The sequence below is a fragment of the Stenotrophomonas sp. IS26 genome, from assembly GCF_054188265.1.
This window is the reverse complement of record NZ_JBSZJV010000012.1, coordinates 57,672-114,343: the sequence shown is the minus strand read 5'-3', so window position 1 is coordinate 114,343 and position 56,672 is coordinate 57,672. Positions and strand designations below refer to the sequence as shown.

Genomic DNA, 56,672 nt, shown 5'->3' with positions numbered 1-56,672 from the left:
TCGACTGGGTGCGGCTGGCCCAGCGCATCCCGGTGCGCATCCATATCGACCGCGTGCCGGCCGGCGTGAACCTGATCGCAGGGCGTACCGCCACCGTCACCATCCAGCCGGACACCGCGCAGGCCACGCCGGCGCAACCGGCACGGACGGCGCTGTGAACCGCCCGGCGCTTCACCGCATCGCCCTGGGGGTGGCACTGACCACGCTGGCCGCGTGCCGCACCGTCGGCCCGGACTACGCGGTGCCGGCCGGGTCCGCCTTCCAGCGGCCGGAGGCGAACGCCGCCTTCCTGGACACCGGCAACCCGCAGGTCGCCGCTGGCGCCGCGCTGCCCGCACGCTGGTGGGAGCTGTACCAGGACGACACCCTCAACGCGCTGGTGCAGCAGGCGCTGCGCGACAACGTGGAACTGAAGGTGGCCGATGCCAACCTGCGCCGCGCCGCCGCCGTGTACGAGCAGGCGCTGGATGCGGGTGGGTTCGAGTACGAGGCCGAGGCCGGAGTCAGCCGCGCGCAGCTCTCGGCCGAATCGTTCCTTCTTGAGCACGAACTGCCGCCGATCAACCTGGCCGACGGCAAATTCGCGGTGTCCTATCAGTTCGATCTGTTCGGCAAGCTCAAGCGCGCCTCCGAGGCCGCGCATGCCGACGAGCAGGCCACCGCCGCCGCGATGGACCTGGCGCGCGTGTCGCTGGTCGCGCAGGTGGCCGGCAGCTACGTCGACATCTGCCACGCCAACCATGAGCTGCACGTGGCCGAGCGCTCACTGCAGCTGCAGCAGCGCAGCCGCGAGGTCACCCAGCGCTTGATCACGGCCGGCCGCGGTACGCCGCCGGAGCTGGCCCGCGCCAATGCCCAGGTCGCGATGCTGCAGGCCGCGCTGCCGCCGTTGCGTGCACACCGCCAGGCCTCCGAATACCAGCTGGCCGCCCTGCTCGGCCGCACGCCAGGCCAGCTGCCCGAGGGCGTGAGCGACTGCAGCCAGGCCCCGACCCTGGCCCAGGCCCTGCCGATCGGCGATGGCCGCGCGCTGCTGCAACGCCGCCCGGACATCCGCCAGGCCGAGCGCAAGCTGGCCGCCGCCACCGCGCGGATCGGCGTGGCCACCGCCGAGCTCTACCCGGACATCCGCCTGGGCGCCTCGGTCGGTGCGGCCGGCCTGCTGGAAGACTTCGGTACGCCGTTGACCCAGCAATGGTCGATCGGCCCGCTGATTTCCTGGACGCTGCCCTCTTCCAGCACGCATGCGCGCATCCACGCCACCGAAGCCGGTGCCGATGCCGCGCTGGCCGAGTTCGATCACAGCGTGCTGCAGGCCCTGCGCGAAACCCAGACCGCGCTGAGCCGCTATGCCCAGGATCTGCAGCGGCTGCAGTTCCTGCAGCAGGCACAGCAGCAGGCCGATCTGGCTGCCAGCCAGAACCGCCGCCTCTATCAGGGCGGGCGCACGCCCTACCTGGCCAGCCTGGATGCCGACCGCAGCCTGGCCAGCGCCGATGCGACCCTGGCGGACGCGCAGGCGCAGGTCTCGCGCGACCAGATCCAGCTGTTCCTGGTGCTCGGCGGCGGCTGGAATGCCGACGCCGTCGCCACCGGCACGGCCGCGAGGTAAGCCATGCTGCTGCTGGACAGACAGGCCTGGTTGTTCTCGGTCAAAACCTTCCTGGCGGCGATCGCGGCGCTGTACATCGGCCTGGCCGGCAATCTTTCGCGGCCGTACTGGGCGATGGCCACGGTCTACATCGTGACCCAGCCGATGCTGGGCCCGACCCGTGCCAAGGGCGCCTACCGCATCCTCGGCACGCTGATCGCCGGTGCGGCGACACTGTGGATGCTGCCGCACCTGGTGGAAACGCCGCTGCTGCTGAGCGCGGCGATGTCGCTGTGGCTGTCGGGGTGTCTGTTCATCGCCCTGCTCAACCGTGGCCCGCGCGGCTACGCGTTCCTGCTGGCCGGGTACACCACCGCCTTCATCGGCTTCCCGGCGGTGACCTCGCCGGACACCATCTTCGACACCGTAGTGGCGCGCAGCGAGGAGATCATCCTCGGCACGGTGGTGGCGGTGCTGTTTGCCTCACTGTTCTTCCCCGCCTCGGTGCGGCCGATGCTGCGCGCGCGGATCGGCAACTGGATGGGCGATGCCGCCGACTGGTGCCGGCAGATCCTGACGCGCGGCCACGCGCATGGCCCGCGCAACCGGCTGGCCGCCGATCTGGTCCAGTTCGAGGCGCTGATCGAATTCATGCGTCGCGACGACCCGCGCCATGCCGGTGCGGCGGTCTCGATGGAGCGACTGCGCGAGCGCATGCTGCTGATGTTGCCGGTGCTCTCCTCGATCGCCGACCGGCTGGGGGCGCTGCGCGCGGGTGGCCGTGCGCTGCCGCCTGGGCTGGAGACGCTGATCGCCGATCTGGCGCAGTGGCTGGAGCAGCCCGGCCGCTCCAGCGCCAGCACGTACGCCACACTGCGCGCCCGCATCGTCGCGCTCAAGCCGGCGGTGGACGGCGAGCTGGATCACCTGCTGCTGGTCACCCTGCTGCTGCGCCTGGAAGAACTGGTGGACCTCTGGCAGGACTGCACCACCCTGCATGCCGCCATCGATGCCGGCACCGCGCCGAGCGATACCGCGCACTACCGCGTGCGCACCCAGCGCGTAGACCACGTGCGCCACGTGGACTACGGCATGGCGCTGTTCTCGGCCGCCAGTGCCGGCGTCGCCCTGATGACGTACTGCGTGCTGTGGATCGGGCTCGGCTGGGAGGGCGGCGGCAACGGCGCGATGATGGCCGCGGTGGCTGCCGCGTTCTTCGCCGCGCAGGATGATCCGGCGCCAAGCATGCTGTCCTTCCTGCTCTGGGCGATCGTGGCCAGCCTGGTGGCCGGCGTGTACCTGTTCGGGATCTTCCCGGCCGTGCACGACTTCGGCAGCCTGGTGCTGGTGCTGGCGGTGATCTTCCTGCCGCTGGGCCTGCTGCTGCATCGGCCCAAGACCGCATTGATCGGTCTGCCGCTCACGGTGAATCTGGTCGCGCTGTTGAACGTGCAGAACACCTACAGCGCCAACATCCAGAGCTTCATCAATTCTGCCGTGGCGATGTTCATCGGCATTGGCTTTGCGGTGGTGATGACGCGGCTGTTCCGCTCGGTGGGTGCCGAGTGGACCGCACGCCGGCTGGTGCGCCAGGGCTGGAACACGCTGGCCGATGCAGCCGAGGGCCGTGGCCAGCAGGACCGCCAGCAGTTCGCCGCACGCATGCTCGATCTGCTCGGCCTGCTGGCACCGCGGCTGGCGGCGACGCCGGAAGGCAGCGATATCGCCTCGGTGGACATGCTCACCGAGGCGCGGATCGGCCTGAACATCCTGCAGCTGCGCCGCTCACGGCACGGCCTGCCGCCGGCCAGCGTGGCCGCGATCGACGCGATCCTGGACGACATCGCCCGCCATTACCGCGCCCAGGCCGCGCAGCGCCGCCCGGTGCCCGCCCCCACCGGGCTGCAGGCCCGGCTGGAGGCCTCGCTCAAGCGCGTGCAGACCGTGGCGGCCGGCAAGGCCCGCGATGAGGCGCTGATGGGCCTGATCGGGCTGCGCTATGCCCTGTTCCCCGAGGCGCCGGTGGTCGATACCCCTGCCGAGACCCCCGCAGCGGCCCCGGGCCTGCCCGCGCCGCGCTGAACCGGCTCGGGCGCGGACCGGCCGGCCCGCGCCGATCAGGGCTATCCTGACGCATGCATTTGCGCATGGATCAAGGTGATTTCCGATGAGTTACGACCTGATGGTGTTCGACCCCGCCGTCGCCCCGCGCGAGGCCGAGGCCTTCCTGCAGTGGTATGACGCGCAGACCGAATGGAACGAGACGCACGACTACGACGACCCCAAGGTGTCGGTACCGGCACTGCAGGCCTTCTTCGCTGCGCTCGCCGAGCATTACCCACCGATGGATGGCCCGCTCTCCGATGAGGAAGACGACCGCCCGGAAGTGACCGACTACAGCATCGGCCAGCACGTGGTCTATGCCTCGTTCGATGACGAGGTGGCCGAGAACGCGCACGGCCTGGTGCAGGTGCTGGCCAACACCCACCAGCTGGGCTTCTTCGATGTCAGCGGTGACGGTGCCATCGTGTTCCCCGATGGCACCGTGGTGATTCCGGAGTAAAACCGGACGCGGGGCTAGAACAACTGCCCCTGGGCCGGCGCCGTCACGACGGCGTCGGCTACTGCGTCGCCCTGGCCGCCCTGCAGGCGCGCCGCCAGGCCCGACAAACGGCTGGCATGCCGCGCCAACGCGGCCTCCAGCACCTGCGCACTGCCGAGCACGTGCAGCGACTGCCGCGCACGGGTCATGCCGGTGTAGACCAGCTCGCGCGACAGCACGCGGTTGTCGCGCCGCGGCAGCTGCAGCCAGACCTCATCGAACTCCGAACCCTGCGCCTTGTGCACGGTCATCGCGAACGCACTCTCATGTGCGGGCAACGCACCCGGGTGGAAACCGCGCGGCTGGTCCGGCGTCTCGCCGGGGAACCACGCGGTCACGCTGCCGTGCCGGTCAATCAGGCAGATGCCGATGTCGCCGTTGAACAGGCGGTGCCGGTAGCTGTTTTCTGTGATCAGCAGCAGCCGGCCGTGGAAATAGCCCGGGGCCATGCCCGGCCGCGGCACACCGGCCAGCAGTGCTTCGATGCGCGCGTTGAGCCCGCGTGCACCCTGGGGGCCTTCGCGCACGGCGGTGAGCAGGCGGATGCGGCCGGCATTGGCCAGCGCCTGACCGGGATCGGCGGCTTCGCCGAGGCCACGCCAATGCCCGAGCAGGTGCTCGCGATGATGCTGCAGCGGGTCGCTCTGGTCCTCGTGGAAGTGCACACCGGCCAGCGTGCCGACGCGTAGCAGGGCAAGCGCGGTGGCACTGTTGCCCTCGCGCACGGCATGCGCCAGCGGCGCCAGATCGAGCGCGTCGGTCTGCCGGTAGCCGCGCTGCAGCTGCACGCGCCGGCCGGCGAACCGGCGTGGCGGTGCCAGCGGTTGCAGCGCCTCGGGCGCGAGCAGCGCGCGTAATGCCTGCGCGTCGTCGGCCTGGGTGCCCAAGCCATCGCCACTGGCGCGCAGGATCGCACTGAGCACATCGCCGGCTTCCACCGAGGGCAGCTGGTCCGGATCGCCGAGCAGCACCAGCCGGCTGCCATCGGCGACCGCCTCGACCAGCTTGGTCATCAACGGCAGATCGATCATCGAGGCCTCGTCCACCACCACCACGTCATACGGCAGCGGGTTGTCGGCGTGATGGCGGAAGCGCGGCGAATCCGGGATCACCCCGAGCAGGCGATGCAGGGTGGTGCCGGTGCTCGGCATCGCATCGCACAGGGCCGGCGCGATGCCGACCAGCCGCAGCCGCTGCACGGCCAGGCGCAGGCTCTCGGCCATGCGCTCGGCGGCACGGCCGGTCGGCGCAGCCAGCGCGACCCGTGGCAATGCCTGGTCAGCCTGCACCGCCTGTGCGGCCAGCAGTACCAGCAGCCGCGCGATGGTGGTGGTCTTGCCGGTGCCGGGGCCGCCGGTCACCAGCACCAACGGATGGCAAAGGGCGACGGCCGCCGCACGGGCCTGATGATCGATCCCGTCGCGGGCCTGCGGGAACAGCTGGCCAAACAGGGTGGCCAGGCGGCCGGGATCGGCCTCAGCCAGCGGATGCGTGGCGATGCGTTGCAGGCCCTGCGCAAGCCGACGCTCGTATTCGCGGTAGCGGCGCAGATAGAGCAGCCCGTTTTCCAGCACCAGCGGTGCATCGCCGGCGACCACGTCATCTGCGTGCGGCACCTCCACCCACGGCGAGGCGCGCAGCTGCGCCAGCCAACCCTCGGGCGCGGGCCACTCGATCTCGGCATCGATCAGCCGCTGCGGCTGGCTCGGATCCAGGCCGGCATGGCCTTCCGAGACCGCCAGCGACGCCAGTGCAGCACCGAGCAGCACCGCCTCGGGCGTGTCCGGGCGCAGCCGGCGCAGGCTTTGCGCCAGCGCGTGATCGAGTGTGCGCAGCGCATTGCCGCGGTACAGCGTGGTGAGCAGGCTCATGCGTCCCCCCGTGCGCGGGCGGCCATGCGGGCCTGGGCGTGTTCGCCACCCGCGAACAGCGCATCCAGCGCATCCACGAGGGCCGGATCGAAGCGATGCGCATACAGGCCGGGGCTGTCCTCGCGGCCGGCGTCCAGGCCGCGGCAGAACAGGTAGCGGATGCCGCCCATGTCGCGCGTGTAATCGTACTGCGCGCCCAGCCGGAAGCGCAGCCAGCGGTGCAGCGCCACGGTGTAGATCAGTGCCTGCAGGTCGTATTCGCTGTGCTGCATGGCACTCGTCAGGCGGGCCGCGTCGTAGCCGGGCAGGCGGTTGGATTTGTAATCGAGCACGTACCAGCGGTCCGCACGCACGTAGGTCAGATCGATCTTGCCGGTCATCAGACCTTCCAGCCGCCGGCGTGTGCCGAAACCATGGCGGTCGCGTACCAGTCCATGCGCGTGCAGCAGGGCCAGCAGGGCGGGAACGGCGGTCGGCTGCATCGCGAAGTGGAACTCGATCTCGGCGCGGCGTGCATCGGCCGGCAGGTCGTGCAGTGCGCCGCCTTCCGGCAAGGGCACGGTCAGGGTCTGGCCGACCAGCGCGGTCAACATGGCCACGCCATCGTCCAGATCTTCCTCGGCATAGCCTTCCGCGCGCAGCGAAGCACGCAGGACCTCGGCTTCCTCGCCGGGTGCCGGCTGCCCGGCCTGCCAGCCGCCCCACAACGCGAAATCGGTGTTCTCCAGCGCATCGTGCAGCACATTGCCGAAGCGGCTGCCCATGAAACGCGGGTCGATCTCGTCGCTGGCCACGGCCGGTTGCTCGGCGTCCAGGGTGAGGTCCACGCCGGCCGGTTCGTCGGCCGCGGGGGCCGGCACTTCGGTCGCGGCGGCATCGGTGTCGTGGCCGGCGTCGGCATGCGCCAGCTGGGTGAAGCTGTACACCCACCAATCGTGCGGCACGCGGCGGGTGAGCGCGCGTACCGGCGGCAGTTCGCCCTCGCGTTCGAAGGCGAGCTGTGCCGGCCGGGTCTCCACCGGGCCTTCGATCACGGCGATGTCCGGGTGGTCACGCAGGGCGGCCATGTTGGACAGCATCGGTGCCAGGCGGGTCTTCGCCAGGCCGGCCAGATCACCCGCGGCGATCCACAGCGCGTGCTCGGCGCGGGTCAACCCGACGTAGAGCAGGCGCGCGTCTTCGGCCTCCTGTTCCTGCGCGCTGCGCGTGCTGGCCGCGCTCCAGCTGTCGTCCTTGTCCAGCTTCCAGTGCAGTTCACGGCGGCCATTGGCGTACACCGTGCAGTTGGCCTCGGTGTTCGGCGCGCCACCCCCGATGCCCACGAACGGCAGGAACACCAGCGGATACTCCAGGCCTTTGCTCTTGTGCAGGGTGATGATCTGCACGCGGCGCGCATCCGATTCCAGGCGCAGCAGTTGCTGTTCGTCGTTCTGGTCGGCGTGCGCCATCTGCACCTGCAGCCAGTCGAGCAGGCCGTGCATGCCCAGCGTCTGCCCGGCCGCCTGCTGCAGCAGTTCGCCCAGCTGCAGGTAGTTGGTCAAGCGGCGCTCGCCATCGAGCAGGCCGAGCAGGCGCTCGGCGTGCTCGGCACACAGATCGGCGATCACCGCGAACGGGCCGCCGCGCTGCCAGCGCTCACGCCATTCCAGCAGCCGCACCTGGAACGAGCGTTGTGCATCCCCTTCACGCTCCAGCGCATCGATCGCCTCGGCATCTTCGCCAAGCAACACGGTCGACAGCGCCGCGCGCAGCCGTCCTTCATCGGCCGGTTGCAGCAGGGCCAGCAACAGCAGGCGCAGGTCGTGCGCTTCGGGTGTGGCGTACAGGCTCTGCTTGCCCGCGGCGACGGCGGGAATACCCACCGCACCGAGCGCCTGCTGGATGCGCGTGGCCTCCTTGTGCGAGCGCACCAGGACCGCGATGTCGCCGGGTTGTACCGGCACGTCGCGCAGCAGCGCGCGCCCTTGCCGGGCCTCACTGAGGATCTGGTGGATCGCGGCCACGCAGGCGTCGCTGGCCTGCTGGCGCGAGGGATCGGCCTTGAGATCGCCGGCCTCGGTGTTGTGCAGCACGCGCACGGTCAGGCCGGGTGCGGGAATCCCGTCGCGCAGGAAATCCGCATCCACGCGGGTGCTGCCGGGGTGCACCGGCTCGAAGGCGATGTCGGCTTCGAGGAAGGCGCGTTCGCCGGCATTGGCGTACAGCGCTTCGATCGCGTGCAGCACCGCCGGACGCGAGCGGAAGTTGCGGTCCAGCGCGGGCGCTGCATCGGCCTGGCGTTTGGCTTTGAGGTAGGTGTGGATATCGCCGCCACGGAAGCCGTAGATCGCCTGCTTGGGATCGCCGATCAGGAACAGCGCCGGTGTCAGGCCGGCCTCGCGGGTCTCCTCCGACTCGCCGAACACGCGCTGGAAGATGCCCCACTGGCGGTCGTCGGTATCCTGGAACTCGTCCACCAGCGCGATCGCGTACTGCGCGCGCAGCTGCTGCACCAGGGTGGCGCGGTGCGGGCCGTCGAGTGCATCGGCGACACCGTCGATCAGGTCATCGTAGGTCTGCACGCGTCCGATCCGCTTGAGCTCAGCCAAGCGCGCACGCGCTTCATCGCGCAGGTCATGCAGGAACGCGGTGGCCTGCTGGCGCAGCCACTGCTCGCGCGCGTCGGCGGCGTGCCACCAGCGTTGCAGTGCATCGAACAGCGGCGAGACCGGGCACTGGCCGTCCATGCCGTCCTTGCAGAAGGCCAGCAGCTGCACCGGCAGCAGCTTGCCGAGGTGGCTCTTGTCACCGCGCGGCCAGTGCTGTGCGCTGCGGCCGGCGAACAGCTCGCCGAAGGCCTTGTCGAAGCTGGGCCGTTTGGCACGGCGACCGTCGAAGACCTTGCGATCGAAGGCGGCGGCGATCTGTGCCTGCGCGTCTTCGCCGTGGCTCTCGATCGCCTCGGCCAACGCGGCCGCGGCGAGCCGCAGCTGCGGCGCGGGGTCGTCGAAGGTGTGGGTCGGCCGCGCTGGGAGCAACGGCAACGGCTTGATCAGCGTGGTGAGATCGCCGGCCAGCGCCTCGGGCGAGGACCACAGCCAGGTCAGCGCATCGACCGTGGCCGCGTCGTTGGCATGCACGCGCCACAGGTCGGCGGCGAGTTCCTCGTGCAGCGCGCGTTCGCTCGGCAGCAGGGTCGGCGGATCGAAGGTGTGTCCGCTCTCCAAGGCATGCTCACGCAGCACGCGGGTGCAGAAGCCATGGATGGTGAAGATCGAGGCGAGATCGATTTCGTCGGCCGCGGTCTGCAGCCGGCGCGCCAGCGCGGCCGGCGTTTCTTCGCCGAGGGCGAGCTGGCGGTGGAGGATCACCTGGGTCAGGACGACCTCCGGGCTGTCCTGTTCGCTCGGCGCGCGCTCGACCAGCTGTGCGGCCAAGGCAAGGCGCTCGCGGATGCGCTTGCGCAGTTCCTGCGTCGCGGCATCGGTGAAGGTGACCGCCAGGATCTGGCCGATGCGCCAGCCCTTCTCCACCACCAGCCGGGTGAACAGCGTGGCCAGGGTGAAGGTCTTGCCGGTACCGGCGCTGGCCTCGATCAGGCGCACGCCCTCCAGCGGCAGCGCCAGATAGGGATCGTTGAGCAGGTCGTGGTCGATCATCGCAGGGCTCCTTCCTCGTCAAAGCCCGGGAACACACGGCCTTCGCGCACCGCGGTGAACACCACGAAGCTGTTGTGCAGCAATTGTCGGTAGCTGTCCGCGCTGGCGAACGGATCATGGCCACGCAGCGCGAGCTGGTAGCCGGCGCCGGTGGATTCGCCCCAGGTGCGGTCGCTGCCATGCCACTTGGCGCGGCCCTCGGCTTCGCGCTTGGCCGCGGCGGCGGTGTACAGCACCCAGCCGGTGGACGGGCCGTACAACAGCGGCGCGCGCAGCCCTTCGCTGCGCAGCTGCAGCAGGCGCCGCAGCACCTCGTGCGCCCGTTCGGCCTCCAGCGGCGGCAGCGTGTGCGGGCCCAGCCCGTCATCGCCCGCGTCGTGGAACTGGACCAGCGGCTGTGGGTCGCCGGCGGCGTTGGCGAGCAGCCAGTCCAGGCCCTGGCGGATCGCGGCACGGCCATTGAGCGGGCCCGGGCGCAGGCGCACCAGGCCATGCGGATGCAGGCCATCGACGCGGCCGTGCAGACGCACCCCGTCGATATCCACTTCGTAGCGGCGGCTGCCGGCCGCGGTACCGGCCTGCCACTGCGCCAGCGCCTGTGCGTAGGGTTCGGTCTGCGCCTGCAGCAGGGCGAACTGACGCTCCCCCAGTGCACCGGAGGGCAGCAGCGCACGCGCGCGCAGCCGGGGGTACAGCGGCGCGGCATTCTCGTCGAGGGTGGCCTCGATCACCGCCTGCTGCAGCAGTACGGTATCGCCACCGCGCGCCGCCATCACCAACGGCTCCACATCCTCGGCGTTGTCCACGTCGTCGGGCAGGCGCAGGCCGAGCCGTTGCGAGAGGAACTGGCTGGCCGGATCGGTGAGGAAGCGACGCAGCGCATCCACGCTCAGTTCCGCCTCGCCCACCACGCTCTCCATCGGTGGCAGTGGCCGTGCGAACCAGGGCGCCAGCGCACGCCGTGCGCCGCCAAGCGAGCCGGCGGCCGGGTGCCATTGCTGGCGATAGCTGAAACGTCGCGGTTCCTCACCGCCACCGAAGGCCGCCGGTGCAAACGGCTGCAGCGAGTGCCGCACCGTCATCCGCTTGGCCGCCGCGGGCGGATCCAGGTGGTACTCGGCAGCGGCATCGATCAGCTCGCTGACCAATACTGACGGTTCGCGCACGCTGCCATCGCGCGGATCGGCGCCCAGGTAGCTCAGGTAGAACACGTCCTGCGCCGAGGCGAACAGCTGCAGGAACAGGAAACGGTCGTCCTCGCGCAGCGAGCGGTCGCCATGCCGGCGCTTGTCGGTGCCCAGTTCGGCGGTGAGCTGGTTGAGCCCCGCAGCCGGGTCGCGGCGCGGGAAATCGCCATCGTTCAGCCCGAGCACGCAGATCACCCGGAACGGCAGCAGGCGCATCGGCACCATCCGCCCGAAACTGACGCCGCCGGTCAGCAGCGGCGCACGTGTATCGGCCTGCGCGAGCACGCCGGCGAAATGCGCGCGCAGCACCTCCGGCGGCACGTCGCCCTCGAAGCCGGCGGTATCCGCATCACGGGCGAACTCGTTGATCAGTTTGCGCAGCCGCTCCAGCGCGCGCTGGCTGTTGGCGGCCTGCGGCGGCTCCGGCAGCAGCGCATCGAGCAGCGCCAGCAGACGCTGCCGCCACTGGCCGGGCGACATCGCCTCTCCCAACGCCTTCTGGTAGCGCGCCAGCACCCGCAGCAGGCCGAGCAGGCGGTCCAGCGCATCCAGCGCGCTGCCTTCCAGCTCCGGCCACGGCGCGACCCCGGCGATATCGCCGTCGCTGCCGCTGGCATGGCCGAGCAGCAGGCGATCAAGTGCGAACTGCCAGGTGAAGGCGTCATCGACCGGGGCCTGGTGCTGGCCGCGATGGGCGGCATCCAGCCCCCAGCGCGCGCCGGCGGCCTGCAGCCAGTCGTGCAGGCGGTCAAACGCCGCCGCATCCAGACCGGCCGCTTCGGCCAGCGGCGCGCTGGCGAGCAGATCCAGCACTTCGTTCAAGCCGAAGCGCGAGACCGGCAACCCGAGCAGGTGCACGAACACATCGGCCAGTGGTTCACCCGCCAGCGGGCTGGTGTCGGCCAGCGCATAGGGAATGTGGTCATCGCCGCCGCCGCGCCCGCCGAACACCGCTTCCAGGTAGGGCACGTAGGGATCGATGTCCGGCGCCAGCACCGCGATCTCGCGCGCCTGCAGCGGCGGATCGAAGCGCGGGTCCTGGAGCAGGCCGCGCAGCTGGTCGTGCAGCACCTGCAGTTCGCGCAGGCGGGTATGGCAGGCATGCACCTGCAGGCTCGGGTCGTCGTAGCGCAGCGCCTCGCGCAGAGGCCCGGCGGGCTGCCCGCGGCGGTGGAACAGGTCGCGCTGCAGGCGATGCAGCAGGCTGTCGGACAGGCCGCCGGCGTCCATGTCCGGGCGCGCGTCCTCTTCGGGATCGTCGTAGGCGGCGATCTCACCGGAGGGGTGCACGACCTCGTAGCTGCCCAGCACCGCCATGAAGTCGCGGCCCGCCGCGCCCCAGGCCTGCAGCAGGCGGTTCTCGCCGGCCGCCTCGCCGAACGGATCGGGCGCGCCGCTGCGCAGCTTCTCGCCCAGGGTCTGCAGATCGCCCCAGTAGGCTTGGGTCGGTGTGGGCAGATAGAAGTGCATCGTGCCGACCCGCGCCTGGGTGGCCATCACCCGCAGCACGTCCGGGGAGATGTTGAGCGTGGCGAAGGCGAACACCCGCGCCGGCAGGCCCTGCGGCAGCGGCTGGTCGGCGCCCTCGAAACGGGCGAGATAGGCATCGATGCGGCGCGCACGGTACTGCTTGCCGCTGGCGATATGCCGCCACAGGATCGCCTGCGGGTCGTTCGGTGCCGCGCCGGCCTCCCAACGCAGCAGCCAATCGCGGCGCCAGGCCTGGTACTTCTCGAACACCGAGGCCAGCTCGGCGGCCAGCGCCCACGGCTTGAGCGGATCGGCCGCGGACAGGTAGGCCTGCAGGGCCGCCATCGGCGGCTGCGCCATCAGCACCGGGTCACGCAGCGCAGCGTACAGCCTCCAGCGCAGGCCCTCGGCATTGAGATCGTCATGTTCGCCGGGCACGTTGGCGTTGAGGGCGCGGGCGACCAGCTCACCGGGGGTGAGGAACTCCAGGTTGGCGGCAATGCCATACTCGGCCGCCAGGGTCGATTGCAGCCAGCGGCGCATCGCGACCTGCGGGATCAGGACCACCTCAGGCACCAGGATCGATTGGCCCGGCACGGGCGTGCGCAGCGTCGTGGCCAGCAGGGCGGCCAGCACATCGAGCGAGTTGGAGTGGTACAGGCGGAAGTCTGAAGCGGCGTCGGTCATCGCAGGAGTGTGCCGCAGCCCGCGCACGAACGCAGCGCTGGCCGGTGTCCGGACGTGGAAAAGGCCGTGGCCGGTACCGGCCCGACACGCTGTGTTGCAGCCCACGGCATGGCCGTCGGGGCGCTGCCCTCACCTGCCCGTGCGACAATACTGCACGGTGCAGTTCGGTTATGTTCAGCCGTTCACCACGATCTTACAACGTTGGAATTTTGTTAATGGCGCTCATGACGGTTTCCGAAGAGAGTCTGGTGCAGTTGTCCAACGTCCGCATAGACCGCGGCGGACGTACGATCCTGCGCGACGTTTCGCTGACCGTTCCGCGCGGCAGCATCACGGCCGTGCTCGGCCCGTCGGGCAGTGGCAAGTCCACCCTGCTGGCCGCGTTGACCGGTGAGCTGCGGCCGGTTGCCGGCGAGGTCACCCTGTTCGGCCAGCCCATCCCGACCGGCGCACGCGCGCTGTTGGAGATGCGCAAGAGCGTGGGCGTGCTGCTGCAGGGCAACGGCCTGCTGACCGACCTGACCGTGGCCGAGAACGTGGCGCTGCCGCTGCGCACCCACACCCGCCTGCCCAAGCCCGTATTGCGCCGCCTGGTGCAGATGAAGCTGCACGCGGTCGGTCTGCTGGCCGCTGCCGATGCCTGGCCGCGCGAGCTGTCCGGCGGCATGGCGCGCCGTGTGGCCCTGGCCCGCGCGCTGGCACTGGACCCGCCGCTGATGATCTACGACGAGCCGCTGACCGGGCTGGATCCGATCGCCTCGGGCGTGATCATGAGCCTGATCCAGCGCCTCAACCACAGCCTGGGGCTGACCAGCATCATCGTCAGCCACCACGTGCACGAGACCCTGCCGATCTGCGACCAGGTGATCGCGATCGCCAACGGCGGCATCGTGTTCCAGGGCAGCCCGGCCGCGCTCGAATCCAGCCAGGACCCGCTGCTGCGGCAGTTCCTGCATGGTGAGCCGGACGGCCCGATCCCGTTTGATGCCGCACCGCGTGCGAGGGTTGCCTGATGCCGTTCGTTGACGCCACCCGCTCGCTCGGTCGCGCCGGCCTGTTCTCGCTGACGGTGCTGCGCGGCTCGCTGCCGACCGCCGATTTCCTGGCCGAGCTGACCCGCGAGATCTACAAGATCGGTGCACGTTCGCTGCCGATCATCGCCGTGGGCGGTGCCTTCGTGGGCCTGGTGCTGACCCTGCAGGGCTACCGCACGCTGACCACCTTCGGTGCCGCCGATGCCTTGTCCACGCTGCTCGGCCTGTCGCTGTACCGCGAACTGGCCCCGGTGCTCACCGCGCTGCTGTTCATCGGCCGCGCCGGCAGCTCGATCGCCGCCGAGCTGGGCCTGATGCGGGCCACCGACCAGATCAAGGCCCTGGAGCTGATGGCGATCGACCCGGTCGCCAAGGTCGTTGCCCCGCGCTTCTGGGCGGCGGTACTGACCGTGCCGCTGCTGACCGGCATCTTCTGTTCAATGGCGATCAGTGCCAGCTACTTCGAGGCCGTGCACGTGCTCGGCCTGGACAATGGCGTGTTCTGGTCGGCGCTGAGCAACAGCGTGGACTTCTGGGACGACTTCGGCGTGGCGATGCTGAAGTCGGCGATCTTCGGCGGCACGGCAGCCCTGGTGGCCTCCTATGTCGGTTTCCATGCCGAACCCACCATCGAAGGCACCTCGGTCGCCACCACGCGTGCGGTGGTCAACGCCTCGCTGCTGGTGCTGGTCTTCAACTTCGTGCTGTCCGCCATGATGTTCCAGTAGGTACCGACCGTGGGTCGGTACGGCCGTTGTCCCTGGCCAGTACCCCGCTTGAGTACGCAAAGACTTCCCGCCCGGACACCTGTCCAGGCACCTGACAAAGAACAGTGAGATATCCCATGGCCATCCGCGGTCCCAGACTCGAATTTTCCGTCGGCGCGTTCCTGCTGCTGGCGCTGGCCTCGCTGCTGGTGCTGGCCGTGGCCTCCACCAATCAACGGTGGGGCACCGGTGGCAGCGGCTACGAACTCAAGGCGCGCTTCACCCAGATCGGCCAGCTGCGCAAGCAGGCCCCGGTCAAGATCGGCGGCGTCACCATCGGCCAGGTCTCGGGCATCGAACTGGATCCCCAGAAGTTCGACTCGATCGTGACCCTCAAGCTCGACGGCAAGTTCAAGGATCTGCCCGCCGACACCTCGGCCGGCATCTTCACCAGCGGTTTGCTCGGCGAGAGCTATATCGGACTGCAGCCGGGCGGAGATCCGGACGTACTCAAGTCCGGCGACGAGATCGTCTTCACCCAGCCGGCGGTGGACCTGCTGCAGCTGGTCGGCAAGTACATGTTCAGCGGTCCGGCCAACACCGGTGGCGCTGACTCCCACGATGGCAACGGCGCGCCCGCGCCTGCAACGGAACCGCAACCATGAAAAAGACCCTGATCCCGGCACTGCTGGCCTCGGCCCTGCTCGCCGCCACGCCCTCGCTCTCCTTCGCCCAGGCCGCCCCGGCGGCCGCTGCCGCCCAGCAGGGCCAGGCCAGCAAGGCCGTGATGGACGCCGGCACCCGCATCCTGACCTCGCTGCAGCAGCGCCGCACCGAGTTCCGGGCCAACCCGGCCGTGCTGCGTGACTTCATCAACAGCGAGCTCAACAAGACCTTCGACCGTGACTACGCCGCCCGCCTCGTGCTGGGCGTGCACGGCCGCGGCGCCTCCGATGCCGACGTCAAGCTGTTCGCCGATGCGATGGCCGACAACCTGATGCAGCGCTACGGCTCGGCCCTGCTCGAGATCCAGGGCAAGCCGACCTTCCGCCTGAAGACCGAGTCGCCGCTGCCGGGCAACCGTGGCGTGCGCGTGTCCACCGAGCTGATCCGCGCCGGCAGCGAGCCGACCCCGGTCGACTACCTGATGCGCAACGTCAACGGCCAGTGGAAGATCTTCGATGTGATGATCGAAGGCATCTCCTACGTGCAGACCTTCAAGACCCAGTTCGACGCCCCGCTGCGCCAGAAGTCGATCCAGCAGGTCGCCACCGAACTGCGCAACGGCAGCATGCAGGCCGGGCAGGCCCCGCGTGGCAAGTAACAGCGCCAGCGTGCAACGCAACGGCACCTCGCTGGTGTTCAGCGGGGAGCTCGACCGCGCGGCGGTGACGGCTCTGTGGCCCTCGCTGACCGCGCTGGACGGCGTGCAGCAGGTGGATCTGGCGGCGGTGAGCCGGCTCGACAGCGCCGGTCTGGCGCTGCTGGCCGAGCTGGCCGCACGCCTGCGTGCAGACGGGACCCCACCGACGATCGTCGGCAGCCCGGACGGTTTCACCGACCTCAGTGCCGCCTACCGGTTGGCACCCACCCTGGATTTCCATGCCCTTTCTGGGCGAGCTGACATGAACGTCATACGCACCCTCCCCCTCCTCGTGCTGGCGCTGGCCTTGAGCGCCTGTGCCGGCAAACCCGCACGCGACAGCGCACCGGTCAGCGTCGAGGTCGCCCCCGTGACGGCACCGACGACCGCGACGGCCGACGCCGATGCCGTACCGGCCGATATCGTCGCCGACACGACGCCCCCCGCTGCTCAGGCCGGCACCGACCCGGCCACCGCGCCAGTCAGTGGCGGCACCGCACCGACCAATGCCGAGGACGATTTTGCCGCGCTGTATGGTGGCCCGGCCCCGACCGCGGAGGGCAGTGAAGGCGGCAGTACGGCCTACGATCCCTGGGAACCCTTCAACCGCAAGGTGCACAGTTTCAACAACGTGGTCGACCGCGCCGTGGCACGACCGCTTGCCACTGCGTACACGCGTGTGGTGCCACGTTTCGCCCGTACCGGCGTGACCAACTTCTTCAGCAATCTGCGGGCACCGGTGACCATCACCAACCAGGTGCTGCAGGGTCGCCCTGGCGATGCGTGGGACAGTCTGGGGCGGTTCCTGATGAACTCCACGCTGGGCGTGGGTGGCTTGTTCGATCCGGCCAGCAAGGCGATGGTGCCGCGACGCAGTGAGGACTTCGGCCAGACCCTGGGTGCCTGGGGCTGGCGCGGCTCGCGCTATGTGGAGCTGCCGTTCTTCGGCCCGCGTACCGTGCGCGACGTGTTCGGCCTGGCGGGCGACATTCCGCTCTCGCCGATCCGTACCATTGAAGAAGACAAGATTCGTATCGGTCTTCAGGGTCTGCAGCTGGTGGACATGCGATCGCAGTTGATGGCGCTGGATGACATCCGCGACAACGCCGTGGACGAGTACGCCCTCACCCGCGATGCGTGGCTGCAACGTCGCAACTACCAGATCGAGAACGACCTGCGTGGCAAGCACGCGCGCGGCAAGGACGCCGACGACACCGCACCGATTCCGGTCGATGCGATGCCGATGCCGAACTGGGGCAACTGAACCCCCACGAAAAAGCCCCGCCGAAGCGGGGCTTTTTTTTGTTTCCGGGTCCGCCGATCAGGCCGCCAGCGCCGCGTCGATCGCCGCGACCAGGCGTGCGTCATCGGCCGGCACGTCCGGGGCGAAGCGCGCGATGACCTGACCATCGCGGCCGACCAGGAACTTCTCGAAGTTCCACAGCACGCCCGGGGCGGCGTTGACTACCAGCTCCGGATACTTGGCCACGGCGCCCTGCAGCTTCTCGCGCATCGGGCCTTCGCCGGTGGCAGCCGGCTGCGCGGCGGTCAGCTGCTGGTACAGCGGATGGGTGTCCTCACCGGCGACGCTGATCTTGGCGAACATCGGGAAGCTGACGTTGTACTCCAGCTGGCAGAACTGCTGGATATCCGCTTCGCTGCCCGGCTCCTGGGCCAGGAAGTTGTTGGCCGGGAAGCCCAGCACTTCCAGGCCGGCGGCCTGCTTGTCGGCGTACAGCGCCTGCAGACCTTCGTACTGCGGGGTCAGGCCGCACTTGGAGGCGACGTTGACGACCAGCAGCACCTTGCCGCGGTAGTCGGCCAGCGAGGTCGGCTGACCTTCGATGGTGGTCACGGGGATGTCGTAGACGGTCTGGCTCACGGCAGGTTCCTTGCGTTGGATCGGGGGAGGCACAGCATAGCCGTGCCGGGGGGCGGTCAGTCGACGCAGATCGTGCCCATCGCCACACCGCCATCGATGCGCTGGCGGCAGCCGAAGTTCTGGCTGACATCGCGCTGGCAGACGCCACGCGCGGCCGTTCCCGGTGCGGCATCGCCGGTGGCCAGGCACTGGCCGGTGCAGTCGGCCTTGGCGCTGCAGGCCTTGCCGGCATCCGCGTAGGGCACCACACACTGCACGCGCTGCAGGCGACCCAGCGGCTGCAGGCTGCCACCGGCGGCGGTGCATTCGGCGGCGCTGGGCGTGGCAGGCGTGGCGGCGGTGGTATCGGCAGGCGGTGTGCTGCTGCACCCGGCCAGGGCGAACAGGAGGGACAGCATCAGGGTCAGACGCATGGGCGGTTCCTTGAAAGGTTGAAGACGGCAGGGAAAAGACGTGCCGCGCAGCATGCGCGATCACCTGCATGCACGGCGTCGGCGTTCACTCCTGCGCGGGGCTGGTCTCGTCGCCTGCCACGTCCTCGTCCTCGCCGCTCATGTCGCCGAGCAGGTCCTGGGTCTGTTCACTGCCCAGCGTTTCCACGCTGCGCAGGCGGCGCTCGATGGTGCGCGTCTTGCGGCTGGCTTCGCCGAGGCTGCGGCCAACCGTGGTGATCTGCTTCTCGGCTTTTTCCAGGATGCCGGCGAACTTGCCGAACTCGCTCTTGACCGCACCGAGCAGGCCCCACACTTCGCTGGAGCGCTGTTCGATGGCCAGCGTGCGGAAGCCCATCTGCAGGCTGTTGAGCAAAGCGGTGACGGTGGTCGGGCCCGCCACCACCACGCGATGGTCGCGCTGCAGCAGGTCGATCAGGCCAGGGCGCCGGATCACTTCGGCGTACAGGCTTTCAGTGGGCAGGAACATCACCGCGAAATCGGTGGTGTGCGGCGGCGCGATGTACTTGTCGCAGATCGATTTGGCCTGGATGCGGATCGCGCGTTCCAGCTGCGCGCCCTGCACCCGCACACCCTCGACGTCGCCCTGCTCCTGCGCATCGAGCAGGCGCTCGTAATCCTCACGCGGGAACTTGGAATCGATCGGCAGCCACACCGGGGTGTCTTCATGGCCACGGCCCGGCAGGCGCACGGCGATATCGACGATCTCGTTGCTGTCCGGGCGTACTTTGACGCCGCGCGCGTACTGCTCTTGGGTGAGCGTCTGCTCGAGGATGTTGTCCAGCTGCACTTCGCCCCAGCTGCCGCGGTTCTTGACGTTGGTCAGCACGCGCTTGAGGTCGCCCACACCGGTGGCCAGCTGCTGCATTTCGCCGAGCCCGCGCTGGACCTGCTCCAGCCGCTCGGAGACCAACTGGAACGACGCACCCAGGCGGGTCTCCAGGGTCGTCTGCAGCTTCTCGTCCACGGTCACGCGCATCTGGTCGAGCTTCTCGGCGTTGTCGCTCTGCAGGCTCTTGAGCTGCTGCTCGAGCGTGGCACGCATCTCGCCGATACGCTGCTCGTTGCGTTGGGTCATCTCCTGCAGGCGCAGGCCCAGCGATTCGGCCAGACGCTGCTGCGACTGTCCGGTTTCCTCGCGGCCCAGGCGCGCGTCTTCTGCCAGGGCCTGGCGCAACGCGGCCATGTGGCTGTCGGTGCGCGTGGTCAGTTCCACCAGCTGCTGGCCGAACGCTTCGATGCGCGCCTGCTGCTGTTGCCCGAACGCTTCCAGCTGCGCACGCACTTCCTGCATGCGCAGGGCCAGCAGGTCGCCGGTGCGCTGCTGGCTGAGCGTGCTTTCCTCGCGGGCCTTGCGCGCGTCTTCACCGAGCGCATCGCGCAGCAGGTCCAGCCGCTGGTCGGTACGGGTGGAGAGATCGGTCAGCGCGCGCGCGAAACTTTCCAGCCGGGCATCCTGCTGGCGGCCCAGGCCTTCGAGCTGCTCGCGCAGTTCGCTGCGGCCGACCCGCGCTTCCTCGCGCAGGGTCTGTTCAAGGCCGCCGTTGCCGGAACGCCGCAGCAGCGCGAGCAGCTGCAGCACGAGGACGGCACACACCAGGCCGCCGAGGATGAGGAATTCGGTTTGCATGCGCCAAGTGTAGGCCGCGGCGGTCTCATTGGCTGCGTCAGAACCCTTCGAGCACGAGCTTGCCGCGCGCGCGGTGGCTTTCGATCAGGGCGTGCGCCTGGCGCAGGTTGGCGGCGTTGATGCGGCCGTAGTGCTCCCCGAGCGTGGTGCGCAGCACGCCCGCGTCGATCAGCGCGGCGACGCGCTCAAGCAGGTCGTGCTGGCGCTGCACATCGGGCGTGTTGAAGCTGGAGCGGGTGAACATCGATTCCCAGTGCAGCGACAGGCTCTTGCGCTTGAGCGCCATCACGTCGAGCTGGCCGGGATCGTCGATCAGCGCCAGCTGACCCTGCGGCGCCAGCACGGCAACGATCTGATCGTAGTGCTGGTCGGTATGGGTCAGGCTGGCCACATGGCTGACCTCGGCGATGCCCAGGCGCTGCAGGCCTTCGCTCAGCGGCTGGGTGTGGTCGATCACATGGTGCGCACCCAGCGCGTAGACCCAGTCTTGGGTATCCGGGCGCGAGGCGGTGCCGATCACCGTCAGGCGGGTCAGCTGGCGGGCCAGCTGGACCAGGATCGAGCCGACGCCACCGGCGGCGCCGATCACCAGCAGGGTCTGGCCTTCGCCGCCGTTCTCGGCGATCCGCAGGCGGTCGAACAGCAGTTCCCAGGCGGTGATCGCCGTCAGCGGCAACGCCGCGGCGGCGGCGTCATCCAGGCTGACCGGCTTGTGGCCGACGATGCGCTCGTCCACCAGTTGGTACTCGGCGTTGCTGCCGGCGCGGCCGATCGCACCCGCATAGAAGACCGCGTCGCCGGGCTGGAACAGCGTCACCTCATCGCCCACCGCATCCACGATGCCGACTGCGTCGAAGCCCAGTACGCGCGGCTCGGTGACCGCCACGCCGGTGCGGACCTTGGTATCGACCGGGTTCACCGAGATCGCGCGGACCTCGACCCGCAGGTCGCGCGGGCCGGGGGTGGGAATCGGCAGGGTGATGTCCACCAGCGCGGCGGGGTCGCTGATCGGCAGGCCATGCTGGGTATAGGCGACGGCTTTCATCGGGGGGAGATCCGTTGGGGAAGACGGACAGCCTGCGCTTCACGCCCTGGCAGAGAAAGGCGCAAAATCGGGCAGCACTTTCACTGCAGGAATGAAAATGGTCCGGTTCGATGACCTCGCCCTGTTTGTCCGCACCGCCGCGCTGGGCAGCTTTTCCAACGCCGCGCGCGAGGCGGGCCTGCTGCCCGGTCAGGTCGCTGCGGCGGTGGCGCGGCTGGAACGCGAGCTGGACCTGCGCCTGTTCGTGCGTTCCACCCGCAGCCTGCGCCTGACCGCCGAGGGCGCGCTGTACCTGCCCTGCGCGCAGGAGGTGCTGGCCGCGCTGCGCGAGGGCGAGGCCCGGGTGCGGGGCGCAGATGCCGAACTGCGCGGCACGCTGCAGGTCGCCGCGCCCTCGGATCTGGGCCGCAACCTGCTGCTGCCATGGCTGACCGAGTTCCGCGCCGCGCACCCGAAGCTGCAGCTGCGCCTGCAGGTGTCCGACCAGGTTGCCGATGTATTCCGCGATCCGGTCGACATCGCCTTCCGCCTGGGCCGCTTCGACAACGCCAGCTACGTCGCACTGCCCTTGCTGCCCGGCAATCGCCGGGTGCTGGCCGCGTCACCGGATTACCTGGCCCGGCACGGTGCGCCGGACAGCCTGGAGGCGCTGAAGGAGCACCACTGCCTGCTGTATCAACTGGCTGGGCGAGCCTATGACCGCTGGAGTTTCGAGGCCGATGGACGGCGCACGGTGATCCCGGTGCGCGGCAACATGGTCTGCGACGATGCCGACGTGGTCCGGCGCTGGGCAGTGGCGGGAGAAGGCATCGTGTTCAAATCGTGGCTGGATATCTGCGCCGATGTGCAGGCCGGGCGCCTGCAGGTGCTGCTGGACGGGGCCGGCGACAGCCTGCCGTTGAACCTGGTGTGCCCGCACCGCAAGCAGTTCTCGCCGGCGATCCGGCAGCTGCATGCGATGTTCGCGCAACGGCTGCAGCCGCTGCTCGCCGGCTTGCCGGCCGGCGCGCGCTGACGCTATCGCCCGGCGCGCGGCTGCCGGACAATGCTCCTCCCCCGTCGTCGAGTCGCCGCCATGCCGTGGATGGGCATCCAGGATCTGTGGACCTTTGTTGCTGCCGTGCTGGTGTTCCTGGCACTGCCGGGCCCGGGCACCTTCACCCTGCTCACCGCCACCGGCCGCGGCGGCGTGCGCGGCGGTTACACGGCGCTGTTCGGCCTGCTGCTGGGCGACCAGATCCTGATGTGGCTGGCGGTGGCCGGCGTAGCGGCGCTGCTCAAGGCCAACCCGCTGGTGTTCCACGCGGTGCAGTACCTCGGCGCGGCGTACCTGGTGTGGATCGGCATCGGCCTGTTGCGCCAGCCGCGCGCCCCGGGCGAGGAAGGTGGCATCCGCCTCACGCCGGGCCACTACTTCCGCCAGGCGGTGCTGATCAACCTGCTCAACCCGAAGGCGATCATCTTCTACATGGCCTTCCTGCCGTTGTTCATCGATCCGGCACGGCACCAGGGCGTGGTGACGTTTGCGACCATGGCGCTGATCATTTTCGGCATGGGGCTGGCCTACTGCTCGGTGCTGATCGGGGTGGGCAACCTGCTGCGCCGTCGGATTCTGCAGCACCCGCATGTCGGGCTTTGGCTGAGGCGGGTGGCAGGGGTGTTTCTGGTCGGCTTCGGTGTGCGGCTGGGCGTGAGCGGCTGAGCCCTTGCAGGCAAGCGTGGTGCACGACGACAGGGCGCGCCGCGTTCGGCCGCGGATAGGCAGCATCATCGCGACGCTCGGTTTTCATTCAAACATTGAGATTCCCCTGCGTACCGGCGAGGTGTCCAATCGGCGCCATCGTCCAACGTCGCCTCACCGGCGCGTGCGCAACACTGCGGGGACCCATGCCGCCACCTGTCTACTTCGTGCAGCACCTGAGTGGTCATGACGAACGTCTGCTCGGCATGCACACCCGGCGCATCGATCTGGCCCATCCAGCCGTGACCCGCATCGTCGCGGGGCTTCAGCCGCTGGACCGGATCGATCTTCGTACGTGCCTGTTCGACTGCCACGCCAGCCTGGTGCTTGGGCTGCGCCATCGCATCGCCGAGGCCGAAGCGGCGGCGCAGGGCTGGCGTCTGTTCGATGCCAACGGCGTGTTGTGCTGCAAGCGCTTCCCCGGGGATGCGCAGGTGATCTATCCACAGGGCCATCCACCGCAGGCAGACTGGGCACGCGCCCTGCTGCCGGGCACCGGCTGAGCCGCACGCGTCAGCGCCGCATCGCCTCACGCAGATGGTCGATGAACACCCGCAGCTTGGGCGCCATCTGCTCGCGTGCCGGGTAGTAGAGGTGGAAGCCGGCGAACGGCTGCTGCCAGTCCTGCAGCACGCACTGCAGGCGGCCGGCCGCCACATCGCCGGCGTACAGCGCCTCGAACCCCTGCGCCAGGCCCATACCCCGGGTGACCGCCGCATGGATCAGCCCGGCATCGTTGAACACCAACCGGCCCGCGACCTCGACCTCGAAATCGCGCCCCTCGCCGGTGAACTCCCACGCCATCCGCCGTCCGGTGCTGAGCCGGTGCACGATGCACTCGTGCCCGACCAGGTCGGCCGGGGTCACGGGCACGCCATGCATGGCCAGATAATCCGGCGTGGCCACCACCACCTGGCGTTCCAGCGGCCCGATCGGCACTGCGATCATGCCGCGGGCCAGGCTTTCGCCCAAGCGGATCCCCGCGTCAAAGCCGCCGGCGACCAGATCGGTCAGCGCGGTTTCCACGAACAGCTCCACCTCGATCTGTGGATAACGCGCCAGGAAGTCGGGCAGGTGCGGCAGCACCAGCAGTTCGGCAGCGATCCTCGGCACGTTGATGCGCAGTTTGCCGGCGGGGACATCGCGCAGCTGGTCCAGGTCGTCGAACGCGGCATCGATCCGGGCCAGGCCCTCACGTACCTGCGCCAGGAAGCGCGCGCCCTGCTCGGTCAGGCCGACCCGGCGCGTGGTCCGTTGCAGCAGCCGCACGCCAAGGTGGGCCTCCAGCGCGCGCACCGTCTGCGAGAGCGCCGAGGGCGATACGCCCAGCTCGTCGGCGGCCCGGGTGAAGCTGGCATGGTGCGCGACGCGGGCGAAGGCAACCACGGCGGGCAGAGGATGCTGAGCGCTCATTGTGAAGGCTGGCTTCAAGGACGATGCAGGAGCAGCCAGTTTATCCACATAGTCCGCAGGAGGATGCTGGTCCTGTTCCTTCCCTTCCCCGGAGTACCGCATGCAGACCCGCACCCTTGGCCGTGATGGCCCCACCGTTTCCGCGCTCGGCCTGGGCTGCATGGGCATGAGCGCGTTCTATGGCGGCCGCGGCAGCGATGCCGACGCGATCGCGGTCATCCACCGCGCGCTGGAGCGCGGCGTCACCCTGCTCGACACCGCCGACATGTACGGCCCGCACACCAACGAGGTGCTGGTCGGCAAGGCGATCGCCGGCCGCCGCGACCAGGTGTTCCTCGCCACCAAGTTCGGGATCAAGCTGGAGCCGAGCGACACCGCCGCGCGCAGCGTCGATGGCCGCCCGGAGTACGTGATCGCCGCCTGCGAGGCCAGCCTGCAGCGGTTGGGCGTGGACCACATCGACCTGTACTACCAGCACCGCGTGGACGGCACGGTGCCGATCGAGGACACCGTGGGGGCGATGGCGCGGCTGGTCGAACAGGGCAAGGTGCGCTTCCTGGGCCTGTCCGAAGCCTCGGCCGGCACGATCCGCCGCGCCCATGCGGTGCATCCGATCACCGCGGTGCAGACCGAGTACTCGCTGTGGTCGCGCGATCCGGAAGACAACGGTGTGCTGGCGACGGTGCGCGAGCTCGGCATCGGGTTCGTGCCCTACTCGCCGCTGGGCCGTGGCTTCCTGACCGGCGCGATCCGCAGCCCGGCCGATTTCGACGCCGACGACTACCGCCGCCAATCGCCGCGCTTCCAGGGCGAGAACTTCGACCGCAACCTGGCCCTGGTCGACGCGGTCACCGCGATGGCCAAGACCCAGGGCGTGAGCCCCGGGCAGCTAGCCCTGGCCTGGGTGCTGGCGCAGGGCGAAGACCTGGTGCCGATCCCGGGCACCAAGCGGCTGGCCTATCTGGAAGAAAACCTCGGCGCGCTGCAGGTGCAGCTCAGCGCCGACGCGCTGGCCCGGATCGATGCGATCTTCCCGGCGCATGCCGCCGCTGGTCCGCGCTATGCCCCTGCGGCCATGGCGACGTTGAACCGCTGACGCCCACCGGCCGGATCGGGATGCTCGATCCGGCTGATGCTGCCGGCAGCGCGCGCGCGGGAGGACAATGGCCCTCTTTCTGTCTGGATGAACCCTGCCCCATGCGCTGGCTCGCCCCGCTGTTGCTGCTGCTGGCCATCGCGCCGGCGCACGCCGATGACATCCGCTGCCTGACCGGCGGCAGCCGCCAGCAGATCCACCTCGAATGGAAACTCCCCGAGGGCACCGCGGACGGTGAGCGGGTCAGCCATGTGCGTTACGCCGGCAAGACCGCGTGGCTGCGGCTGACCCTGGCCTCGCAGGAGAGCACGGTGCTGGCCGAAGACCGCCCGTGGCAGTTCGACACGGTGTGGGACGAGCACCTGGACGGCAAGGTGATTGGCCACTACGCGATCAGCACCCAAGGCGCGCGCATCTATGGCTTCTCCTACACCAACGCGCGCACCGGCCAGCAGACCGCCTTCGGCGAAGACTTCGAGGCGATCACCGACACCGGCTGCCACTGGGAATGAGCGTCCGGCCTTTGTGCCGGTTTCGTCACCTTCGCCTCAGTCATGCGGGCCGTGCAGCCGCTTACGACGCTTGGCAGTAGTAATGCTGCGCCGCGTTCGGTAAAACTCGCAGACTTGTCGTTCACAGTCATCCACCGCGAGGCCCCATGTCATTGCTCCGGCGCAAGTCCCTAGACACCGTCACCGTCCATGAAGCCGGCAGGCAACTGATCCCGACCCTGAGTTGGCCGCACCTGATCGCGCTGGGCATCGGCGCGATCGTCGGCACCGGCATCTACACCCTGATCGGTGTCGGCGCGAACCTGGCCGGCCCCGCAGTGCTGATTTCCTTTGCCATCGCCGGCGCGGTCTGCGCCTGCGCGGCCCTGTCCTACGCCGAACTGGCCACGATGATGCCGGCCGCCGGCAGCGCCTACACCTACAGCTACACCGCCCTGGGCGAGGTGGTGGCCTGGGTGGTCGGCTGGAGCCTGATCCTGGAGTACTCGCTGGTGGTGAGTACGGTCGCGGTCGGGTGGTCCGGCTACGCGGTCGGCTTCCTGCACGGCTTCGGGATCGACCTGCCCTTGATGCTGACCGCCGGCCCTCACGTGGAAGGCGGCTTCATCAACCTGCCGGCGGTGCTGATCACTTTCCTGGTGGCCGGCATGCTGATGGCCGGCACCAAGGAAAGCGCGACCCTCAACGCAGTCCTGGTGGTGATCAAGATCATCGCGCTGACCGTGTTCGTGGCGATCGCCCTGCCGCACTTCGATACCGGCCACATGGAGCCGTTCATGCCGTTCGGCTTCGTCAAGTCGCTCGGCGCCGATGGCGTGGAACGCGGGGTGATGGCGGCCGCCGCGATCATCTTCTTCGCGTTCTACGGCTTCGATGCGATCTCCACCGCCGCTGAAGAAACCAAGAAGCCCGAGCGCGACCTGGCAATCGGCATCATCGGCTCGATGGTCGGTTGCACCATCATCTACGTGCTGGTGGCGCTGGCCGCCGTGGGTGCGATGAGCTACACGATCTTCGGCCAGAGCGCCGAGCCGCTGGCGCTGATCCTGCGCGAGCTGGGCAGCCCGGGTGCGGCCAAGTGGATCGGCGCAGCGGCGGTGATCGCGCTGCCGACCGTGCTGCTGGCCTTCCTGTACGGCCAGAGCCGCATCTTCTTCGTCATGTCGCGCGATGGCCTGCTGCCGCGTGGTCTGTCCAAGGTCAGCGCGCGCACCGGCACCCCGGTGGCCACCACGCTGTTCACCGCGGTGCTGGTTGCTGCGCTGGCCGGCGTGGCACGTCTGGATGAGATCGCTGCGCTGGCCAACGCCGGCACGCTGGCCGCGTTCACCGCGGTGGGCCTGTGCCTGGTGGTGCTGCGCAAGCGCGAACCCAACCGCGTGCGCAAGTTCCGCACGCCGCTGGCCTACGTGGTCGGCCCGCTGGCGGTGATCGGCTGCGTGTACCTGTTCTTCAGCCTGCCGAGCACCACGCAGTTGTACTTCCTGGCGTGGAACGTTCTGGGCCTGATCGCCTACTTCGCCTACGGGCGTCGCAATGCGGTGCTGGGCAAGCGCTGAGCTATCGCGCCGGCCACCGGGCCGGCGATGACCGGGTGTGAGAAAGGCAGGCCCTGGGCCTGCCTTTTTCTTTGCGGGCGCTGGTGACGCCGCCCTGCCGGGCAGCGCGCGACGCGCCACTGGCCTCAGGGCTTCGCGGCGGCAACTTTGGCCGCGTGATCCTGTGCCTGCTGCATGACGCGCAGCAGGTTGCCGCCCCAGATACCGGCGATCTGTTTCTCGCTGTAGCCCTTGCGCAGCAGCCACGCGGTGATCTTCGGCAGCTGGCTCACGTCGGGCAGATCGGCCAGGCCACCGCCGCCATCCCAGTCCAGCCCGATGCCCACGTGTTCGGGGCCGACCACCTTGAGGATGTGCTCGAAGTGGGCGAAGAAATCGTCGAGCGTGGCCTTGCGCAGCGCAATGCGCTGGTCGATCTCCTCCAGCCCCTTCTTCAGCGCGACGCCCTGCTGGATGCTCATGCCGTCGTAATCGGTGCCCAGCTGCGCCATCAGCGCCGTCTCGGCCGCCTTGCGCGCCTCGCTCTTGGCGGTGTCGATCAGATAACCACCATAGGCGTTGACCTGGATCACGCCGCCGGCCTTGGCCAGCCGCTTCAGGCGCACATCGTCGAGGTTGCGCGGATGGTTGTAGATCGCCTTGGCCGAGCTGTGCGAGAGCACGAACGGCACCGGCATGCGCTCGATCAGATCATCGAACACCGCATCGGCGGCATGCGACTGATCGATGACGATGCCCAGCCGCACCGCCTCATCCACCAGCGCCTTGCCGGCCGGACTCAGGCCCTTCCACTCGGCGCCTTTGGGATCGGTGGCCGAATCGGCGAACTCGTTGTTGGCGAAGTGCACCGTGCTGAGCAGGCGCAGGCCGGCCAGGTGGTAGTAACTGAGCAGCGTGGGATCGTCGACCAGCGGGCTGGCGTTCTCCATGCTGATGTAGACCACGCGCTTGCCGGCGGCCTTGATGCCCGCGGCATCGGCGGCGGTCAGCGCGAGCTGGAAGGTGTCCGGATGCGCGGCGAGCATCTCGCGGATCTCGGTCAGCCGCAGCAGGCCGGCATCGCGGTCATGCTGGTGCGCCTGCGCGCTGCGGTCGCCCTGATCGGTGTAGATCGCCCAGAAGCCGCCATCCAGCGCGCCTTCGACCATGCGCGGGTAATCCACCTGCGACAGCGCGTTATGGTCGTGCCGCTGGGTGATGTCGAAGCCGTCGCGGTGGAAGTTGGCCGGCGTGTCGAGGTGGCTGTCCAGGGTCAGCAGCCGGTGCTGCAGCGTAGATGCCCTGGCCAGTTCCTGCGGGGTGAATTCGATCGCGTGGGCGGCCAGTGGCGTGCACAACGCCAGCGAAACCAGCAAAGACAGACTGCGCAACGTCATGACGCCTCACCTTGGATGGGAAGCGTCAGACCATAGCGCCGAGAGGACAACAAACGGTAGTGCCGGCCGCTGGCCGGCTCCCCGCGACCATCGGAGACCAGGAGGAGCCGGCCAGCGGCCGGCACTACCCGATGCCTAACGTGGCCGGAATTCCGGTGCGGATCAATCCACCACGCGGCAGAACACGGCCTTGAGATACCGCGATTCCTGCACGTGGGCCATGAACGGGTGATCCGGACCTGCGCCGGCCACCTTCAGGATCTGGATGGTGCGGCCGGCGTAGAACGCGGCGCGGCGCAGCATGTCCAGGAACTGGTCTTCGGCCACCAGGCCGGTGCACGAGAACGTGGCGAGCAGGCCACCGGGCTTGACCACCCCCAGCGCCAGCTTGTTCATGTCCAGGTACTTCTTCAGCGCGGTGATGACCTGGTCGCGGTCGCGGGTCATCTTGGCCGGATCGAGGATGACCACGTCGAACTTCTCGCCGCGGTTGGATGCATCGCGCAGCCACGGGAAGATGTCGGACTGGATGAACTTCGGGCGCACGTTGTTGAGCTTGGCGTTGCCCTTGGCGATGGCGATCACGTCTTCATCGATGTCGATACCGACCACCTCGGCCGCACCGCGCGCGGCGGCATACACCGCAAAACCACCGGTGTTGCAGCACAGGTCCAGCACGGTCTTGCCTTCCACCTGCTGGCTCAGCCACTGGCGGTTCTCACGCTGATCGGCGAAGAAGCCGGTCTTGTGCGCACCGGCCGGGTCGGCGCGGAACTTCACGCCGTACTCGGTGATCACCGAGGCTTCGGTGGTGGTGTTGCCGTGGAAGTCGAAGCTTTCCTGCTTCTGCACGTGTTCGTCGGCGAAGCTGTGGAAACGGCAGCCCGGGAACTGTTCGCGCAGGGCCTCATACACCCACTCGCGGTGGCGGAACATGCCGGCGGCGAAGAATTCGACCACGACCAGATCGCCGTAGCGGTCCACCACCAGGCCGGACAGACCGTCACCTTCGCTGTGGACCACGCGCCAGGCATCGGAGATCTCGTCCAGCTTGAGCACCTCACGGCGCAGCGACACCGCCTGGGCGATCTTGCGCGAGAACCAGCCGGCGTCGACCGGGATGGCCTGATCGGTCTCCAGGATGCGCACGGCAATGCGCGAATGACCGTTGTAGAAGCCACGCCCGATCCACTCCCCGTCCACGCCGACGACGTCGACGATGGCACCGGGTTTGGGACGGACGGCCGGCTTTTCGACCAGTTTCTGGAAGATCCACGGGTGGCTGGAGCGCCAGGCGTTCTTGAGGCGGACAACGGGGGCAGGGGTATTCATGGTCGTATTGTAAACGGGAAGCCTGCAGCCCTCGGTGCTGGGAGCGGCGCCGCTGGCGCTCTGGTAGTGACGGCCGCTGGCCGTCAGCGCGGTAAACCCGGCCGCTACGTGGTTGACGGCCAGCGGCCGTCACTACCGGTTGGGGCGTTTCGTTCAGCAGCACCGGGGCATGGAAATCATTTGACGCCGGCCCCGGCACCCCGCAGAATCGGCCCCAGAAGGGGAGTAGCTCCCAGACGTTGTCGCCGTCAATTCGAGCCCGCAGGCTCCGGTGCAACGGCAGTCCCACCCATCGGGACTGCGAGCGAGACCTTCGCCGTATGGCGAAGCTCTGTCCCTGGATCCCCCCGATCCTCCGTTGCAGATCCTCGCCATCCGGCTTGAGGCACTCTATTTTTTCCAACGGATAAACCCAATGCAGACGATCGGTAATGTGTGGTTGTGGGGCGGCTTCGGCGCGGTGGTGATCATCGCGCTGCTGGTCGACCTCGTCTTGATGCGACACGGCGGCCCACACAAGGTCACCTTCAAAGAAGCCCTGTGGTGGTCCATCGGCTGGGTCGCCCTCGCCCTGGCCTTCAACGGTGGCCTCTGGTACTACCTGAACGAGACCGCCGGCCAGGTGGTGGCCAACAAGGTCGGCCTGGAGTTCCTGACCGGTTACCTGGTCGAGAAAGCCCTGGCTGTGGACAACATCTTCGTGTTCCTGATGATCATGGGCTACTTCGCGGTGCCCGAGGAACAGCGCCAGAAGGTGCTGATCATCGGCATCCTGGGCGCGATCGTGCTGCGTACCATCATGATCTTCGCCGGCAGCGTGCTGCTGACCAAGTTCCACTGGCTGCTCTATGTGTTCGGCGCGTTCCTGCTCTTCACCGGCTGGAAGATGTGGTTCTCGGCCGGCAGCGAGCCGGATCTTGAGACCAACCCCGCCCTGCGCTGGATGCGCAAGCACCTGCGCCTGCTGCCCGACTATGCCGGCAACGCGATGAGCGTCATGCGCGATGGCAAGCGCTGGTTCACGCCGCTGTTCGTGGTGCTGATCCTGATCGCGGTGACCGACGTGATCTTCGCGGTGGACAGCATCCCGGCGATCTTCGCGATCACCACCGACCCGTTCATCGTGCTGACCTCCAACGTCTTCGCGGTGCTGGGCCTGCGCGCGATGTTCTTCCTGCTGGCCGGCATGGCCGATCGCTTCCACCTGCTGCCGTACGGCCTGGCCCTGGTGCTGGCCTTCATCGGCATCAAGATGATGCTGATCGACCTCTTCAAGATCCCCACCCCGATCTCGCTGGGTGTGGTGGCGGTGATCATCGCCGCGACCGTGGTGCTGAGCCTGAAGAATCCGCCGAAGGAAGGCGGCCACGCCTGACCGACCGTGCCGCCTGCGGGATTGTCCCGCAGGCGGTACCTCTCTCTCCCACGACGTTGCCCTTGTGTTCATCCGGGGCGACGCCATCCCTAAGGGTATGAACGCCAACCTGCCCCAGCCCACCGGCGCGCCGCCGGTTCCGTCCCGCAACGACCGTGGTGGTGTACTGCGGGCGTTCAACCTGAGCCTGGCCTTCGTGCTGCTGCTGGTCGCGGTGTATACCGCCCAGGGCCATGTCGACTGGCGTCCGTGGGCCGTTGCCCCGCTGGACAAGGCCGGCCTGCTCGGCATTCTCGGTGCCCCGCTGCTGCACGGCTCGATCCAGCATCTGGGCGCCAATGCGGCGGCCCTGCTGATCCTCGGCACCTTGGCCGGCAGCGTCTATCCCAAAGCCACCGTGCGCGCGCTGCCCCTGTTGTGGGTCGGCTCGGGGCTCGGTGCCTGGCTGCTGGGCGATCTGGGCAGCCGCCATCTCGGCGCAAGTGGCATCACCCACGGCCTGATGTTCCTGGTGTTCGTGCTCGGCCTGCTGCGCCGCGACCGGCCAGCGATCGCGGCCGGGCTGATCGCCTTCCTGTTCTACGGCAGCATGCTGCTGACCATCCTGCCGCACGAGCCGGGCGTATCCTGGCAATCGCATATGGGCGGTGCCTTCGCCGGCATCATCAGCGCGCTGCTGTTCCGCCTCTCCGACCCGATGGCGCCGCGCAAACGCTACAGCTGGGAGGACGAGGAAGAGGACGACATCGAGGCCGCGCGCGACGCCGATCTGGAACCGCCCTCCCCGACCCGCGTGCCGGTGCTGTGGCAACCGCGCGAGGGCCGCGACTTCGTGGTGCTGCCGTTCCGGCGGCGCGATGAAGGGTCATCGCTGGACTGACCGGCAGCGCCATCTGATGGCGTGGCTCTACACGCTCAGGGATTGGCTGCGGTCGTGCCATCCCCATCCACCGCACGCCGGCCCAGCGCCGGGTCATCGGTGAAGAACGCATCGATGCCGGTGGCCAGGTAGGCCCGCATCTCGGCCACCGAGCCTTCGGCATTGCGGGCATTCGGCTCGCCGCTGCGGAACTCCGCGGCCTGGAAGGAGTTCTCCGGCCGGAACGTATACGGCACCACCATCAACCCGGCCGCATGCGCATCATGCACCAGCGAGGTCGGGGTGCCGAGCTTCCCCTGCGCATCCAGTGGAATGACCATGCGCAGGCTCGGGCCGATGCCGTCGGCGTAGGTCGCGACCTCGCGCAGTCCCGCCGGGGTGATCAGGTCGGCATAGCGCTGGCTGCCCTTGGCCGCGAGTACGTCACCGGGCTGCTGCTTGGAATCGCCGAGCAACTGCAGCAGGCGGATGTTGCTGTCGCGGCCGAGCTTGCCGCGCAGGTACCGCAGGTTGCCGACCTCGAAGGACTGGATCGTCACCGGCGCCACGCGCGTGTAGGCGTTGCCCTGCAGCGCGGCGACCACCTTGTCTTCCATCGGCAGGCCGATGCTCCTGAAGTAGGTGCCGTGCTTGATCTCCGGTACCAGCCCGATGCCGCGGTTGGCGCGGCCGGCCTGCTGCACCAGAAAGGCGATGATCTCATCCAGCGTGGCGATGCGGAACTGGCCGTCGAAGGCGGTGCTGCGCAGCTGTGGCAGGCGCTCGCGGGCGTACAGCGTCTTCAGCTCGGCCAGGGTGAAGTCTTCGGTGAACCAGCCTTCGATGCGCTCGCCGTCGATGCTCTTGACGGTCCTGCGGCTGGCGAACTCCGGGTGCGCGGCCACATCGGTGGTGCCGCCGATCTCGTTCTCGTGGCGCGATACCAGCACGCCGTCCTTGGTCATCACCAGGTCCGGCTCGATGTAGTCGGCGCCATCGGCGATGGCCTGCGCGTACGCGGCGAGCGTGTGCTCGGGCAGCAGCGCACTGGCACCGCGGTGGCCGTAGACGGCGGCCTTGGCCGGCGTGGAGGAAGACGATTCAGCGCTCATGGCCACCGATGGTGCCACGGCCAGCGACACCAGCAACACACATCCCCACAACTGCTTGGACACTGCAAATCCCTGTCGATAAAGATCACGGTCAGTCTGCTGCAAGGGTGTGACAGCGCGAAGAAAGGCGTCCGCCTACTTCCCGATACAGAAGCTCGAGAAAATCCGCCCCAACAGGTCATCGGCGCTCATCCGTCCGGTGATCTCGCCCAGCGCCTCATGGGCCAGGCGCAGCTCCTCCGCCGCCAGCTCCAGGTGCTCGTGGACCAGCTCCGATTCGGCGCGTTCGGCATGGCCGATCGCCTGGCCGATCGCCTCCACATGGCGGGCACGCGCGGAGAACTCACCGTCCACGCTGTCGCCGGCACTGCCGCTGGCCAGCGCGCGCAGGCGTGCGTGCAGTTGATCCAGCCCGAGGCCGGTCGCGGCCGAGACATGTACCACGTCCGCAGGAGCGTCGGACGGCATCGCGGCCAGCAGATCGCTCTTGTTGTGGATCCACAGCTGCTGCGGCACGTCCGCGATGCTGTCGCCCACGGCGTCGCGGCCGGCCTGCGGCTCGCGCGCATCGACCACCACGATGGCCAGGTCGGTGCGCTGCATCTCCGCGCGCGCCCGGCGCATGCCTTCGCGCTCGATCGCATCGCCGCCTTCGCGCAGACCGGCGGTGTCGACCAGGGTCAGTTCCAGACCGTCGATGCGGATGGTTTCGCGCAGGGTGTCGCGGGTGGTCCCGGCGATGTCGGTGACGATCGCCCGCTCGCTGCCGGCCAGTGCATTGAGCAGCGAACTCTTGCCGGCGTTCGGCGGCCCGACCAGGACGGCATGCAGACCGTCGCGCAGTTTGCGGCCGCGTTCGGCATCCTCGCGCAGCCGGATCAGCGCCTGCAGCGCGGTGACCAGGCCACTGCGGACCTGCGCGCCGCCGAGGGTATCGAGCGGTTCGTCGGCGAAGTCGATCGCTGCTTCCACGTGGATCCGCAGCAGAACAAGCTGTTCTGCGACCTCGTCCACGCGGCGCGAGAACACCCCGTCCAGCGAGCGGCGGGCCGCGCGCGCTGCGCGGGTATCGCTGGCGGCAATCAGATCGGCGATCGCCTCGGCCTGGGCCAGGTCGAGCTTGCCGTTGAGGAAGGCCCGCTCGCTGAACTCACCCGGCCGCGCCTGCCGAGCCCCCAGCGCGATGCAGCGCGCGACCAGCTGCTGGAGCACCACCGGGCTGCCATGCCCCTGCAGTTCCACCACTTCTTCGCCGGTGAAGCTGTTCGGCGCCGGGAACCACAGCGCGATCCCGTCGTCGATCACCTCGCCGGCCGCATCGCGCAAGCGCGCGTAATGCGCATGGCGTGGCTGCATCGCGCGCACGCCGATCGCCTCGGCGATGGGCCGCGCCTGCGGGCCGGACAGCCGCAGCATGCCGACGCCGCCCGCGCCGGGCGCGGTGGCGATGGCCACGATGGTGTCGGGGGCATGGGTCATGTCGGGCTCACTGCAGCGTGCGGGGAATCATTGGGCATTCTACGGACCGCACGGTTGGCCGGGCCGCAGATGCAGAAAACCCGCCTTGCGGCGGGTCTCCTGTGTGGCTTACTTCTTGGCGGTGACGACCGGCAGCGGATCGCTGCCATGACGCTTGGTCATCCACCACTGCTGGAGCAGGCCCAGGCCACCGTTGACGACCCAGTACAGCACCAGACCAGACGGCATGAAGGCCATCATGACGCCGAACACCAGCGGCATGAGCTGCATCATCTTGGCCTGCATCGGGTCCATGCCCGGTGCCGGGGTCAGCTTCTGCGTGGCCCACATCACCGCCACGTTGATCACCGGCAGGATGAAGTACGGGTCACGTGCGGTCAGATCCTGGATCCAGCCCAGCCACGGGGCCTGGCGCAGTTCCACCGATTCCACCAGCACCCAGTACAGCGCGAAGAAGATCGGCATCTGGATGAGGATCGGCAGACAGCCGCCCATCGGGTTGATCTTCTCTTTCTTGTACAGCTCCATCATCGCGGTCTGGAACTTCTGGCGGTCATCGCCATAGCGTTCCTTGAGCTGCGCGATGCGCGGCTGGAAGCGACGCATCTTGGCACCGGACTTGTACTGCACGGCCGAGAGCGGATACAGCACCAGCTTCAGCAGCACCACCAGGCCGACGATCGCCCAGCCCCAGTTGTTGACGACCTTGTGGACCTGGTTGAGGACCCAGAACAGGCCCTGGCCGATGATCGCCATCAGCGAGAAGCGGCTGTAGTCGACCACGCGGTCCAGGCCCTTCACGTCTTCCTTGGCGATCAGGTTGACCAGCTTCGGGCCGACCCACAGGCGGGCTTCGGTGCTGACCTGCTGGCCCGGGGCCACGGTGAAGGCCGGGCCACGCGCTTCGATCTGGTCGCGGCCGTTGTTCTGCGCCAGCGAGTACTGCGCGGCCTGGTCGGCCTGCGGAATCCACGCGGTGAAGAAGTGGTGCTGCAGCATCGCCAGCCAGCCGCCGGTGATGGTGCGGTTGAGATGGCCGTCGTCCAGGTAATCCTTGAACGCGCGGCGCTCGTACCCGTCCTGCGGGCTGAACCAGGTCGCGCCGTTGAAGCTGAACGAGTCCGGGTTGGTCATGCTGCGCGAGAGGATGGTCGGGGTGCGGTCCAGGGTGCGGAACACGTAGCCGCTCCACGGGGCGCTGCCGCCGTTGACCACTTCATCCTTCACCGTGATCGCGTACTCATTGCGACCCAGCGAGTAGGTGCGGCGGATGGTCACGCCGTTCGGGCCGGTCCATTCGAACGGCACCGTGACCTCGTCCTGGCCCTTGGCCAGCACGAAGTCGTGGTTCTCACCGACCAGCTTGAAGCCGTTGGCGGCCGGCACCGGCATGGTCTTGTCTTCGCTGATCCAGCCACTCACCGCGCGGTACGGGTGGGTCGCCTCTTCGGTCAGCAGGCGGACCGGCGGGCTGCCTTCTTCCTTGGTCTGCGGGAACTGCAGCAGCTCGGCATCCAGCACCGTGCCACCGTCCAGCACCAGACGCAGCACGTCGGTGGTGATGGTCACGCGGGCCGGACCGGCCTCGGTCTGCGCGGCCGGCTGTGCCGCCGGCAGGGAACCGTCCGCCTGGGGCACGGGCGCACCGGGGATGCTCCCGGCAGCCGCACCCGGCACGCTGGCCTGGGTGGTCTGGGTCGCCACGGCCGGGGTCGGCGGCGCGGCTTTATCGCGGCCCCACTCCATCCACAGCAACACGGCCACCATCAGCCAGGCAAAAATCAGGAAAACGCGGGTCTGGTTCATCAGCGTGCAGGCTCGACGGGGCCGGCACGCAATGCCGGCTCGGACTGGGAAAGGGGTGCAACGCCCAGGGGCGGCGGCATTGTGCCGTCCGCGCCCGGCATGGGCAATGCGCCAAGGCGGCGCAGCAGGCGTTCAAAGGCCTGGCGGATATCTGAATTGCTGGCGGTACGGGCGGCACTGCGGGCAACGACGACGTAATCGCCGGCACTCATCCACGGCCGTACGTGGCGTGTGGCATCGCGCAACACACGCTTCACTCGGTTGCGACCCACGGCTCGGGGATCGACTTTGCGCGACACGGCAAGACCCAACCTGGCTGGCGTATCGCTCTTCAGCCAGTGCAGGGTCATCAGCGGATCGGACACACGGCGGGCGCCGTTGAAGACCGTTGTATATTCGGCACGCGTACGAACCCGCGCAGAGCGAGGAAATCGCTTGCGCGGGTCGGAACTGCTCACAGTCAGGATTGCGTCTGCCGCGGAAAGCGGCATTGCAATCAAGCGCTCAGGACTTTACGGCCCTTGGCGCGGCGACGCGACAGGATCTTGCGGCCGTCAGCGGTCTTCATACGGGCACGGAAGCCATGGTCGCGCTTACGCTTGAGGTTGCTGGGTTGGAAAGTGCGCTTGGTGGCCATGCGGGCCTCTATATGAAGGGGACGGAAAGAACCGGAAATTCTATAGACCTCATCGAGGTCCCGTCAAGTGTCTGTCACTACGGGAATTCACCGGGCTGTGCAATAGCTGTGGATCGTTTTGTGAATAACTTTGGGACAACCATTCCCGGCCCCCCTCGTCGGTGGTAGTCTGCGCCATCCATTCTTCCCCCCTTCCGGCCTGCGGTGCGGCGCTTTTGTTCGCCTATCCGCTGGCCCCAGACGATTATTGCCGATGGATGCCTGGTCTCGTTCTCTCGAACGCCTCGAAGCGGAGTTTCCGCCCGAGGATGTTCACACCTGGTTGAAGCCGCTGCAGGCAGATCTGCGCGCGGACAGCCTGGTGCTTTATGCGCCAAACGCCTTCATCGTCGACCAGGTGCGCGAGCTGTATCTGCCGCGCATCAAGGAGCTGCTGGCGCACTTCGCCGGTTTCGGCGACGTTTTTCTTGAAATCGGCTCGCGTCCGCGTCCGGTAGAGGCGCAGATCGCGCCGATTCCGGGCCTGTCCGCACCGGCGGCGCCGGCCGAACCCCTGGTGCCGTTCGCCGGCAACATGGATTCGCACTACACCTTCGCCAACTTCGTGGAAGGCCGCAGCAACCAGCTGGGGCTGGCCGCGGCGTTCCAGGCGGCGCAGAAGCCGGGCGACCGCGCCCACAACCCCTTGCTGCTGTACGGCGGGACCGGCCTGGGCAAGACCCACCTGATGTTCGCGGCCGGCAATGCGATGCGTCAGGCCAACCCGGCGGCCAAGGTGCTGTACCTGCGTTCGGAACAGTTCTTCAGCGCGATGATCCGTGCGCTGCAGGAAAAAACCATGGACCAGTTCAAGCGCCAGTTCCAGCAGGTCGACGCGCTGCTGATCGATGACATCCAGTTCTTCGCCGGCAAGGACCGTACCCAGGAAGAGTTCTTCCATACGTTCAACGCCCTGTTCGACGGCAAGCAGCAGATCATCCTGACCTGCGACCGGTACCCGCGCGAAGTCGAGGGCCTGGAAGCACGGCTGAAGTCGCGCCTGGCCTGGGGCCTGTCCGTGGCGATCGAGCCGCCGGACTTCGAGACGCGTGCAGCGATCGTGCTGGCCAAGGCCCGCGAGCGTGGCACCGATATCCCCGACGATGTGGCGTTTCTGATTGCCAAGAAGATGCGCTCCAATGTCCGCGACCTCGAAGGTGCGTTGAATACCCTGGCCGCACGCGCCAACTTCACCGGCCGTGCGATCACCACTGATTTCGCCCAGGAAACCCTGCGCGACCTGCTTCGCGCCCAGCAGCAGGCGATCAGCATTCCCAACATTCAGAAAACCGTGGCCGACTACTACGGGCTGCAGATCAAGGATCTGCTGTCCAAGCGTCGGACCCGGTCGCTGGCCCGTCCCCGTCAGGTCGCCATGGCCCTGACCAAGGAACTGACCGAGCACAGCCTGCCGGAAATCGGCGACGCCTTTGCCGGCCGGGACCACACCACGGTGCTGCATGCCTGCCGGCAGATCCGGACGTTGATGGAAGCGGACGGCAAGTTGCGGGAAGACTGGGACAAGCTGATCCGGAAGTTGAGCGAATGATGCATGTACGCCGCTAAGGCGTCATCGCATAAAACGGTGCAGAATCCGGTAGTAAGCGAGGTATAGGTTGTGGATAAAAAAGCCGGCGGATTCGACGGTAAAGTTATCCACACCTTTCCCCACCCCTTGGGGGCTAGTAATGCAGAGGGTTTCGCGGTCAAAAACCCTATTGTTTACAAAGGCTTAGTCGTGTTTTCCCGCGATTCTGGCCCTACCAGCACCACCAAGCTTTTGATTTATTCCACATTTTTTTAAAGCATAGGGGCACGGAACCACATGCGTTTCACACTGCAGCGCGAAGCCTTTCTCAAGCCGTTGGCACAAGTCGTCAACGTGGTCGAACGCCGCCAGACCCTGCCGGTTCTGGCTAATTTCCTGGTTCAGGTCCAGAACGGACAGCTCTCGCTGACCGGTACGGACCTGGAAGTGGAAATGGTGTCGCGGATCGCGGTGGAAGATGCCCAGGACGGCGAGACCACCATCCCCGCCCGCAAGCTGTTCGAGATCATCCGCGCCCTGCCCGACGGCAGCCGGATCACGGTCTCGCAGGCCGGTGACAAGATCACCGTCCAGGCCGGGCGCAGCCGCTTCACCCTGGCAACGTTGCCGGCCAACGACTTCCCGTCTGTCGACGAGGTCGAAGCAACCGAACGCGTGGCCATCGGCGAAGCGACCCTGAAGGAACTGATCGAACGCACCGCGTTCGCGATGGCCCAGCAGGACGTGCGCTACTACCTCAACGGCCTGCTGTTCGACCTGCGTGGCGATGCCCTGCGTACCGTGGCGACCGACGGTCACCGCCTGGCGCTGTGCGAAACCGAGCTGGAAAAAGCCAGCGGCGCCAAGCGTCAGATCATCGTGCCGCGCAAGGGCGTGACCGAGCTGCAGCGTCTGCTGGAAAGCGGCGATCGTGAGATCGAGCTGGAAGTCGGCCGCAGCCACGTTCGCGTCAAACGCGATGACGTGACCTTCACCTCGAAGCTGATCGACGGCCGGTTCCCGGATTACGAGGCTGTGATTCCGATCGGTGCCGATCGTGAAGTGAAGGTTGATCGCGAAGCCCTGCGTGCCTCGCTGCAGCGCGCTGCGATTCTGTCCAACGAGAAGTACCGCGGCATCCGCGTGGAAGTCTCGCCGGGCAACCTGAAGATCAGCGCGCACAACCCGGAGCAGGAAGAAGCCCAGGAAGAGATCGAGGCCGATACCACGGTCAGCGATCTGGCCATCGGCTTCAACGTGAACTACCTGCTGGACGCGTTGTCCGCACTCCGCGACGAGCACGTCGTCATCCAGCTGCGCGATTCGAACTCCTCTGCGCTGGTCCGTGAGGCCAGCAGCGAGAAGTCCCGTCACGTCGTGATGCCGCTGCGCCTGTGACCTGAAACGCGCAGGTTCCACGTGGAACCGAGTGGTTCTGAGAAGCCCGGCATTGCCGGGCTTCTTTTTGGGCGGGAAAACGATGTTCCACGTGGAGCATTTGTCTGGGGGCTTGGGCTTGGGCTTTCGCCGTCGCCGTACTGTTGGTCTGACCGTTTGCCGACGCAGCCCAACTCACGTGGACGGACGCCAAGTGGCAAAACCGACACGTTGGCAACGAGCCTTCAAGCCTTCCATCCGACGAGACGGTGACTACGTTCGGCTCCCGCTCCTTCGGTGCGGCACCAGACGGGGCCAGCGAAAAATGGCGATCGACTGCTGTCGCGCTTGTCGATTCTGCCTGGGTCAACCGAGCGAACTGCGCAAATTGCTCGTCTGCTCCGAACCGCTGTTGCACCCGGCTTTCAGACCGCTGGATCACAGCTCTATGCTTTTAAAAACTGTATATAAATCTAAAGCTTGGTGGTGGTGGTAGGGCCAGATTTGGTTGAAAAGTAGGTTAAGTGTTTGCTTTTAAAGAGAAATATAGGCTCGAAACCCCCGGTAAAACAGGGTCTGAGCCTGGGGGTGATCCTGTGGATATCTTTCGAGGTGGTGCAAGAGGCCTTTTTTATCCACAGATTGCCCATAGGCTGTGCATAAGCCATACAGAGCGGGTGTGGACAGTCTCGTTTGGGTCTGCGCGCGTTGCTTGGGTTCTACCCTGGGGCGATTGAACCTCACGTCCAGATTTAAAAAAAACAGGGCACCGGCCGCGTCCCTGGCTCGCAAGGCGGGCAAAAAGCGGTGCAAATTCGTTGAAATCTGCAGCACCTCAGTGCTGCGTAGGTCGCAGATTTGAAGAAATTCAGCCCCCTTCGGCGGGCCATGCGGCGGTAAACGGAGGTTTCACGTGGCGGTCCTGGCGCGGCGCTGACGTCGGCGGCCGACATCGCGCTTGTCTGTCCCAATGACCGTTGGCGTCACCCGAAATGGACGCATGGCAGACCGAGCCGCCACCGCGCTGAACACCGGGACAGACCGATCGGCTCCTTCCGCCCTCGGCGACGGGTCAGGTACCCACCCGCGGCGCGCGGCGCATCCGGCCACGTGGAACCCGGGCAATGCAGTAAGCTGATCGATTCCCCCTACCCGTCTGCCGCCCCGTGCGGCGTTGATCGTCCGCATGCGCATCCGCCGTTTGTCCCTGCACCAGGTCCGTCGCTTCGATACCGTCGAACTGGCACCACAACCGGGCATCAACCTGATCACCGGTGACAATGGCGCCGGCAAGACCAGTGTCCTGGAGGCGCTGCACGTCATGGCGTATGGACGCAGTTTTCGCGGCCGTGTCCGGGATGGCTTGGTACGCCAGGGCCGGGAGGCGTTGGATGTGTTCGTGGAATGGGATGAGCAGCGCGATGGTGCCGATACCCCGACCCGTCGCAAGGCCGGTCTTCGCCATAGCGGCCAGGAGTGGAAAGGCCGACTGGACGGGGAAGATGTCGCTCAGCTCGGCACGCTGTGTGCCGCACTGGCGGTCGTCACCTTCGAGCCAGGCAGCCATGCGCTGGTGAGTGGCGGTGGTGAGCCCCGTCGGCGGTTCCTCGATTGGGGTTTGTTCCACGTGGAACCAGACTTCATGGGTCTGTGGCGCCGGTACTCGCGGGCTCTAAAACAGCGCAATGCCCTGCTCAAGCAAGGTGGACACCCCCATGCGCTGGATGCGTGGGACCGGGAGCTCGCCGAGGCAGGTGAGGCGCTGACCACCCGCCGTCAGCACTACCTCGAACGGCTGCAGGAACGGACCGTGGAACTGGCCACCGTACTGGCGCCCAATCTGGGGATCCAGTCGCTGAGTTTGAGTCCAGGGTGGCGCAAGCAGGAGGTATCGCTCTCCGACGCGCTGCTGCTGGCACGGGAACGTGACCGGATGGCCGGCTATACCTCGGTCGGCCCGCACCGGGCCGACTGGAGCGTCGGATTCGAGACCATTCCGGGTCGGGATGCACTCTCGCGCGGCCAGGCCAAACTGACCGCCCTCACCTGCCTGTTGGCGCAGGCCGAGGACTATGCTGAGCAGCGCGGCGAATGGCCGGTGATCGCGCTGGACGATCTTTCGTCAGAGCTGGATCGTCATCACCAGGCGCGGGTGCTGGAACGGCTCAAGGCCGGCCCGGCGCAGATATTCATCACCGCCACCGAGGTACCGGCGGCGTTGGTCGACGCGACAGATATCACCCGGTTCCACGTGGAACATGGACAGGTCCTGGCTGTGCCATAGTGGTCCCCCAGGGGTCACGGTGCCCGGCTGGTATAATTGCTGTTGCAACCCCTTATTACTCGGCGCCCCGCCTCATCGCGGCGGCCCGACCTGCGGAGCCTACGGCAAGCGCAATGACTGAAGAACAGAACATCCCCGCAAACAGCGGCAACTACGACGCCAACAGCATCACCGCCCTGGAAGGCCTCGAGGCTGTCCGCAAGCGTCCTGGTATGTACATCGGCGACGTCCATGACGGCACCGGTCTGCACCACATGGTGTTCGAGGTCGTCGACAACTCCATCGACGAAGCCTTGGCCGGCCACGCCGACAATGTCTCGGTCATGATCCACGCCGATGGCTCGGTTTCGGTGTCGGACAACGGGCGCGGCATTCCCACCGGCAAGCACGAGCAGATGAGCAAGAAGCTCGATCGCGAAGTCTCTGCAGCCGAAGTCGTGATGACGGTGCTGCATGCCGGTGGCAAGTTCGATGACAACAGCTACAAGGTGTCCGGTGGTCTGCACGGCGTGGGTGTCAGCGTGGTCAACGCGCTCTCGCAGAAGCTGCTGCTGGATATCTACCAGGGCGGCTTCCACTACCAGCAGGAATTCGCTGACGGTGCTGCGGTCAACTCGCTCAAGCAGGTCGAAGCCAGCACCAAGCGCGGCACTACCCTGCGCTTCTGGCCGTCGGTGAAGGCGTTCCACGACAACGTGGAGTTCCACTACGACATCCTGGCCCGCCGCCTGCGCGAGCTGTCCTTCCTCAATTCCGGCGTCAAGATCGCGCTGGTCGACGAGCGCGGCGATGGCCGCCGCGACGACTTCCATTACGAAGGCGGCATCCGCAGCTTCGTGGAGCATCTGGCGCAGTTGAAGACGCCGCTGCACCCGAACGTGATCTCGGTCACCGGCGAATCCAACGGCATCGTGGTGGACGTGGCGCTGCAGTGGACCGATTCCTACCAGGAAACGATGTACTGCTTCACCAACAACATTCCGCAGAAGGACGGCGGTACCCATCTGGCCGGCTTCCGCGGCGCGCTGACCCGTGTGCTCAACAACTACATCGAGCAGAACGGCATCGCCAAGCAGGCCAAGATCAACCTGACCGGCGATGACATGCGCGAAGGCATGATCGCGGTGCTGTCGGTGAAGGTGCCGGACCCGAGCTTCTCCAGCCAGACCAAGGAAAAGCTGGTCAGTTCGGATGTGCGCCCGGCGGTGGAAAGTGCCTTCGGCCAGCGCCTGGAAGAATTCCTGCAGGAAAACCCGAACGAAGCCAAGGCGATCGCCGGCAAGATCGTGGACGCGGCGCGTGCACGTGAAGCGGCGCGCAAGGCGCGCGATCTGACCCGCCGCAAGGGGGCGCTGGATATCGCCGGCCTGCCGGGCAAGCTGGCCGACTGCCAGGAAAAGGATCCGGCGCTGTCCGAGCTGTTCATCGTCGAGGGTGACTCGGCAGGTGGCTCGGCCAAGCAGGGCCGCAACCGCAAGAACCAGGCGGTGCTGCCGCTGCGCGGCAAGATCCTCAACGTGGAACGTGCCCGCTTCGACCGCATGCTCGCCTCGGATCAGGTCGGTACGCTGATCACCGCGCTGGGCACCGGCATCGGCCGGGACGAGTACAACCCGGACAAGCTGCGCTACCACCGCATCATCATCATGACCGATGCCGACGTCGACGGCGCGCACATCCGTACGCTGCTGTTGACCTTTTTCTACCGTCAGATGCCGGAACTGATCGAGCGTGGCCACATCTACATCGGCCTGCCGCCGCTGTACAAGATCAAGCAGGGCAAGCAGGAGCTGTACCTGAAGGACGACCCGGCGCTGGACGCGTACCTGGCCAGTAGTGCGGTGGAGAACGCGTCGTTGATCCCGGCCGAAAGCGAGCCGGGCATCGAAGGCGTCGCGCTGGAGAAGCTGTTGCTCTCCTATGCGTCAGCGCAGGAAACCATTGCGCGCAACGGCCATCGCTATGATCGCCAGGTGCTCGAAGCACTGATCGATTTCACCCCGATGGATCTGGAGCACCTGCGCAAGGCCGGCGCCGACGAAGGCCTCGCCGCACTGGCGACCCGCCTCAACCAGGGCAGCCTGGGTTCGCCGCGCTACACGCTGGAACTGCAGGAACCCACCGAGGAGCGTCCGGCCGCGGTGCTGGTCACGCGTCGCCATATGGGCGAACAGCTGATCCAGGTGCTGCCGCTGGGTGCGTTTGAAACCGGTGAACTGCGTGCCCTGCACCAGTCTTCCCTCCTGCTGCACGGCCTGGTCCGTGCCGGTGCGAAGATCAGCCGTGGTGCGAAGTCGGCCGAGGTGGCCAGCTTCGCCGAAGCACGCAACTGGCTGCTGGACGAAGCCAAGAAGGGCCGCCAGATCCAGCGATTCAAGGGTCTGGGTGAAATGAATCCCGAGCAGCTCTGGGACACCACGGTCAATCCCGACACCCGTCGCCTGCTCCAGGTGCGGATCGAGGATGCCGTGGCGGCCGACCAGATCTTCAGCACCCTGATGGGCGACGTGGTCGAGCCGCGCCGCGACTTCATCGAAGACAACGCCCTGAAGGTCGCCAACCTGGATATCTGACACAATCGGGGACGGGCCGGCCGGGTGCGACCTGCACCCTGGCCGGCCATCGCCCCCCGATGCCAGGAATCCGATGTCCGCTACCCCCCCGGCGTCCATGACGCCTCCGCTGCCCCCTGCCGTCCCGTCATCGCCGCGCAAGCCGGGTTCCCCGCTCGCGGGCTTCTTCATCGACCTGGGCATTGGCGTGCTGGTGCTGCTGTCGCTGAGCCTGATCAGCGGCTTGGTCTGGGGGCTGTACCGCGGTGCGATCGTTGGCTACCAGGCCGCACGCGACGGTGCGGATGCTTCGGCCGTTGCCGGTCTTGCCCAGCAGCTGGGCCAACCCGGGGCGCTCGCCCAGATCCTGATGGCGCTCGTTGCTACCGGTGGTGCCGCGCTGGTGCTGTATTTCTTCCGTCGCCGGGCCACGCCCGCCGAACGTGTGCTGTCCTTCCAGGCGGCACGTCGCCCCTCGACATGGGGGTGGACATTGCTTGTGGCCACCGGTGTGATCATCGGCAGCAACCTGATCGCATGGTTGGCCAAGCAGGGGGGCATCGAACCGGTGCCGACCAATCTGGCGCTGATGGAACAGGCAATCACGCGTTTCCCCTGGTTCCTTGCCCTGTTTGCCGTCGTGCTCGCGCCGGCCTATGAAGAGCTGTTGTTCCGCCGTGTCCTGTTCGGTCGCCTGTGGCAGGCCGGTCGCCCGGTGTTGGGCATCGTGCTGAGCAGCCTGGCCTTCGCTCTGGTACATGAAATCCCCGGCACCAGTGCCAATGGCCCGTGGGAAATCGCCCAGCTATGGCTCGTCTATGGCGGCATGGGTGCGGCCTTCGCCTGGCTCTACCAACGCACCGGAACCTTGTGGGCGCCGATCGCCGCGCATGGCTTGAACAACGGCATCGCCCTGGTCGCGCTGATGTTCCTGGGCATCCATTGATCGATCACGCGGCTTGACGAAAATTTACGTCGCCGCGTTCCACACTGCGCACATGAACACGGGGGGATCGCACATGAAACCAGTGCTGTTGGGAATTGCCATCGCCATGCTGGTGAGCGCATGCGCCACCACGACCTCACCTACCGGCCGCCGCCAGATGGTCGGCGGTGTTTCGCAGGCCGAGCTGGACCAGCTGGGCGCGCAGGCGTTTACCGAGACCAAGTCCAAGGGAACCCTCAGCAAGGACCCGAAGCAGACCGCGTACGTGCAGTGCGTGGTCAATGCGCTGGTCGCCCAGTTGCCGCCTCAGTACCGTGGCGTACGGTGGGAGACGGCGTTGATGGTCGACAAGGAGCCCAACGCGTTCGCCCTGCCCGGCGGCAAAGTCGGGGTCAATACCGGCATCTTCACGGTCGCCAGGAACCAGGATCAGCTGGCCGCTGTGATCGGCCACGAGATCGGGCACGTCATCTCCCGCCACCACGAAGAACGCATCACCCGCCAGATGGGGGCGCAGACCGGCTTGTCGGTTCTGGGCGCGCTGGCGGGCGCCGCGTACGGTGAGGGCGCGGCCAGTACCGTCAGCCAGCTTGGCGGCGCCGGTGCGCAGGCCGCGTTCCTGCTGCCCGGCTCGCGGACCCAGGAAAGCGAAGCCGATATCGTCGGCCAGCGGCTGATGGCCGAGGCCGGTTTCAACCCCGCCCAGGCAGTGGATCTGTGGCAGAACATGATGGCCGCCAGTGGTGGTCGCTCGCCCCAATGGCTGTCCACTCACCCCGATCCGGCCAACCGTATCCGCGAACTTCAGCGAGACGCGCCGTCCCTGAGTGGTGTATACCAACAAGCCCAGGCGGCCGGGCGCAGGCCGAAGTGCGGTTGACGCGCCCGGAGATGGCCCAAAGATGCTGTATTGCAGCATCGGAAACGATTTCTCACGCCATCAGTTTCTGATACGTTTGGCGGCTCAGATTTTTCTGACAGTCCGTTTTGATGCCGCTGCGGCGGTTCGATCGAGGTGAAAGATGATTTTCAGCAACCACAAGCAAGCCGTCCTTTCCGTCCTCATCGCGACCGCTGTAAGTGGCGCCATGATCACCGATGCCTTCGCCCAGGCCCGCTCGGCGGAGCGTGGCGCGCGGGGTGGGCAGAAGCAGGCCAAGGCCGAAGTGCTCTACCCGAACGCGACCCGCCAGGAGCCGGAGCAGAAGTCCTCGGCCAAGGTCGGCCCGAAGCTGCAGAAAATGATTGACAGCTACAACGACCAGAAGTTCCCGGAGACGCGCGCGCAGGCTGACGAAATCCTGGCGAACCCGGCCGCCAACACCTACGACAAGTCGCTCGCCGCGCAGCTCGCCTCGCAGGCGGCCTACCAGCTGGACGACGTCGCCTCGGCCAAGAAGTACCTCGAGCAGGCGCTGCAGCTCGGCGGCCTGGACAACAACGGCCACTATCAGTCGATGCTGATGCTCGGGCAGCTGCAGCTGCAGGACGATCAGATCAACGAAGGCCTGGCCACGCTGGACAAGTACTTCGCCGAGACCAAGTCGAACAAGCCCGAAGAGCTGATCGCCAAGGGCCAGGCGCTGTACCAGGCCGAGCGCTATGCCGAGGCCATCCCGGTGCTGCAGCAGGCCATCGCCGGCTCGCCCGAGCCGAAGGACAACTGGAACCAGCTGCTGATGGCTGCCATGGCCGAAGCCGGCCAGACCGGTGAAGCGGTCAAGCAGGCCGAAGCGCTGGCCGCCAAGAACCCGAACGACAAGAAGGTGCAGTTGAATCTGGCCAGCATGTACATGCAGGCCGACCAGATGGACCAGGCCGGCGCTGTCATGGCCAAGCTGTACGCTGCCGGCCAGCTGACCGACGAGCGCGAGTACAAGCAGCTGTACTCGATCTACGCCAACAGCGAGAACAAAGAAAAGGACGTCATTGCCGTTATCAATGATGGCCTGCAGAAAAACATCCTGAAGCCGGATTATCAGGTATACCTGGCATTGGCCCAGGCGTACTACTACTCCGACCCGCAGCAGACGGACAAGGCGATCGAGGCGTGGCAGAAGGCTGCCCCGCTTTCCAAGGACGGCGAGACCTACCTGAATCTGGCACGCGTGCTGCATTCGGAAGGTCGCATTCCGGAGGCCAAGCAGGCCGCCCAGCAAGCGCTGGCGAAGGGTGTGAAGAACCAGGCGGATGCCAAGAAAATCATCAACCTGAAGTAAGTAGGAATAACGCCTGAACGCCTGCATAAGTGATGCGCAGGCGCTCAGGATTGGTATAAGCTTGGAGGTTCCTGCGGTGTCATGCACCGCTGATCATGGGCTACCTGTCCCCGGGTATCCCGGCCCCACTAATGAGCTCTTGGCGCATGACGGAACAACTAGTCGTTCACAGGTACGAACAACGCGATGACACCGGCCTCTCCTGGCCGCGTATCGTGGGTATCGCTTTTGTAATCGCACTGCATCTCGCCGCCTTCATGATGCTTCTGATCCCCGCCGTGGCTCCCAAGGCCGTCGCGGAGAAAGAACGCAACATCATGGTGACCCTGGTCGACGCTCCGCCGCCGCCACCACCGCCGCCGCCGCCGCCGCCGCCGGATGACACCCCGCCGCCGCCGGTCAAGAACCTGTCGCCGCCGAAGCCGTCCCCGGTTCCGCCGCCGCCGCAGGCTCCTGTGGTCGATATCCCGGACCCGCGTCCGACCGACATCGTCACGCCGCCTTCGCCGCCGTCGCCGCCGCAGCCGCCGAGCACCATTGAGGCAAGCGTCGACATCTCGTCGAAGAACATGAACCCCCCGCGTTACCCGCCGGCCGCGTTCCGTGCTGGTATCCAGGGTGAAGTCATCCTGATCATTGACGTCGATGCCAATGGCAACGTCACCAATGTGTCGGTCGAGAAGTCCAGCCGTAACCGTGACCTCGATCGCGCCGCCATGGACGCAGCTCGCAAGTGGAGCTTCCGTTCCGCGGAATCGGGCGGGAAGAAGGTCGCAGGTCGCGTTCGCGTCCCGGTCAACTTTGCGCTGAACTGATAGTGGCCGGTGGCCCGCCGGCCACCGACCCTAGCGGTTATTTCTAGCAATACCCTTTATCACCACACACAACAAAGGTAAGCGTCATGCTGCAGGAACTTTTCATCGCCGCTGCTGCCGGGGGCAACTCCAACGCCCTGTCGCAGATGGGCTTCGAGCACCTGATCCACGAGATGACCACCCAGCCGGGTGACTTCGCCGTCTCCTGGGTCGTGCTGCTGACCCTGATCATCATGTCGGCCATGTCCTGGTACTGGACCGTCATCAACATCTTCCGCGCCACCCGTCTGAAGGCTGCTGCCGACAAGGTCGTGAGCCTGTTCTGGGATACCCCGAACGCCCAGGACGCCATCCGTGCGATGGAAGAACAGCCGGCTTCGGAGCCCTTCTCCAAGATCGCTCTGGACGCTGCACAGGCTGCTGCGCACCACCAGCGTTCGGAAGGCGGCACCTCGGGTGGCCTGGGTGAAAACCTGAGCCGTTCGGAGTTCGTCGATCGCGCCCTGCGTCAGGCCGTGACCCGCGAAAGCAACAACCTGCAGTCGGGCATGACCCTGCTGGCCACCGTCGGCGCGACCGCTCCGTTCGTGGGTCTGCTGGGTACCGTGTGGGGCATCTACGGCGCGCTGATCAAGATCGGTGCCACCGGTTCCGCCTCGATCGACGCCGTTGCCGGCCCGGTGGGTGAAGCACTGATCATGACCGCCATCGGTCTGTTCGTGGCTATCCCGGCCGTGTTCGCCTTCAACTTCTTCAGCAAGATCAACAGCGCCACGATCAGCAAGTTCGATACGTTCGCTCACGACCTGCACGACTTCTTCGCCACCGGTTCGCGCGTTCGCTAATAGCGACGCGCGTCACCCAGCGAGAACGTAGTCAACACGATCTAGACGGAGCCCGTTATGGCTTTCAGTAGTGGTAACAGCGGCGGCCCCATGGCCGACATCAACGTTACGCCCCTCGTGGACGTGATGCTGGTGCTGCTGATCATCTTCATCATCACGGCGCCCCTGATGTCCCACAAGGTCAAGGTGGATCTGCCTGAGGCCAACCTGGTGCAGAATCCGGAAGACGCTGAAAAGCGGGCGAGCCCGATCACCTTGGCAGTCAAGGAAGACGGCTCGATCTACTGGAACGACGAGGAAATCGACAAGCAGACTCTTGAGTCGCGCTTGGCGACCGCCGCCCAGCAGACCCCGCAGCCGCCCCTCAACCTGCGTGGTGATCGCACCACCAAGATGCGCGTCATCAATGAGATGACGAAGGTCGCGCAGGAACAGGGCATGCTCGACGTGGGCTTCGTCGCCACCAAAGTAAAGGGGCAGTAAGCCATGGCGTTCAGTACTGGTGGTAACAAAGGCCCCATGGCCGACATCAACGTCACGCCCCTGGTGGACGTGATGCTGGTGCTGCTGATCATCTTCATCGTCACCGCGCCGATCATGACGTACCCGATCGCCGTTGACCTGCCGCAGCGCGTGCTCAACCCACCGCCGGTGACGGTCGAACCGCCGCCGCCGATCGAGTTGAAGGTGGACGCCAGCAACCAGGTGTCGTGGAACAACAGCCCCGTGGCTGTGGGCGAACTGCAGCAGCGTATGGAACAGGAAGTGCAGCGCGATCCGACCAACCAGCCGGAACTGCGCATCGATGCCAGCCCGGACTCCGAGTACGACGTGATGGCCAAGGTGTTGGCTGCCGCGAAGAATGCTCAGATGAAGAAGATCGGCTTCGTACAGCAGTAATACGCAATACGCAGTCATGACGCGACTGGAAAACGCCCCTGGAAACAGGGGCGTTTTTTTTGTGCCGCCGGCCGTGGATACGCGCCAGCGCCACGCCGCCCGCTATCATCCGGCCATGCTTGCAACCTTCGACGTCTTCGGGGACTGGCTCGATGCCATCCCGCACCTGCGCCCCCTGATGGTGGCGGCCTACATTCTCTATCTGCTGTGGCTGACCGGCTGGATCATGCTGCAGAAGCGCGAGCCGGTCGCCACGCTGAGCTGGATCCTGTCGCTGGCCGCCCTGCCCTACCTTGGGCTCTTCATCTACTACCTGCTCGGCCCGCAGAAGGTGAAGCGGCAGCGCCTGCGCCGTGGCCGTTCGCGTTCGGGCATGGAGCACTACAGCAGCGTCTGTCCACCGGACGCGGACTGTACCGAGCTGGCCAAGATCGCCCAGGCCACGACCGGTCTGTCGCCAAGCTCGGCGACCGAAGTGGAGTGGCTGGTCGACGGTGCGGCCACCTACAGCGCGCTGCTGGCCGCCGTGGCCAAGGCGCAGGATCACCTGCACCTGGAGTACTACATCTTCAATCCGGACCACGCCGGCACCGCGCTGCGCGATGCGCTGACCGAGCGGGCCGCGGCGGGTGTACGGGTGCGCCTGCTGCTCGATGCGGTCGGCTCCTCCTCCATCCGCAAGCGCTTCCTGCAGCCGCTGCTGGATGCCGGTGCGGAGGTGGTCTGGTTCCATCCGCGGCAGCTGCTCAAGCCGTTCAAGCGGCCGTGGTTGAACCTGCGCACGCACCGCAAGCTGGTCATCATCGATGGCCTGCAGGCGTTCACCGGTGGCATCAACATCACCGATGAGGAAGACGAGAGCGTCCGCCCGGATGCGTATCGCGACCTGCACATGCGCCTGCGTGGCCACGTGGTGCGCAGCCTGCAGCTGGTCTTCATCGAGGATTGGATCTACGCCACCGGCCAGGAGCCGGCGCGCTTCAACATCGCGCAGTTGTGGCCGGAGACCATGCCCAGCCGCAGCGAGGGCAGCATCAATGCGCAGGTGCTGGTCTCCGGGCCGGATTCGTCGTGGGAGACCATCCACCGCCTGCACGTGGCGGCGATCCACGAAGCCAAGGAGCGCGTCTGGCTGGTGACGCCCTACTTCGTGCCCGGCGAAGCCGCGCGCATGGCACTGACCTCGGCCGCACTCGGTGGCCTGGACGTGCGCCTGCTGGTGCCCAAGATGAGCGACTCCTGGTTCGTCACCCAGGCCGCGCGCTCCTACTTCGACGAGCTGCTGCAGGCCGGGGTCAAGATCTACGAGTATGGCCCGCGCATGCTGCATACCAAGGCCTTCATCGCCGATGACGACGTGTGCATCGTTGGCAGTGCCAACTTCGATCACCGCAGCTTCCGGCTCAACTTCGAGCTCTCGATGATGATCAGCGATACCGGCCGCGTTGCCGCGCTGGCCGAGATCCTGCTCGCCGAATACAGCAGCGCCTCACCGGTCTACAACGACCGCCAGCGTTCGCTGTGGCGGCACCGTGTGCCCGAGGCGTTCGCCCGCCTGGCCTCGCCGCTGCTGTAGCCACTGCTCCCCGTGGAACCGCACCCGGCGCCAGCGCTACACTGGCCCGGTCAATCGGGGAGAACGACATGTACTGGCTGTTTCTGCTGTTCGCGCTGGCCTGTTTCGGCATGGCGCTCAAGACCCCCCACATGGGGCTGATGGCGCTGTCGCTGCTGGGCACCCTGGTGTTCCTGCTGGCGTGGGTCCGCGGCCTCTACGTGGCCCGCTTCGGCGATGTGCAGCCCACCCGCGCGGCCATCACCGATCCCAACGAACTCCGTCGGCTGCGGGAGCTCGCCCTTCAGGCGCGTACCCCGGCCGCTCAGGGTGAATCCGACCCCTCGTAGTGCCATGACCCAACTCAGCGTCAACGTGAACAAGATCGCCGTCCTGCGCAACTCGCGCGGTGGCACCGACCCGGACGTGCTGCAGGCCGCCCGTGCCTGCCTGGAGGCCGGCGCGCATGGGATCACCGTGCACCCGCGCCCGGACCGCCGCCACATCCGCGCCGAGGACGTGCTGGCGCTGTCCGCGCTGACGGCCGAGCGTGGCGTGGAGTTCAACATAGAAGGCAACCCGTTCGCGCCCCCGCGCGAGGGCTACCCCGGGCTGCTGCCGCTGTGCGCGCAGACCCGTCCCGCCCAGGCCACCCTGGTACCGGATGGCGACGGTCAACTGACCTCCGACCACGGCTTCGATTTTGGCCGCGACGCGCAGCGCCTGCGCCCGCTGATCGCCGCGTTGAAGACGTACGGCTGCCGGATCAGCCTGTTCGTGGACGCAGGCAACCCCGACATCGCACAGGCCGCGGCCATCGGTGCCGACCGCGTAGAGCTCTACACCGGCCCCTACGCCGAGGCGCATGCCGCCGGCGACGCCACCGCCATGCTGGCGCTGTTCGGCGATGCAGCGCGCCGCGCCCAGGCGGCCGGCCTGGGCGTCAACGCCGGGCACGACCTGTCGCAGGACAACCTGGCGGCGTTCCTGCAGGCGGTGCCGGACGTGTTGGAGGTCTCGATCGGCCACGCCCTGATCAGCGAGGCGCTGTACGCCGGGCTGGACGCCACGGTGAAGGGGTATCTGCGGCTGCTGTGATGCGGCGCACCCTGCCACGTAAGGCGCCCCGCATCCGGTAGGAGCCGAGCGCTGGTCGGCTCAGCCGCCGGGTGACATGGCACGCCAGTCACGCGCCCCGACCCTGTGGATAATCTGGGGGATCAAATCGGTCCCCACCTCCGGCGACCCTTATCCGGCGCGGGTTTCACTTCCCATTGCCCCTGTGGTTAGTAATACTACTAACCATGGATATCTCCGATCCCCGCTGTTCCGACGCCACGACGTCTCATTCGCTGAGACCTCTGGGCGATAGCCTTTGACCATGGGTATTGCGATCAAAGGCCGGGGCTCCCGGACGCACCTGGCGGGCCGCTTCGACGTCACCGTCAGCGAAGCGATGGACGACGGCTGGGCGCCGGACGAGAGCGAGGAGTTCGCCGCGCCGCGCCTGCGCACCGAAGTGCGCGCCGAGACCGCGCGCAGCATCATCAGCCGCAACAAGTCGCCGGACGTCGGCTTCAGCCAGTCGGTCAATCCGTACCGCGGCTGCGAGCACGGGTGCTCCTATTGCTTCGCCCGGCCCTCGCACGCCTATCTCAATCTCTCGCCCGGTCTGGACTTCGAGACCAAGCTGTTCGCCAAGACCAATGCGCCGCAGCTGCTGCGCAAGGAGTTCTCGCGCCCCGGCTACGTGCCGCAGCCGATCGCGCTGGGCATCAATACCGACGCCTACCAGCCGATCGAGCGCAAGCTCAAACTCACCCGCCAGCTGATCGAGGTGATGCTGGAAACCCAGCATCCCTTCTCGCTGATCACCAAGAATGCGCTGGTCGAGCGCGACATCGACCTGCTTGCGCCGCTGGCCGAAAAGCACCTGGTCAGCGTGCACTTCTCGGTGACCTCGCTGGACCCCCACCTGTCGGCCAAACTGGAACCGCGCGCCTCGGCCCCGCATGCACGGCTGCGCGCGATGCGTCGCCTGAGCGATGCCGGCATCCCGGTCGGGGTGATGGTCGCGCCGGTGATCCCGTGGATCAACGATGCCGAACTGGAAGCTGTGCTCGAGGCCGCACACGATGCCGGTGCCACCACCGCCGGCTACGTGCTGCTGCGCCTGCCGCTGGAAGTGGCGCCGCTGTTCCGCGATTGGCTCGACACCCACCATCCGGACCGCGCGACACACGTGATGAGCACCATCAACCAGCTGCGCGGTGGCAAGGATTACAACAGCCAGTTCGGCACGCGCATGCGCGGCGAAGGGGTCTACGCCGATCTGCTGTCCAACCGTTTCAAGCTGGCCCGCAAGCGCCTGGGCTTCGATGCGCAGCACAGCCATTGGCCGAAGCTGGACTGCACCCGCTTCCTGCGCCCGTTGCCGCCGCGGGCGGAGTCACCGCAGGGCTCGTTGTTCTGATCAGCCCCCGATGGACTTTGGGATGCGCCCGACCAACAATCGGGCCAAGGCGCCGCGCCGCGGTCGCCTGACGTCCATATCGGATATCCAAGGGGAACCCCATGTCATCGGCAGCCACCTCGGCCGCGGCGAACGCGGCCAACATCGCGATCAACGCCGCCATCACCGCAGCGGTGCAGCAGCAGCGCGACGCGTTGATTGCACACTTCACCGGCCATCAGGCGTTGTCACCGCAGAGCGCGATCGCTGCCGACACCATCGATCCTGCACTGCAGGTGCCGCTGACGCACTACCGCGACAACGGCGTCATCCGCGAGGCGGGCGGTGATCGTCTCTATCTGGATCTGGACGTGCTGGCCGGGCTGAAGGCGAAGGCGAAGCGTACCGGGCGCAATGTGCTGATCACGGTGATGGTGTTGGCCATGGTGGTGGTGGTCGGTGCAGTGTTGCTGGTGTGGGCGCGTTGATCAATTCCCACCAAACAATTTCTGCGCACTCTGGAAAAGAATCCAGCTCGTTGCAATGAACTTGTCCCCACCCTGCGGCTGGTTACCCCGATGTGTGTGGGTAAACGCCGTCGGTGCGATCAACAGGCTGCCCCTGCGCGGCGCGACCTTGCGGCCCTGGAACAGGAACTCGGTTTCGCCGGCATCGAAATCGTCGTTGAGGTAGAGCGTCCACAGCAGATGGCGGTGCAGTGTTTCGCCGGCTGGATCGCGCGGATACAGCTCGCAGTGCCAGTACGGATAGCCGCCCTCGCCCGCCGCATACCATTGCAGATTGATGGCACCGGGCCGCAGGCAGGTGCGGGCCAGGTCGGACAGCGTGGCGTCGTCCATGTCGGGGAAATCCTCGGCTGCCAACCGGCGCGGTTGGCCGTCGCTGTCCTGGATCTGCAACATCAACGGCGAGATCAGGGCCTGTGGATAACGGCGTAGATAAGTCAGCAAACCCTTGAAAACCGCCTGCTGCAGCACCGCTTCGGCCTGCCGCCACTCGGGCCGCCCGCTGATGCGAAGATCCTTGCTGTGCTTGAGTTCCGGGAACACACCGCTGCCCACTTCGCCCGGCTGCAACTGCGCACTGGATCGCATCTGGGCCTGCAGGGCCGCGCAGACCTCGTTGGGGACGGCGTTGTGGATTACTTCGATGAAATCGAGCGGCGCGTCGGCAGTCATGGGGTCATCCGTGGGCACGAATGGCCGATGGTGACCGCTGCCGTGGCCGATGTCACGCCGTTGCCACGTCACAACAGGGCTGACCGGACGGCCAGCCCTGTGTAGGAAATCAACCCGCTGCGCTGTCGTGTTCGCGGTGGTAACGGGTGGCTTGCTCCACCTCATTGCGCGAGCCGAGGAACACCGGCACGCGCTGGTGCAGCTGATCGGGCTGGATGTCGAGAATGCGCTCGCGGCCGGTGGTGGCGGCGCCGCCGGCCTGTTCGACCAGCAGGCCCATCGGGTTGGCTTCGTACATCAGGCGCAGCTTGCCGGCCTTGGATGGATCCTTCGTGTCCCACGGGTAGATGAAGATGCCGCCGCGGGTCAGGATGCGATGCACGTCGGCGACCATGCTGGCGATCCAGCGCATGTTGAAGTTCTTGCCGCGGGCACCTTCCTTGCCGGCCAGCAGGTCCTGCACGTAGCCCTGCATCGGGGTTTCCCAATGCCGCTGGTTGGACAT

Annotated in this window: 49 protein-coding genes and 2 pseudogenes (2 of these 51 cut by a window edge); 34 read left to right on the top strand and 17 right to left on the bottom strand. The window is 67.1% G+C overall.

Annotation, left to right across the window (positions count from 1 at the left end; all coding sequences use genetic code 11):
- The 4 genes from ACW6W5_RS12265 to ACW6W5_RS12250 form a co-directional block, all read left to right on the top strand.
- Positions 1-158: the 3' end of an efflux RND transporter periplasmic adaptor subunit gene (locus tag ACW6W5_RS12265; protein WP_193222799.1), read on the top strand. Its footprint begins 751 nt before the window's first position; 158 of the gene's 909 nt are visible here — the last part of the coding sequence; its start codon lies beyond the left edge, outside the window; its stop codon occupies positions 156-158.
- A complete protein-coding gene (locus ACW6W5_RS12260; RefSeq protein ID WP_152152828.1) occupies positions 155-1,612 on the top strand; it encodes an efflux transporter outer membrane subunit in 1,458 nt (485 codons plus the stop codon). The genes ACW6W5_RS12265 and ACW6W5_RS12260 overlap by 4 nt, the downstream gene beginning before the upstream one ends.
- Before the next feature lie 3 nt (positions 1,613-1,615).
- Positions 1,616-3,673, top strand: coding sequence for an FUSC family protein (locus tag ACW6W5_RS12255; protein ID WP_152152826.1), 2,058 nt, complete (start codon positions 1,616-1,618; stop codon positions 3,671-3,673).
- An 85-nt stretch (positions 3,674-3,758) separates the two neighbouring features.
- The gene (locus ACW6W5_RS12250; protein ID WP_088435243.1) at positions 3,759-4,154 is read left to right on the top strand and encodes a hypothetical protein; all 396 of its coding nucleotides are present in this window, start codon (positions 3,759-3,761) and stop codon (positions 4,152-4,154) included.
- Positions 4,155-4,168: 14 nt separating this feature from the next.
- Here ACW6W5_RS12250 and recD read toward each other — a convergent pair whose 3' ends face one another.
- From recD to recC, 3 genes are read right to left on the bottom strand one after another with little or no spacing between them, the layout of a single operon-like run.
- Complete coding sequence (gene recD / locus ACW6W5_RS12245) at positions 4,169-6,064, bottom strand: exodeoxyribonuclease V subunit alpha (RefSeq protein ID WP_152152824.1); 1,896 nt, start codon at positions 6,062-6,064, stop codon at positions 4,169-4,171.
- The gene (recB, locus tag ACW6W5_RS12240) at positions 6,061-9,702 is read right to left on the bottom strand and encodes an exodeoxyribonuclease V subunit beta (protein ID WP_152152822.1); all 3,642 of its coding nucleotides are present in this window, start codon (positions 9,700-9,702) and stop codon (positions 6,061-6,063) included. The genes recD and recB overlap by 4 nt, the downstream gene beginning before the upstream one ends.
- Positions 9,699-13,046: an exodeoxyribonuclease V subunit gamma gene (gene recC / locus ACW6W5_RS12235; RefSeq protein WP_152152820.1), complete on the bottom strand. Its 3,348-nt coding sequence runs from the start codon at positions 13,044-13,046 to the stop codon at positions 9,699-9,701. The genes recB and recC overlap by 4 nt, the downstream gene beginning before the upstream one ends.
- A 224-nt stretch (positions 13,047-13,270) precedes the next feature.
- Here recC and ACW6W5_RS12230 point away from each other — a divergent pair, with 224 nt between their 5' ends.
- From ACW6W5_RS12230 to ACW6W5_RS12205, 6 genes and pseudogenes are all read left to right on the top strand, one after another.
- Positions 13,271-14,059 (top strand): ABC transporter ATP-binding protein, encoded by a 789-nt coding sequence (locus ACW6W5_RS12230; RefSeq protein ID WP_019183992.1) that lies wholly within the window; start codon positions 13,271-13,273, stop codon positions 14,057-14,059.
- Positions 14,059-14,808 (top strand): MlaE family lipid ABC transporter permease subunit, encoded by a 750-nt coding sequence (locus ACW6W5_RS12225; protein ID WP_152152818.1) that lies wholly within the window; start codon positions 14,059-14,061, stop codon positions 14,806-14,808. The genes ACW6W5_RS12230 and ACW6W5_RS12225 overlap by 1 nt, the downstream gene beginning before the upstream one ends.
- A 116-nt stretch (positions 14,809-14,924) precedes the next feature.
- Positions 14,925-15,452, top strand: a complete 528-nt coding sequence (gene mlaD / locus ACW6W5_RS12220) for an outer membrane lipid asymmetry maintenance protein MlaD (protein WP_019183994.1) — start codon at positions 14,925-14,927, stop codon at positions 15,450-15,452.
- Positions 15,449-16,111, top strand: coding sequence for an MlaC/ttg2D family ABC transporter substrate-binding protein (locus tag ACW6W5_RS12215; RefSeq protein ID WP_152152816.1), 663 nt, complete (start codon positions 15,449-15,451; stop codon positions 16,109-16,111). Before mlaD ends, ACW6W5_RS12215 begins: the two co-directional genes overlap by 4 nt.
- Positions 16,101-16,394: pseudogene (locus ACW6W5_RS12210) on the top strand (STAS domain-containing protein); the annotation flags it as partial. The gene ACW6W5_RS12215 and the pseudogene ACW6W5_RS12210, both read left to right, overlap by 11 nt.
- Positions 16,395-16,412: 18 nt before the next feature.
- The gene (locus ACW6W5_RS12205; RefSeq protein ID WP_152152848.1) at positions 16,413-17,414 is read left to right on the top strand and encodes an MlaA family lipoprotein; all 1,002 of its coding nucleotides are present in this window, start codon (positions 16,413-16,415) and stop codon (positions 17,412-17,414) included.
- A 57-nt stretch (positions 17,415-17,471) separates the two neighbouring features.
- On the opposite strand, the gene ACW6W5_RS12200 is transcribed toward ACW6W5_RS12205, so the two are convergent.
- The 4 genes from ACW6W5_RS12200 to ACW6W5_RS12185 form a co-directional block, all read right to left on the bottom strand.
- Positions 17,472-18,032: a glutathione peroxidase gene (locus ACW6W5_RS12200; protein ID WP_121043679.1), complete on the bottom strand. Its 561-nt coding sequence runs from the start codon at positions 18,030-18,032 to the stop codon at positions 17,472-17,474.
- Between the two features lie 56 nt (positions 18,033-18,088).
- A complete protein-coding gene (locus ACW6W5_RS12195) occupies positions 18,089-18,445 on the bottom strand; it encodes a hypothetical protein (protein ID WP_152152814.1) in 357 nt (118 codons plus the stop codon).
- An 85-nt stretch (positions 18,446-18,530) separates the two neighbouring features.
- Entirely contained in the window at positions 18,531-20,114 is a 1,584-nt protein-coding gene (gene rmuC, locus ACW6W5_RS12190; protein WP_152152812.1) for a DNA recombination protein RmuC, read from the bottom strand.
- A 37-nt stretch (positions 20,115-20,151) separates the two neighbouring features.
- Positions 20,152-21,159, bottom strand: coding sequence for a zinc-binding alcohol dehydrogenase family protein (locus ACW6W5_RS12185; protein WP_152152810.1), 1,008 nt, complete (start codon positions 21,157-21,159; stop codon positions 20,152-20,154).
- A gap of 91 nt (positions 21,160-21,250) precedes the next feature.
- Between ACW6W5_RS12185 and ACW6W5_RS12180 the strand changes: the two are divergent.
- The 3 genes and pseudogenes from ACW6W5_RS12180 to ACW6W5_RS12170 form a co-directional block, all read left to right on the top strand.
- Positions 21,251-22,218 (top strand): annotated as a pseudogene (locus tag ACW6W5_RS12180) (LysR family transcriptional regulator); the annotation flags it as partial.
- 16 nt (positions 22,219-22,234) lie between these two features.
- Positions 22,235-22,861 carry a leucine efflux protein LeuE gene (gene leuE, locus ACW6W5_RS12175; RefSeq protein ID WP_152152808.1) on the top strand — a complete coding sequence of 209 codons (627 nt, stop codon included), beginning with the start codon at positions 22,235-22,237 and terminating at the stop codon, positions 22,859-22,861.
- Between the two features lie 185 nt (positions 22,862-23,046).
- Positions 23,047-23,403 (top strand): hypothetical protein, encoded by a 357-nt coding sequence (locus ACW6W5_RS12170; RefSeq protein WP_121043696.1) that lies wholly within the window; start codon positions 23,047-23,049, stop codon positions 23,401-23,403.
- A gap of 10 nt (positions 23,404-23,413) precedes the next feature.
- Here ACW6W5_RS12170 and ACW6W5_RS12165 read toward each other — a convergent pair whose 3' ends face one another.
- Positions 23,414-24,313 (bottom strand): LysR family transcriptional regulator, encoded by a 900-nt coding sequence (locus ACW6W5_RS12165; protein ID WP_152152806.1) that lies wholly within the window; start codon positions 24,311-24,313, stop codon positions 23,414-23,416.
- A gap of 100 nt (positions 24,314-24,413) precedes the next feature.
- On the opposite strand from ACW6W5_RS12165, the gene ACW6W5_RS12160 reads away from it, so the two are divergent.
- The 3 genes from ACW6W5_RS12160 to ACW6W5_RS12150 all read left to right on the top strand — a co-directional run bounded on the left by ACW6W5_RS12160 (position 24,414) and on the right by ACW6W5_RS12150 (position 27,480).
- Positions 24,414-25,409, top strand: coding sequence for an aldo/keto reductase (locus tag ACW6W5_RS12160; protein WP_152152804.1), 996 nt, complete (start codon positions 24,414-24,416; stop codon positions 25,407-25,409).
- Between the two features lie 101 nt (positions 25,410-25,510).
- Positions 25,511-25,921, top strand: coding sequence for a hypothetical protein (locus ACW6W5_RS12155; RefSeq protein WP_121043705.1), 411 nt, complete (start codon positions 25,511-25,513; stop codon positions 25,919-25,921).
- Positions 25,922-26,067: 146 nt separating this feature from the next.
- Positions 26,068-27,480 carry an amino acid permease gene (locus tag ACW6W5_RS12150; protein WP_121043708.1) on the top strand — a complete coding sequence of 471 codons (1,413 nt, stop codon included), beginning with the start codon at positions 26,068-26,070 and terminating at the stop codon, positions 27,478-27,480.
- A 125-nt stretch (positions 27,481-27,605) separates the two neighbouring features.
- On the opposite strand, the gene ACW6W5_RS12145 is transcribed toward ACW6W5_RS12150, so the two are convergent.
- Both ACW6W5_RS12145 and ACW6W5_RS12140 read right to left on the bottom strand, forming a co-directional pair.
- Positions 27,606-28,856, bottom strand: a complete 1,251-nt coding sequence (locus ACW6W5_RS12145) for a dipeptidase (RefSeq protein ID WP_152152802.1) — start codon at positions 28,854-28,856, stop codon at positions 27,606-27,608.
- A gap of 162 nt (positions 28,857-29,018) precedes the next feature.
- Positions 29,019-30,188 (bottom strand): class I SAM-dependent rRNA methyltransferase, encoded by a 1,170-nt coding sequence (locus ACW6W5_RS12140; RefSeq protein ID WP_121043714.1) that lies wholly within the window; start codon positions 30,186-30,188, stop codon positions 29,019-29,021.
- Between the two features lie 415 nt (positions 30,189-30,603).
- Here ACW6W5_RS12140 and ACW6W5_RS12135 point away from each other — a divergent pair, with 415 nt between their 5' ends.
- Entirely contained in the window at positions 30,604-31,563 is a 960-nt protein-coding gene (locus ACW6W5_RS12135) for a TerC family protein (protein ID WP_070474178.1), read from the top strand.
- 97 nt (positions 31,564-31,660) lie between these two features.
- The gene (locus tag ACW6W5_RS12130) at positions 31,661-32,443 is read left to right on the top strand and encodes a rhomboid family intramembrane serine protease (RefSeq protein WP_152152800.1); all 783 of its coding nucleotides are present in this window, start codon (positions 31,661-31,663) and stop codon (positions 32,441-32,443) included.
- A 35-nt stretch (positions 32,444-32,478) separates the two neighbouring features.
- Here ACW6W5_RS12130 and ACW6W5_RS12125 read toward each other — a convergent pair whose 3' ends face one another.
- From ACW6W5_RS12125 to rpmH, 5 genes are all read right to left on the bottom strand, one after another.
- Entirely contained in the window at positions 32,479-33,534 is a 1,056-nt protein-coding gene (locus tag ACW6W5_RS12125) for a glycerophosphodiester phosphodiesterase (RefSeq protein ID WP_152152846.1), read from the bottom strand.
- A 135-nt stretch (positions 33,535-33,669) separates the two neighbouring features.
- On the bottom strand, positions 33,670-35,013 hold the full coding sequence (gene mnmE / locus ACW6W5_RS12120; RefSeq protein ID WP_121043719.1) for a tRNA uridine-5-carboxymethylaminomethyl(34) synthesis GTPase MnmE: 1,344 nt from the start codon (positions 35,011-35,013) through the stop codon (positions 33,670-33,672).
- Between the two features lie 108 nt (positions 35,014-35,121).
- Complete coding sequence (gene yidC, locus ACW6W5_RS12115; RefSeq protein ID WP_121043722.1) at positions 35,122-36,819, bottom strand: membrane protein insertase YidC; 1,698 nt, start codon at positions 36,817-36,819, stop codon at positions 35,122-35,124.
- Positions 36,819-37,310, bottom strand: coding sequence for a ribonuclease P protein component (gene rnpA / locus ACW6W5_RS12110; RefSeq protein WP_121043725.1), 492 nt, complete (start codon positions 37,308-37,310; stop codon positions 36,819-36,821). Before rnpA ends, yidC begins: the two co-directional genes overlap by 1 nt.
- 5 nt (positions 37,311-37,315) lie before the next feature.
- Positions 37,316-37,456, bottom strand: coding sequence for a 50S ribosomal protein L34 (gene rpmH / locus ACW6W5_RS12105; RefSeq protein WP_006404565.1), 141 nt, complete (start codon positions 37,454-37,456; stop codon positions 37,316-37,318).
- A 253-nt stretch (positions 37,457-37,709) separates the two neighbouring features.
- Between rpmH and dnaA the strand changes: the two genes are divergently transcribed.
- The 16 genes from dnaA to ACW6W5_RS12025 all read left to right on the top strand — a co-directional run bounded on the left by dnaA (position 37,710) and on the right by ACW6W5_RS12025 (position 55,456).
- A complete protein-coding gene (gene dnaA, locus ACW6W5_RS12100; protein WP_046272260.1) occupies positions 37,710-39,044 on the top strand; it encodes a chromosomal replication initiator protein DnaA in 1,335 nt (444 codons plus the stop codon).
- 276 nt (positions 39,045-39,320) lie between these two features.
- Positions 39,321-40,421, top strand: coding sequence for a DNA polymerase III subunit beta (gene dnaN, locus ACW6W5_RS12095; RefSeq protein ID WP_121043728.1), 1,101 nt, complete (start codon positions 39,321-39,323; stop codon positions 40,419-40,421).
- A 1,165-nt stretch (positions 40,422-41,586) separates the two neighbouring features.
- Positions 41,587-42,684 (top strand): DNA replication/repair protein RecF, encoded by a 1,098-nt coding sequence (gene recF, locus ACW6W5_RS12090; RefSeq protein WP_152152798.1) that lies wholly within the window; start codon positions 41,587-41,589, stop codon positions 42,682-42,684.
- Positions 42,685-42,797: 113 nt separating this feature from the next.
- Positions 42,798-45,257 (top strand): DNA topoisomerase (ATP-hydrolyzing) subunit B, encoded by a 2,460-nt coding sequence (gene gyrB, locus ACW6W5_RS12085; RefSeq protein ID WP_121043734.1) that lies wholly within the window; start codon positions 42,798-42,800, stop codon positions 45,255-45,257.
- A gap of 73 nt (positions 45,258-45,330) precedes the next feature.
- Positions 45,331-46,182, top strand: a complete 852-nt coding sequence (locus tag ACW6W5_RS12080) for a CPBP family intramembrane glutamic endopeptidase (RefSeq protein ID WP_121043737.1) — start codon at positions 45,331-45,333, stop codon at positions 46,180-46,182.
- A 73-nt stretch (positions 46,183-46,255) separates the two neighbouring features.
- Complete coding sequence (locus ACW6W5_RS12075) at positions 46,256-47,062, top strand: M48 family metallopeptidase (RefSeq protein ID WP_121043740.1); 807 nt, start codon at positions 46,256-46,258, stop codon at positions 47,060-47,062.
- A gap of 142 nt (positions 47,063-47,204) precedes the next feature.
- Positions 47,205-48,401 carry a heme biosynthesis protein HemY gene (locus tag ACW6W5_RS12070; RefSeq protein WP_121043745.1) on the top strand — a complete coding sequence of 399 codons (1,197 nt, stop codon included), beginning with the start codon at positions 47,205-47,207 and terminating at the stop codon, positions 48,399-48,401.
- Between the two features lie 146 nt (positions 48,402-48,547).
- Positions 48,548-49,216: an energy transducer TonB gene (locus tag ACW6W5_RS12065; RefSeq protein ID WP_088435269.1), complete on the top strand. Its 669-nt coding sequence runs from the start codon at positions 48,548-48,550 to the stop codon at positions 49,214-49,216.
- Between the two features lie 86 nt (positions 49,217-49,302).
- On the top strand, positions 49,303-50,061 hold the full coding sequence (gene exbB / locus ACW6W5_RS12060) for a TonB-system energizer ExbB (RefSeq protein ID WP_019184055.1): 759 nt from the start codon (positions 49,303-49,305) through the stop codon (positions 50,059-50,061).
- A gap of 57 nt (positions 50,062-50,118) precedes the next feature.
- Positions 50,119-50,544 carry an ExbD/TolR family protein gene (locus tag ACW6W5_RS12055; RefSeq protein ID WP_046272259.1) on the top strand — a complete coding sequence of 142 codons (426 nt, stop codon included), beginning with the start codon at positions 50,119-50,121 and terminating at the stop codon, positions 50,542-50,544.
- Between the two features lie 3 nt (positions 50,545-50,547).
- The gene (locus ACW6W5_RS12050; protein ID WP_046272258.1) at positions 50,548-50,961 is read left to right on the top strand and encodes an ExbD/TolR family protein; all 414 of its coding nucleotides are present in this window, start codon (positions 50,548-50,550) and stop codon (positions 50,959-50,961) included.
- A gap of 115 nt (positions 50,962-51,076) precedes the next feature.
- A complete protein-coding gene (gene cls, locus ACW6W5_RS12045) occupies positions 51,077-52,537 on the top strand; it encodes a cardiolipin synthase (protein ID WP_152152796.1) in 1,461 nt (486 codons plus the stop codon).
- Between the two features lie 68 nt (positions 52,538-52,605).
- Positions 52,606-52,866 (top strand): hypothetical protein, encoded by a 261-nt coding sequence (locus tag ACW6W5_RS12040; RefSeq protein WP_070474188.1) that lies wholly within the window; start codon positions 52,606-52,608, stop codon positions 52,864-52,866.
- A gap of 4 nt (positions 52,867-52,870) precedes the next feature.
- On the top strand, positions 52,871-53,614 hold the full coding sequence (locus ACW6W5_RS12035) for a pyridoxine 5'-phosphate synthase (RefSeq protein WP_121043748.1): 744 nt from the start codon (positions 52,871-52,873) through the stop codon (positions 53,612-53,614).
- Positions 53,615-53,897: 283 nt separating this feature from the next.
- Positions 53,898-54,989 (top strand): PA0069 family radical SAM protein, encoded by a 1,092-nt coding sequence (locus ACW6W5_RS12030; RefSeq protein ID WP_152152794.1) that lies wholly within the window; start codon positions 53,898-53,900, stop codon positions 54,987-54,989.
- 101 nt (positions 54,990-55,090) lie between these two features.
- On the top strand, positions 55,091-55,456 hold the full coding sequence (locus ACW6W5_RS12025; RefSeq protein ID WP_152152792.1) for a hypothetical protein: 366 nt from the start codon (positions 55,091-55,093) through the stop codon (positions 55,454-55,456).
- Here ACW6W5_RS12025 and ACW6W5_RS12020 read toward each other — a convergent pair whose 3' ends face one another.
- Positions 55,457-56,167: a 2OG-Fe(II) oxygenase gene (locus tag ACW6W5_RS12020; protein WP_152152790.1), complete on the bottom strand. Its 711-nt coding sequence runs from the start codon at positions 56,165-56,167 to the stop codon at positions 55,457-55,459.
- Positions 56,168-56,276: 109 nt separating this feature from the next.
- Positions 56,277-56,672: the 3' end of a class 1 fructose-bisphosphatase gene (locus tag ACW6W5_RS12015; RefSeq protein WP_152152788.1), read on the bottom strand. The gene runs 621 nt beyond the window's last position; the window shows 396 of its 1,017 coding nt (coding positions 622-1,017); its start codon lies off the right edge, out of view; its stop codon occupies positions 56,277-56,279.

Excerpts from the sequence above, each read along its gene's own strand:
- ACW6W5_RS12145 (WP_152152802.1), bottom strand. The coding sequence starts at position 28,856 with ATGACGTTGCGCAGTCTGTCTTTGCTGGTTTCGCTGGCGTTGTGCACG.
- recC (WP_152152820.1), bottom strand. The coding sequence starts at position 13,046 with ATGACCGACGCCGCTTCAGACTTCCGCCTGTACCACTCCAACTCGCTC.
- ACW6W5_RS12185 (WP_152152810.1), bottom strand. The coding sequence starts at position 21,159 with ATGAAAGCCGTCGCCTATACCCAGCATGGCCTGCCGATCAGCGACCCC.
- ACW6W5_RS12055 (WP_046272259.1), top strand. The coding sequence starts at position 50,119 with ATGGCTTTCAGTAGTGGTAACAGCGGCGGCCCCATGGCCGACATCAAC.
- ACW6W5_RS12065 (WP_088435269.1), top strand. The coding sequence starts at position 48,548 with ATGACGGAACAACTAGTCGTTCACAGGTACGAACAACGCGATGACACC.
- recB (WP_152152822.1), bottom strand. The coding sequence starts at position 9,702 with ATGATCGACCACGACCTGCTCAACGATCCCTATCTGGCGCTGCCGCTG.
- ACW6W5_RS12150 (WP_121043708.1), top strand. The coding sequence starts at position 26,068 with ATGTCATTGCTCCGGCGCAAGTCCCTAGACACCGTCACCGTCCATGAA.
- leuE (WP_152152808.1), top strand. The coding sequence starts at position 22,235 with ATGCCGTGGATGGGCATCCAGGATCTGTGGACCTTTGTTGCTGCCGTG.
- ACW6W5_RS12050 (WP_046272258.1), top strand. The coding sequence starts at position 50,548 with ATGGCGTTCAGTACTGGTGGTAACAAAGGCCCCATGGCCGACATCAAC.
- ACW6W5_RS12035 (WP_121043748.1), top strand. The coding sequence starts at position 52,871 with ATGACCCAACTCAGCGTCAACGTGAACAAGATCGCCGTCCTGCGCAAC.
- mnmE (WP_121043719.1), bottom strand. The coding sequence starts at position 35,013 with ATGACCCATGCCCCCGACACCATCGTGGCCATCGCCACCGCGCCCGGC.
- ACW6W5_RS12020 (WP_152152790.1), bottom strand. The coding sequence starts at position 56,167 with ATGACTGCCGACGCGCCGCTCGATTTCATCGAAGTAATCCACAACGCC.
- ACW6W5_RS12250 (WP_088435243.1), top strand. The coding sequence starts at position 3,759 with ATGAGTTACGACCTGATGGTGTTCGACCCCGCCGTCGCCCCGCGCGAG.
- ACW6W5_RS12080 (WP_121043737.1), top strand. The coding sequence starts at position 45,331 with ATGTCCGCTACCCCCCCGGCGTCCATGACGCCTCCGCTGCCCCCTGCC.
- ACW6W5_RS12130 (WP_152152800.1), top strand. The coding sequence starts at position 31,661 with ATGAACGCCAACCTGCCCCAGCCCACCGGCGCGCCGCCGGTTCCGTCC.
- ACW6W5_RS12225 (WP_152152818.1), top strand. The coding sequence starts at position 14,059 with ATGCCGTTCGTTGACGCCACCCGCTCGCTCGGTCGCGCCGGCCTGTTC.
- ACW6W5_RS12125 (WP_152152846.1), bottom strand. The coding sequence starts at position 33,534 with ATGAGCGCTGAATCGTCTTCCTCCACGCCGGCCAAGGCCGCCGTCTAC.
- mlaD (WP_019183994.1), top strand. The coding sequence starts at position 14,925 with ATGGCCATCCGCGGTCCCAGACTCGAATTTTCCGTCGGCGCGTTCCTG.
- gyrB (WP_121043734.1), top strand. The coding sequence starts at position 42,798 with ATGACTGAAGAACAGAACATCCCCGCAAACAGCGGCAACTACGACGCC.
- ACW6W5_RS12040 (WP_070474188.1), top strand. The coding sequence starts at position 52,606 with ATGTACTGGCTGTTTCTGCTGTTCGCGCTGGCCTGTTTCGGCATGGCG.
- cls (WP_152152796.1), top strand. The coding sequence starts at position 51,077 with ATGCTTGCAACCTTCGACGTCTTCGGGGACTGGCTCGATGCCATCCCG.
- recF (WP_152152798.1), top strand. The coding sequence starts at position 41,587 with ATGCGCATCCGCCGTTTGTCCCTGCACCAGGTCCGTCGCTTCGATACC.
- ACW6W5_RS12155 (WP_121043705.1), top strand. The coding sequence starts at position 25,511 with ATGCGCTGGCTCGCCCCGCTGTTGCTGCTGCTGGCCATCGCGCCGGCG.
- ACW6W5_RS12215 (WP_152152816.1), top strand. The coding sequence starts at position 15,449 with ATGAAAAAGACCCTGATCCCGGCACTGCTGGCCTCGGCCCTGCTCGCC.
- yidC (WP_121043722.1), bottom strand. The coding sequence starts at position 36,819 with ATGAACCAGACCCGCGTTTTCCTGATTTTTGCCTGGCTGATGGTGGCC.
- rpmH (WP_006404565.1), bottom strand. The coding sequence starts at position 37,456 with ATGGCCACCAAGCGCACTTTCCAACCCAGCAACCTCAAGCGTAAGCGC.
- dnaA (WP_046272260.1), top strand. The coding sequence starts at position 37,710 with ATGGATGCCTGGTCTCGTTCTCTCGAACGCCTCGAAGCGGAGTTTCCG.
- ACW6W5_RS12135 (WP_070474178.1), top strand. The coding sequence starts at position 30,604 with ATGCAGACGATCGGTAATGTGTGGTTGTGGGGCGGCTTCGGCGCGGTG.
- ACW6W5_RS12230 (WP_019183992.1), top strand. The coding sequence starts at position 13,271 with ATGACGGTTTCCGAAGAGAGTCTGGTGCAGTTGTCCAACGTCCGCATA.
- dnaN (WP_121043728.1), top strand. The coding sequence starts at position 39,321 with ATGCGTTTCACACTGCAGCGCGAAGCCTTTCTCAAGCCGTTGGCACAA.
- recD (WP_152152824.1), bottom strand. The coding sequence starts at position 6,064 with ATGAGCCTGCTCACCACGCTGTACCGCGGCAATGCGCTGCGCACACTC.
- ACW6W5_RS12160 (WP_152152804.1), top strand. The coding sequence starts at position 24,414 with ATGCAGACCCGCACCCTTGGCCGTGATGGCCCCACCGTTTCCGCGCTC.
- rmuC (WP_152152812.1), bottom strand. The coding sequence starts at position 20,114 with ATGCAAACCGAATTCCTCATCCTCGGCGGCCTGGTGTGTGCCGTCCTC.
- ACW6W5_RS12140 (WP_121043714.1), bottom strand. The coding sequence starts at position 30,188 with ATGAATACCCCTGCCCCCGTTGTCCGCCTCAAGAACGCCTGGCGCTCC.
- ACW6W5_RS12030 (WP_152152794.1), top strand. The coding sequence starts at position 53,898 with ATGGGTATTGCGATCAAAGGCCGGGGCTCCCGGACGCACCTGGCGGGC.
- ACW6W5_RS12195 (WP_152152814.1), bottom strand. The coding sequence starts at position 18,445 with ATGCGTCTGACCCTGATGCTGTCCCTCCTGTTCGCCCTGGCCGGGTGC.
- ACW6W5_RS12255 (WP_152152826.1), top strand. The coding sequence starts at position 1,616 with ATGCTGCTGCTGGACAGACAGGCCTGGTTGTTCTCGGTCAAAACCTTC.
- ACW6W5_RS12165 (WP_152152806.1), bottom strand. The coding sequence starts at position 24,313 with ATGAGCGCTCAGCATCCTCTGCCCGCCGTGGTTGCCTTCGCCCGCGTC.
- ACW6W5_RS12075 (WP_121043740.1), top strand. The coding sequence starts at position 46,256 with ATGAAACCAGTGCTGTTGGGAATTGCCATCGCCATGCTGGTGAGCGCA.
- ACW6W5_RS12070 (WP_121043745.1), top strand. The coding sequence starts at position 47,205 with ATGATTTTCAGCAACCACAAGCAAGCCGTCCTTTCCGTCCTCATCGCG.
- ACW6W5_RS12025 (WP_152152792.1), top strand. The coding sequence starts at position 55,091 with ATGTCATCGGCAGCCACCTCGGCCGCGGCGAACGCGGCCAACATCGCG.
- ACW6W5_RS12205 (WP_152152848.1), top strand. The coding sequence starts at position 16,413 with ATGAACGTCATACGCACCCTCCCCCTCCTCGTGCTGGCGCTGGCCTTG.
- exbB (WP_019184055.1), top strand. The coding sequence starts at position 49,303 with ATGCTGCAGGAACTTTTCATCGCCGCTGCTGCCGGGGGCAACTCCAAC.
- ACW6W5_RS12170 (WP_121043696.1), top strand. The coding sequence starts at position 23,047 with ATGCCGCCACCTGTCTACTTCGTGCAGCACCTGAGTGGTCATGACGAA.
- rnpA (WP_121043725.1), bottom strand. The coding sequence starts at position 37,310 with ATGCCGCTTTCCGCGGCAGACGCAATCCTGACTGTGAGCAGTTCCGAC.